The sequence below is a fragment of the uncultured Shewanella sp. genome (assembly GCF_947501225.1).
In the GTDB taxonomy this organism is placed as follows: Bacteria; Pseudomonadota; Gammaproteobacteria; order Enterobacterales; family Shewanellaceae; genus Shewanella.
The window spans coordinates 1-57,671 of sequence record NZ_CANMUW010000019.1; the positions used below are offsets into that span (position 1 = coordinate 1).

45 protein-coding genes and 1 riboswitch (1 of these 46 running past the window's edge) are annotated in these 57,671 nt (G+C 47.9%); of the genes, 14 read left to right on the forward strand and 31 right to left on the reverse strand.

Annotated features, from left to right (window positions below; all coding sequences use genetic code 11):
• Window positions 1-28 precede the first annotated feature (28 nt).
• Together lysS and prfB are read right to left on the reverse strand one after the other, a co-directional pair.
• The gene (gene lysS / locus Q1B47_RS19150) at window positions 29-1,537 is read right to left on the reverse strand and encodes a lysine--tRNA ligase (protein ID WP_299797409.1); all 1,509 of its coding nucleotides are present in this window, start codon (window positions 1,535-1,537) and stop codon (window positions 29-31) included.
• Window positions 1,538-1,606: 69 nt separating this feature from the next.
• Window positions 1,607-2,705, reverse strand: a protein-coding gene (prfB, locus tag Q1B47_RS19155) for a peptide chain release factor 2 (RefSeq protein WP_299797412.1) whose coding sequence is annotated in 2 segments (ribosomal slippage) — window positions 1,607-2,629 and window positions 2,631-2,705 — 1,098 coding nt in all. Because the reading frame shifts where the segments join, the coding sequence is not laid out codon by codon here.
• Between the two features lie 208 nt (window positions 2,706-2,913).
• Here prfB and Q1B47_RS19160 point away from each other — a divergent pair.
• Window positions 2,914-3,897 carry an ion channel gene (locus tag Q1B47_RS19160; protein ID WP_299797415.1) on the forward strand — a complete coding sequence of 328 codons (984 nt, stop codon included), beginning with the start codon at window positions 2,914-2,916 and terminating at the stop codon, window positions 3,895-3,897.
• 324 nt (window positions 3,898-4,221) lie between these two features.
• Window positions 4,222-8,520 (forward strand): formate dehydrogenase subunit alpha, encoded by a 4,299-nt coding sequence (fdhF, locus tag Q1B47_RS19165; protein WP_299797418.1) that lies wholly within the window; start codon window positions 4,222-4,224, stop codon window positions 8,518-8,520.
• A gap of 72 nt (window positions 8,521-8,592) precedes the next feature.
• Here fdhF and Q1B47_RS19170 read toward each other — a convergent pair whose 3' ends face one another.
• The 4 genes from Q1B47_RS19170 to Q1B47_RS19185 form a co-directional block, all read right to left on the reverse strand.
• A complete protein-coding gene (locus Q1B47_RS19170; protein WP_299797421.1) occupies window positions 8,593-10,257 on the reverse strand; it encodes a methyl-accepting chemotaxis protein in 1,665 nt (554 codons plus the stop codon).
• A gap of 134 nt (window positions 10,258-10,391) precedes the next feature.
• Window positions 10,392-11,558, reverse strand: coding sequence for a chromate efflux transporter (chrA, locus tag Q1B47_RS19175; RefSeq protein ID WP_299797423.1), 1,167 nt, complete (start codon window positions 11,556-11,558; stop codon window positions 10,392-10,394).
• Window positions 11,559-11,635: 77 nt separating this feature from the next.
• Complete coding sequence (locus tag Q1B47_RS19180) at window positions 11,636-12,811, reverse strand: FAD-dependent oxidoreductase (protein ID WP_299797426.1); 1,176 nt, start codon at window positions 12,809-12,811, stop codon at window positions 11,636-11,638.
• Between the two features lie 81 nt (window positions 12,812-12,892).
• A complete protein-coding gene (locus tag Q1B47_RS19185) occupies window positions 12,893-13,345 on the reverse strand; it encodes a MarR family transcriptional regulator (protein ID WP_299797429.1) in 453 nt (150 codons plus the stop codon).
• A gap of 388 nt (window positions 13,346-13,733) precedes the next feature.
• Here Q1B47_RS19185 and Q1B47_RS19190 point away from each other — a divergent pair, with 388 nt between their 5' ends.
• The 3 genes from Q1B47_RS19190 (at window position 13,734) to Q1B47_RS19200 (ending at window position 16,276) form a co-directional block, all read left to right on the forward strand.
• Complete coding sequence (locus tag Q1B47_RS19190; RefSeq protein ID WP_299797431.1) at window positions 13,734-14,189, forward strand: hypothetical protein; 456 nt, start codon at window positions 13,734-13,736, stop codon at window positions 14,187-14,189.
• A gap of 303 nt (window positions 14,190-14,492) precedes the next feature.
• Window positions 14,493-15,917 carry a cytochrome C biosynthesis protein gene (locus Q1B47_RS19195; RefSeq protein ID WP_299797434.1) on the forward strand — a complete coding sequence of 475 codons (1,425 nt, stop codon included), beginning with the start codon at window positions 14,493-14,495 and terminating at the stop codon, window positions 15,915-15,917.
• Between the two features lie 161 nt (window positions 15,918-16,078).
• Entirely contained in the window at window positions 16,079-16,276 is a 198-nt protein-coding gene (locus Q1B47_RS19200; RefSeq protein ID WP_299797437.1) for a cytoplasmic protein, read from the forward strand.
• A 127-nt stretch (window positions 16,277-16,403) separates the two neighbouring features.
• On the opposite strand, the gene Q1B47_RS19205 is transcribed toward Q1B47_RS19200, so the two are convergent.
• The 4 genes from Q1B47_RS19205 to Q1B47_RS19220 all read right to left on the reverse strand — a co-directional run bounded on the left by Q1B47_RS19205 (window position 16,404) and on the right by Q1B47_RS19220 (window position 21,023).
• Complete coding sequence (locus Q1B47_RS19205) at window positions 16,404-17,522, reverse strand: GGDEF domain-containing protein (RefSeq protein ID WP_299797440.1); 1,119 nt, start codon at window positions 17,520-17,522, stop codon at window positions 16,404-16,406.
• 206 nt (window positions 17,523-17,728) lie between these two features.
• Window positions 17,729-19,297 carry an alkyl hydroperoxide reductase subunit F gene (gene ahpF / locus Q1B47_RS19210; RefSeq protein WP_299797443.1) on the reverse strand — a complete coding sequence of 523 codons (1,569 nt, stop codon included), beginning with the start codon at window positions 19,295-19,297 and terminating at the stop codon, window positions 17,729-17,731.
• A gap of 202 nt (window positions 19,298-19,499) precedes the next feature.
• On the reverse strand, window positions 19,500-20,069 hold the full coding sequence (ahpC, locus tag Q1B47_RS19215) for an alkyl hydroperoxide reductase subunit C (protein ID WP_299797446.1): 570 nt from the start codon (window positions 20,067-20,069) through the stop codon (window positions 19,500-19,502).
• 210 nt (window positions 20,070-20,279) lie between these two features.
• Window positions 20,280-21,023 carry a spermidine synthase gene (locus Q1B47_RS19220; RefSeq protein ID WP_299797450.1) on the reverse strand — a complete coding sequence of 248 codons (744 nt, stop codon included), beginning with the start codon at window positions 21,021-21,023 and terminating at the stop codon, window positions 20,280-20,282.
• A gap of 340 nt (window positions 21,024-21,363) precedes the next feature.
• On the opposite strand from Q1B47_RS19220, the gene Q1B47_RS19225 reads away from it, so the two are divergent.
• Window positions 21,364-21,888, forward strand: a complete 525-nt coding sequence (locus Q1B47_RS19225) for a DUF3332 domain-containing protein (protein ID WP_299797453.1) — start codon at window positions 21,364-21,366, stop codon at window positions 21,886-21,888.
• Between the two features lie 71 nt (window positions 21,889-21,959).
• On the opposite strand, the gene Q1B47_RS19230 is transcribed toward Q1B47_RS19225, so the two are convergent.
• On the reverse strand, window positions 21,960-22,697 hold the full coding sequence (locus Q1B47_RS19230) for a dienelactone hydrolase family protein (protein ID WP_299797456.1): 738 nt from the start codon (window positions 22,695-22,697) through the stop codon (window positions 21,960-21,962).
• 91 nt (window positions 22,698-22,788) lie between these two features.
• Window positions 22,789-23,778, reverse strand: coding sequence for a 2-hydroxyacid dehydrogenase (locus tag Q1B47_RS19235; protein ID WP_299797459.1), 990 nt, complete (start codon window positions 23,776-23,778; stop codon window positions 22,789-22,791).
• Between the two features lie 325 nt (window positions 23,779-24,103).
• On the opposite strand from Q1B47_RS19235, the gene Q1B47_RS19240 reads away from it, so the two are divergent.
• The 3 genes from Q1B47_RS19240 to Q1B47_RS19250 all read left to right on the forward strand — a co-directional run bounded on the left by Q1B47_RS19240 (window position 24,104) and on the right by Q1B47_RS19250 (window position 25,397).
• Window positions 24,104-24,514, forward strand: coding sequence for a hypothetical protein (locus tag Q1B47_RS19240; protein WP_299797463.1), 411 nt, complete (start codon window positions 24,104-24,106; stop codon window positions 24,512-24,514).
• Window positions 24,489-25,025 carry a methyltransferase domain-containing protein gene (locus tag Q1B47_RS19245; protein ID WP_299797465.1) on the forward strand — a complete coding sequence of 179 codons (537 nt, stop codon included), beginning with the start codon at window positions 24,489-24,491 and terminating at the stop codon, window positions 25,023-25,025. The genes Q1B47_RS19240 and Q1B47_RS19245 overlap by 26 nt, the downstream gene beginning before the upstream one ends.
• A gap of 81 nt (window positions 25,026-25,106) precedes the next feature.
• Window positions 25,107-25,397 (forward strand): hypothetical protein, encoded by a 291-nt coding sequence (locus tag Q1B47_RS19250; protein ID WP_299797467.1) that lies wholly within the window; start codon window positions 25,107-25,109, stop codon window positions 25,395-25,397.
• 206 nt (window positions 25,398-25,603) lie between these two features.
• Here the strand turns inward: Q1B47_RS19250 and Q1B47_RS19255 are convergent, their stop codons facing one another.
• Window positions 25,604-25,867 carry a hypothetical protein gene (locus Q1B47_RS19255; protein WP_299797470.1) on the reverse strand — a complete coding sequence of 88 codons (264 nt, stop codon included), beginning with the start codon at window positions 25,865-25,867 and terminating at the stop codon, window positions 25,604-25,606.
• A 407-nt stretch (window positions 25,868-26,274) separates the two neighbouring features.
• Window positions 26,275-28,437 carry a winged helix-turn-helix domain-containing protein gene (locus tag Q1B47_RS19260; RefSeq protein WP_299797472.1) on the reverse strand — a complete coding sequence of 721 codons (2,163 nt, stop codon included), beginning with the start codon at window positions 28,435-28,437 and terminating at the stop codon, window positions 26,275-26,277.
• 187 nt (window positions 28,438-28,624) lie between these two features.
• On the opposite strand from Q1B47_RS19260, the gene rluA reads away from it, so the two are divergent.
• The 3 genes from rluA to Q1B47_RS19275 all read left to right on the forward strand — a co-directional run bounded on the left by rluA (window position 28,625) and on the right by Q1B47_RS19275 (window position 34,020).
• Window positions 28,625-29,302 (forward strand): bifunctional tRNA pseudouridine(32) synthase/23S rRNA pseudouridine(746) synthase RluA, encoded by a 678-nt coding sequence (rluA, locus tag Q1B47_RS19265; protein ID WP_299797475.1) that lies wholly within the window; start codon window positions 28,625-28,627, stop codon window positions 29,300-29,302.
• Between the two features lie 174 nt (window positions 29,303-29,476).
• On the forward strand, window positions 29,477-29,938 hold the full coding sequence (gene asnC, locus Q1B47_RS19270) for a transcriptional regulator AsnC (RefSeq protein WP_012141167.1): 462 nt from the start codon (window positions 29,477-29,479) through the stop codon (window positions 29,936-29,938).
• A gap of 218 nt (window positions 29,939-30,156) precedes the next feature.
• A complete protein-coding gene (locus Q1B47_RS19275; protein ID WP_299797482.1) occupies window positions 30,157-34,020 on the forward strand; it encodes a S8 family serine peptidase in 3,864 nt (1,287 codons plus the stop codon).
• Window positions 34,021-34,115: 95 nt separating this feature from the next.
• Here the strand turns inward: Q1B47_RS19275 and Q1B47_RS19280 are convergent, their stop codons facing one another.
• From Q1B47_RS19280 to Q1B47_RS19290, 3 genes are all read right to left on the reverse strand, one after another.
• Window positions 34,116-35,222 (reverse strand): succinylglutamate desuccinylase/aspartoacylase family protein, encoded by a 1,107-nt coding sequence (locus Q1B47_RS19280; protein WP_299797484.1) that lies wholly within the window; start codon window positions 35,220-35,222, stop codon window positions 34,116-34,118.
• Window positions 35,223-35,238: 16 nt separating this feature from the next.
• Complete coding sequence (gene lysC, locus Q1B47_RS19285) at window positions 35,239-36,591, reverse strand: lysine-sensitive aspartokinase 3 (protein WP_299797487.1); 1,353 nt, start codon at window positions 36,589-36,591, stop codon at window positions 35,239-35,241.
• Window positions 36,592-36,725: 134 nt separating this feature from the next.
• Window positions 36,726-36,901, reverse strand: a riboswitch (Lysine riboswitch).
• 166 nt (window positions 36,902-37,067) lie between these two features.
• Entirely contained in the window at window positions 37,068-37,511 is a 444-nt protein-coding gene (locus tag Q1B47_RS19290) for a DUF3293 domain-containing protein (protein WP_299797559.1), read from the reverse strand.
• Between the two features lie 570 nt (window positions 37,512-38,081).
• On the opposite strand from Q1B47_RS19290, the gene arcA reads away from it, so the two are divergent.
• Window positions 38,082-38,801: a two-component system response regulator ArcA gene (arcA, locus tag Q1B47_RS19295; RefSeq protein WP_299797490.1), complete on the forward strand. Its 720-nt coding sequence runs from the start codon at window positions 38,082-38,084 to the stop codon at window positions 38,799-38,801.
• Window positions 38,802-39,095: 294 nt separating this feature from the next.
• Here the strand turns inward: arcA and Q1B47_RS19300 are convergent, their stop codons facing one another.
• Window positions 39,096-41,393 carry a S9 family peptidase gene (locus tag Q1B47_RS19300; RefSeq protein ID WP_299797493.1) on the reverse strand — a complete coding sequence of 766 codons (2,298 nt, stop codon included), beginning with the start codon at window positions 41,391-41,393 and terminating at the stop codon, window positions 39,096-39,098.
• Between the two features lie 253 nt (window positions 41,394-41,646).
• Between Q1B47_RS19300 and Q1B47_RS19305 the strand changes: the two genes are divergently transcribed.
• Window positions 41,647-42,636, forward strand: coding sequence for a class 1 fructose-bisphosphatase (locus Q1B47_RS19305; protein WP_299797496.1), 990 nt, complete (start codon window positions 41,647-41,649; stop codon window positions 42,634-42,636).
• A gap of 135 nt (window positions 42,637-42,771) precedes the next feature.
• Here Q1B47_RS19305 and Q1B47_RS19310 read toward each other — a convergent pair whose 3' ends face one another.
• The 13 genes from Q1B47_RS19310 to hflC form a co-directional block, all read right to left on the reverse strand.
• A complete protein-coding gene (locus tag Q1B47_RS19310) occupies window positions 42,772-43,569 on the reverse strand; it encodes a DUF1338 domain-containing protein (RefSeq protein ID WP_299797499.1) in 798 nt (265 codons plus the stop codon).
• Between the two features lie 198 nt (window positions 43,570-43,767).
• Complete coding sequence (gene astD, locus Q1B47_RS19315) at window positions 43,768-45,228, reverse strand: succinylglutamate-semialdehyde dehydrogenase (protein ID WP_299797502.1); 1,461 nt, start codon at window positions 45,226-45,228, stop codon at window positions 43,768-43,770.
• Between the two features lie 8 nt (window positions 45,229-45,236).
• Window positions 45,237-46,256, reverse strand: coding sequence for an arginine N-succinyltransferase (gene astA, locus Q1B47_RS19320; protein ID WP_299797505.1), 1,020 nt, complete (start codon window positions 46,254-46,256; stop codon window positions 45,237-45,239).
• 135 nt (window positions 46,257-46,391) lie between these two features.
• A complete protein-coding gene (locus Q1B47_RS19325; protein ID WP_299797507.1) occupies window positions 46,392-47,609 on the reverse strand; it encodes an aspartate aminotransferase family protein in 1,218 nt (405 codons plus the stop codon).
• A gap of 499 nt (window positions 47,610-48,108) precedes the next feature.
• Entirely contained in the window at window positions 48,109-49,251 is a 1,143-nt protein-coding gene (locus tag Q1B47_RS19330; protein WP_299797562.1) for an HDOD domain-containing protein, read from the reverse strand.
• 213 nt (window positions 49,252-49,464) lie between these two features.
• Window positions 49,465-51,948, reverse strand: coding sequence for a prolyl oligopeptidase family serine peptidase (locus Q1B47_RS19335; RefSeq protein WP_299797511.1), 2,484 nt, complete (start codon window positions 51,946-51,948; stop codon window positions 49,465-49,467).
• A gap of 259 nt (window positions 51,949-52,207) precedes the next feature.
• The gene (locus Q1B47_RS19340; RefSeq protein ID WP_299797514.1) at window positions 52,208-52,777 is read right to left on the reverse strand and encodes an aminodeoxychorismate/anthranilate synthase component II; all 570 of its coding nucleotides are present in this window, start codon (window positions 52,775-52,777) and stop codon (window positions 52,208-52,210) included.
• A 191-nt stretch (window positions 52,778-52,968) separates the two neighbouring features.
• Window positions 52,969-53,424 carry a ClpXP protease specificity-enhancing factor gene (locus tag Q1B47_RS19345; RefSeq protein ID WP_299797517.1) on the reverse strand — a complete coding sequence of 152 codons (456 nt, stop codon included), beginning with the start codon at window positions 53,422-53,424 and terminating at the stop codon, window positions 52,969-52,971.
• On the reverse strand, window positions 53,425-54,054 hold the full coding sequence (gene sspA, locus Q1B47_RS19350; protein ID WP_299797520.1) for a stringent starvation protein SspA: 630 nt from the start codon (window positions 54,052-54,054) through the stop codon (window positions 53,425-53,427). It abuts the gene before it with no gap.
• A gap of 108 nt (window positions 54,055-54,162) precedes the next feature.
• Window positions 54,163-54,864, reverse strand: coding sequence for a cytochrome c1 (locus tag Q1B47_RS19355; RefSeq protein WP_299797522.1), 702 nt, complete (start codon window positions 54,862-54,864; stop codon window positions 54,163-54,165).
• On the reverse strand, window positions 54,864-56,078 hold the full coding sequence (locus tag Q1B47_RS19360; RefSeq protein WP_299797525.1) for a cytochrome bc complex cytochrome b subunit: 1,215 nt from the start codon (window positions 56,076-56,078) through the stop codon (window positions 54,864-54,866). The genes Q1B47_RS19355 and Q1B47_RS19360 overlap by 1 nt, the downstream gene beginning before the upstream one ends.
• Complete coding sequence (gene petA / locus Q1B47_RS19365) at window positions 56,078-56,668, reverse strand: ubiquinol-cytochrome c reductase iron-sulfur subunit (protein ID WP_299797528.1); 591 nt, start codon at window positions 56,666-56,668, stop codon at window positions 56,078-56,080. Before petA ends, Q1B47_RS19360 begins: the two co-directional genes overlap by 1 nt.
• Window positions 56,669-56,996: 328 nt before the next feature.
• On the reverse strand, window positions 56,997-57,671 hold the 3' portion of the coding sequence (gene hflC, locus Q1B47_RS19370; protein ID WP_299797531.1) for a protease modulator HflC. The gene runs 204 nt beyond the window's last position; 675 of the gene's 879 nt are visible here — the last part of the coding sequence; its start codon lies beyond the right edge, outside the window — the gene reads right to left on this strand; it ends in the stop codon at window positions 56,997-56,999.

Below are 57,671 nucleotides of genomic sequence, written 5' to 3' on the forward strand. Positions count from 1 at the left end.
GATATCAATACTCAATTCAACTTCAGGTTTAACCTTGAGCCTGAGGACGCATCGCCGGGAACAGGATCACGTCTCTGATGGTGTGAGTATTAGTAAATAGCATCACCAGACGATCGATTCCGATACCCTGACCCGCTGTTGGTGGCAAGCCATGCTCCAGCGCAGTGATATAATCGGCATCATAGAACATGGCCTCATCATCACCGGCATCTTTTGCATCAACCTGCGCCTTAAAGCGACTGTCCTGATCCTGTGCATCGTTAAGCTCAGAGAAGCCGTTAGCCACTTCACGTCCGCCGATGAAGAATTCGAAACGATCTGTGATGAAGTGATTCTCATCGTTACGGCGTGCAAGCGGAGAGATATCCGCAGGGTAACCGGTAATGAATGTCGGTTGCATCAACTGAGGCTCGGCTGTTTCACCGAAGATCTCCTCAAGCAGCTGACCACAGGTCCAGAACTTCTCGATAGTCATGCCCAGGCTCTTGGCCAGGTTACGCATGAACTCAATGTCTTTCACCTCTTCGTAAGTCATAGACTGAATAGTGGCGTTGTCAGGATTATATTTCTTAATCGCATCCAACATGCTTAAACGTTCATATGGGCCGCCGAAATCAACAACATGCTCACCGTATGGCAGTTTTGGAGAGCCACAAAGCTCGGTTGCGATAGAGCTCAGCATCTCCTCGGTCAGGTCCATCAGATCTTTGTAATCTGCATACGCCATATAGAATTCCATCATAGTGAACTCTGGGTTATGACGAGGAGAAAGACCTTCGTTACGGAAGTTACGGTTAATTTCAAACACACGCTCGAAACCACCAACAACCAGACGCTTAAGATAAAGCTCAGGTGCAATACGCAGATACATAGCGATATCCAGCGCATTATGGTGCGTCTCGAAAGGACGAGCCGAAGCACCACCTGGAATGCTGTGCATCATTGGCGTTTCAACTTCCATAAATTCTTTTTTAACCATGAAGTTACGGATAGCGGAAACGACTTTAGAGCGCATAATAAAGGCTTCACGAGAGTCTTCGTTTACGATCAGGTCGATATAACGCTGACGGTAGCGGGTCTCCTGATCTGTCAGGCCATGGAATTTTTCCGGCAGAGGGCGCAGGGCCTTAGTCAACAGCTCATATTCTTCCATGTTTACATAAAGATCACCTTTTCCGGACAGGTGCAGCTGACCGGTAACACCGATAATGTCACCGATATCCAAGCCCTGGAACTTAGCCTTAAGATCTTTCTGTACATCTTTTCCAGCATAAGCCTGAATGCGACCGCTTACATCCTGAATAACAAGGAAAGGACCACGCTTAGCCATGATACGGCCGGCGATGCTGCGCTGTACTCCTAACTCTTCAAGCTCCGCTTTGCTCTTATGACCATACTCGGCCTGAATGTCTGCCGCTTTGTGTTTACGATCGAAGGTGTTCGGGTGACCATTTGCAGGGCAGTTTTCGCGAATGTGCTCAAGCTTAGCACGTCGCTCTGCAATTAATTTATTCTCATCTTGTACTTGTTCAGTCATCTTCTTCTCTCGTAAATGTTACAGATCACACATTAAAATTAATTAGTTAGCTATTCAGCTAAATATCTCTTACAGGCCAGACTTAAGACTGGCTTCGATAAACTTGTCCAGATCGCCATCGAGAACACTCTGGGTATTACGACTCTCGACACCGGTACGCAGGTCTTTGATACGCGCATCATCCAGAACGTATGAGCGGATCTGGCTACCCCAACCGATATCAGATTTGGCATCTTCCGCAGCCTGCTTATCTGCATTCTGTTTAAGCATCTCTAACTCATACAACTTAGCTTTAAGTTGTTTCATGGCTGAGTCACGGTTCTTATGCTGAGAACGGTCATTCTGGCACTGAACCACGGTATTGGTCGGTACGTGGGTAATACGAATAGCCGACTCAGTTTTGTTCACGTGCTGTCCACCGGCGCCCGAGGCGCGGTAGGTATCGACTCTCAAGTCGGCCGGATTGATATCGATCTCGATGGAGTCATCGATCTCCGGGTAGACAAATACCGAACAGAAAGAGGTATGACGCTTACCAGAGGAGTCAAACGGTGACTTACGCACTAAACGGTGAACACCGGTTTCGGTTCTCAAAGAACCAAAAGCATATTCACCGGTGAATTTAATCGTCGCGCCTTTAATTCCCGCTACGTCGCCGTCGGTTACTTCGATAAGTTCCGGCTTATAGTCGTGGGCTTCTCCCCAACGAAGGAACATACGTAACACCATATTGGCCCAATCCTGAGCCTCGGTACCACCCGAGCCCGACTGGATATCCAGGTAGCAATCGGCAAGATCGTGAGGGCCGGAAAACATACGGCGAAATTCCAACTCTTCGAGTCGCTTCTCCAGACCATCAAGCTCTGCGCTGGCATCATCGAAGGTCTCTTCATCTTCCTCTTCGACAGCAAGCTCAAGCAGGTCCTGAACATCTTCAAGGCCCGAATCCATATCATCGATCGTCTTTACCACGGCTTCTAAAGAGGAGCGCTCTTTACCTAAAGCCTGAGCATTTTCCGGATTGCTCCATACTTCCGCACTTTCCAATTCCGCACAAACTTCTTCCAGACGCTCTTTCTTAGCATCGTAGTCAAAGATACCTCCGAAGTAGAAGGGTGCGCTCGGCAAGGTCTTTGATTTTAAATTTAACCGGATTTACTTCAAACATAACTCTTCTACTTTAAATACGTGGGGCAGAGACTGCAAACCCGTTATTTTAACCCAATAGTGGCATTTCGACCAGACCATGAAGAGGATGAATTGCGGTTATTTCAACCTTTATTTCAACTGGGTGAGTTCAGGTTATTGGCCAATCTCCTCCTTAATCAAAAGCTAATAAAGACACAAAGCTTAGATCTCCTGTCTATACTTCCAACATGAATGAAAAAACTCCTACATGCTGCTATCACGAAGATGAAGGTTTTTCCTGCTCAGAGCCTGCGGGAAGCTCTGGCTTATGCTACTGGCATGACCCCAAAATTGTTAAGGATAAGCCCGAAGATATTAAGAACTTAGAAAATTTTGCCCGTAATGGGGGCATGCTAAGAGGGCTGGCACTAAAACGTGCAAAGCTACCGGGTATCGATCTGGTCAGGCATCATCAAAAGACTGGCTTCGACATGACTCATGCCGAACTATATCGCGCCGATCTACAAGGTGCACACCTTTTCAACCTCAATCTACACAATGCCAGTTTAATGAAGGCCGATCTCAGGGATTCAAATGTTCACTGCGCTAATTTGGTAGGTACAAACCTACTCGGCATCAAATGGAATGGAGCCAAGATAGAAAACATCTCCACCGGGAGTAAGCTTAAGCAGGAGATACTGGCATTAGAAGCCGAACGTGTAGGAGAAAAAGAGATAGCCAGAGATTACTTTGAGCAGGCCGAAGAGATCTACCGGGACCTGCGAAAGGCTGCCGATCGTGAAGGCCTGTTTGCTATGTCCGGAGACTATATACGCAAAGAGCTCACCATGCGGCGTCATCAGATGCCCAAATATAGCTTCCACCGAATAATTTCGAAAATGATCGATATATTCTGTGGCTACGGAGAAGCCCCACTGCGGGTGATAGGCTTTTCCATGGGGCTTATCATAACCTGCGCCATCTTTTATCTTTTTACTGGGCTGAACTACGATGGCAAGACTCACATCTTTGAGATGAGCAACGATTTCTCCACCAATTTATACCTCTTCTTCAATTGCATCTATTACTCGGTGGTGACCTTCACCACATTGGGATATGGCGACTTTACCCCCATCGGCTTATCCCGGGCCATCGCAGCGATAGAGGCTTTTACCGGGAGCTTCACCATAGCTCTGTTTGTGGTGGTTTTTGTGAAGAAGATGACAAGGTAGCGGCCACAGCGACAATCTTTTAGCACGGCCCCATTCTCTGAGCTTGATCACATCAGCCACCAGCAACACCACCCCGACACCACATTCACCCCACTCTTTGTGAACCTCCCTGCAGAATGGGTGATAAATGATACTGCTTAGACCTGATACACAAAGCGCCGTGGTTATACTCACCGGAACTAAAATGACCTCTTTATCGCTCATGACTTACAGAGCACTCCCCCCTACGGATCCTACGGATAAAGAGACCTCATTGTACCAACTAAGAAGTGCCAACTAACAAAGCTCGCTCCTGATAGCTACTAAATAACTAAGGCTGATACGATGAAAACAGTGAAAATCGACGGTACCCTGCTATCGGCTCGTCCGGAACAACTCCTGATAGACATAGCAAGAGAGGCGGGGATAACGATTCCCAGCCTATGTGAGCGCCCACTCACGGATAAACAAAGCAAGACGAATGAAGAGAAAAGCCACTGCAATCTCTGTGTCGTAGAGATACATACTCAGGACACAGGTTCCGAAACACACAGTAGTAACGCCACAGTGAGAGCATGTGAAACCACACTGGGTGAACTCTGCAGCAAGGCCACAACGAACACAGACACCCCAATTGAGGTTATTACTCAATCGGCCTACCTTAGTCAGATGCGGCAAGCTTCGCTGACTGAAATCTTAAGTGACCACTTTGCCGATTGTGAAGCCCCCTGCCAGCAAGCTTGTCCTGCGGGTGTCGATGTACAGTCCTACCTGTTTCATATCTCCCAGGGCAACCATAAAGAAGCCGTTAAGGTGATCAAACAAACGCTACCGCTACCTCTGTCCATCGGCAGAGTGTGCCCTGCATTTTGTGAAACTGAGTGCCGACGAGGGCTGATCGACGAGCCGATAGCGATCAGACAACTGAAACGACATGCGGCAGATTTGGATATCGCAGACAGTGATAGCTATGTTCCGCCAAAGTTGCCGGCAACCGGAAAAAGAGTCGCCATCATAGGAAGTGGTCCGGCGGGGATCACGGCCGGCTACTATCTGTCAAACTCCGGCCACGATGTCACCATCTACGAATCTATGCCAAAAGCCGGTGGTTGGCTGAGATACGGTATTCCGGAGTATCGTCTGCCAAAGGCGATACTCGACAAAGAGATAGATCTGCTTTGCAGAAACGGATTAAACATAGAGACCAATGTCAGGCTGGGTAAGCAGATCCATCTTAAACAGCTTGTCGAGGATTTCGATGCCATCTGCCTGGCTATCGGTGCACAAAAAGCGGTACCCATGAACTATCCGGGTATCGATCTCCAAGGATGTTACCTTGGGGTCGATTACCTTAAGGATCACTGTACAGAGAAACGACTCAGCACGGGGAAAAAGGTGGCCGTGATCGGTGGTGGAAACACCGCGATAGATTGCGCCAGAACCGCAAAGCGTGACGGTGCCGATGTCACCCTGATCTACCGCCGCACCCGTGATGAGATGCCGGCCGAACCCTACGAGATAGAGGAGGCGGAGCACGAAGGAATAAACTTCCACTTCCTGACAAACCCGGTCGAAAACCACAGTGATGCCAACGGCAGAGTATGCAGTATAACCCTGGAGAAGATGGCGTTGGGTGAGCCGGATGCCACAGGCAGAAGATCCCCGGTAGCCACCGGAGAATTTTTTACCCAGGCCTTCGACACAGTGATCCCGGCTGTCTCCCAGATGCCCGATATGGAATTTCTCAAGCATCCCGAGAGCCAACTCACCACAGGTAAGCTCGCCCTTACCCGCTGGAATACATTCGAAGGCTGCAGCCATACGATGTCGGCAGGAATCGACAAACTCTTCGTATTAGGCGACTCCAGAACGGGGCCGGCTACTGCCGTCGCCGCCGTCGCCGACGGCAGAAAGGCCGCTCAGGCCATCGAAAAATTACTGAATCAGGGTCTGGCCTGTGAGCTTAGCCCTAAGCAATTTAATGCTACTAAAGCCGATGAAAGCAGCAAACTTTCTGCGGCGATTTATCCAGATATAAAGCAACGCTCAAGGGCCAGGATGTTGGAACTGGGCCTTAAAGAGAGACGCTTCAATTTCGATGAAATTGAGCTCGGCTTCGAGCCCGATCAGGCGATGCAGGAGGCCGCACGCTGCCTCGAATGTGCCTGTCAGGCGAATACCGACTGCAAGCTGCGCGATTATGCAACCGAATACCGGGTCGATAGTGCTTCCCTTGCCAAACGTAAAGCGGCGGACGCACCGAGACAGTTCAGTGTGGACACCAGTAGTCCCTTTATCACATTCGACCCTAACCGCTGTATCAGCTGCGGTGCCTGTGTCGAAGTTTGTCAAGAAAGAGATGGCCATAATGCCATCAGCTTTGCACCGGATAACTATCAGGCGCTGCCGAGCGAAGTGGCCAGTGAACTGAGTAGACGTGCCCCTCGTGCAGGCTTTACCGCCTCGATGAATGACAGTGACTGTGTACAGTGTGGTAGCTGTGTTCAGGTCTGCCCGACCGGTGCCCTGGTCGATGCCAGAGATAAGACCCAGGGAGTAGAGGCTAAGCTGAAAGAGGTGTCTACCATCTGTACCTATTGCGGTATCGGCTGTCGCCTGAAGATGCATGTCGATGAAACCGACAACAAAATCAAGCGAATTAGCGGCGACTCCCGCTCACCGGTAAATCGTGGAATGCTCTGCGTCAAAGGACGGTTTGGCTTCGATTTTATCGACAGCGAGCAGAGGTTGACTCAGCCTCTTATCCGTAAAGAGGGAGTGCTGGTTCCGGCCAGCTGGAGTGAGGCTATCGATGTTATCACCGCCAGACTCAAGCAGATCATCGAAAAACAGGGAAGCAATGCCGTTGCCGGCCTGGCTTCTGCAAAAGCCACAAACGAAGATAACTATCTGTTTCAAAAGTTATTCAGAAGTGTCATCGGCACCAACAACATAGATCACTGCGCCAGATTGTGCCATGCGTCGACCGTTACCGCGCTCTATGACAGTCTAGGCAGCGGCGCCATGAGCAACGATATCCCGGGGATTGAAGATTCAGACCTCATCTTTATCTTAGGCTCAGATACCAGTAATGCCCATCCCATCATAGCCTCACGTATTAAGGAGGCTATTCGTGACCATGGAGCCAGGCTGATCGTTGCCGACCCCAAACGGGTCGATATTGCCGACCATGCCGGCCTCTATATTAAACACAAGCCCGGTACAGACGTGATGCTGCTTAATGCCATCATGCAGCAGATCATCGCTAACGACTGGCACGATAAAGAGTATATCCGTGAGAGAGTCGATGGCTTCGATGCCCTTTATGAAGAGGTGATGAAGCCGGATTACAGTCTCAGTAATGCTGAGCTTATTACCGGGGTTAGTACGGCAGAAATCCTCACAATGGCTCAGATGATAGGCACAGCTGAGAAGACCGGGGTCTACTACGCCATGGGGATCACCCAACACACCTCGGGCCACGATAATGTAACCGCTATCTCTAACCTTCAACTGTTGTGCGGTAATATCGGGGTTCGTGGTGCAGGTATCAATCCACTACGGGGCCAGAGTAATGTCCAGGGAGCCTGCGATATGGGTGCGCTGCCCGATTACTTCAGCGGCTACCAGAGAGTCGATGATCCCCAGGTACAGAGGCACTTTAAAGCTCTCTGGGGCAATGACAGCTTGCCCACACAGACAGGCATAGCGGCAACAGAGATGATGACCTCAATTCTCAAGGGTGAAGTAAACGCCCTCTATGTTATGGGTGAGAATCCGGTGCTAAGCGATCCGGATCAAGCTCATGTACTTGAGGCATTGAAAGCGGTCGAGTTCATGGTGGTACAGGATATCTTTCTGACTGAAACCGCCGAGCTTGCCGACGTGGTCCTACCGGCTCTGACTTTTGCCGAAAAAACGGGACATTTTACCAATACAGAGCGCCGCGTACAGCAGCTGCAACCAGCGGTGAAAGCGCCGGGTATAGCCAAGGATGACTGGCAGATAGTTCAAGAAGTTGCCAAGGGCTTAGGTGCCCGGTGGAGCTACCACGACGAGAAGGCGATCTGGCAGGAGATCACTCAGGTTACCCCTCAGTATCGGGGAATAAGCTGGCAATCTGTCGACGCCACAACTGAACCGGGTATCGAAGGGGTCCAGTGGCCCTGCCCAACAGAGGAGCATCCGGGCACTCCCGTACTGCATACCCGTCAATTCACCCGCGGCCGTGCGATGATGAGAGCCGTCGGTTATACGCTTCCGGCAGAGGTGCCCTGTGACGAATACCCATTCACCCTGTCGACGGGGCGTCTGCTCGAACAGTTCCATACCGGAACACTCACCAGAAAGACGGCCGGGCTCGATGAGTTAGGCTCGCCTAAGGTGATGATATCAGTCTATGATGCTGAAAGTTTAGGCGTCAGCAATGGAGATATGCTCAAGTTATCGACCCGTCGCGGCGATATTGAGATTAGAGCATTCGTGACTAAGCGGGCTCAGAGTGGCGTGCTGTTTCTGCCCTTCCACTTTGCAGAAGCTGCGGCGAATAAGCTGACCATCAATGCACTGGATCCTGTGGCCAAGATCCCTGAGTTTAAGATCTGCGCCGTGAAAGTGGAGAAGCTTGAACCTGCCTGTGTGTAACAAGGAGCTTGAAGGGTAGTGATAAAAAGAGGGAGGCTATCTGCTTCCCTCCTTCTCGACTTAACCTCATGATTACACCTTAAACTGACCGACAAGATCGCCGAGGTTATCCCCCTCCCGGGCAAGCTTCTGACTCACACCGGAAGTGTTTTGGCTCGAATTCATCAACTCATTGACAATATCCTGTATCGCAAAGACATTACGGTTGATCTCCTCTGTCACCGAACTCTGCTCGGTAGCGGCAGTGGCGATCTGTGTACTCATATCGTTAATCGATGTCACGGCAGAAGTTACCGCCCCCAGACTCTCGGAGATGGCCCTTGATGACTCTACCGAACGCAAACAACTCTGCTGACTGGCCTCCATGGTACTCACAGCCAGCGATACCAGGTTGTGAAGTTCGCTGAGCATCTCATTGATCTCTAAGGTACTCGCCTGAGTTCTGCTGGCTAAACTACGTACCTCGTCGGCAACGACCGCGAAACCGCGCCCCTGCTCACCCGCCCGTGCCGCTTCAATGGCCGCATTTAATGCTAACAGGTTAGTTTGCTCGGCGATGCCGCCAATCACACTTAACACACTGTTTATCTTCTGTGATTGCTCACTCAGAGAGTTTATATGCTCGGCAGCCGTGTCTATCTCAGCCATCAATGATGACACTTCCGTTAGTGAGGTATCGACACAGTCCTGAGCCGTAGTCACATCACCCGTTGCGGCAAGTGTGGCCTCGGCAACCTGAGATGTATTTTGCGCAACCTCACTCGCCGTCGCCGACATCTGGGTGATAGCGGTAACAACCTGATCCGTTTCGTTATTATGATTGGCCAACTGCTCGGCCATCATCTGGGTCTGACTGTTGATATCACCCGCGCCACTCTTAACCTCTTGGGTGACATTGGTGACATCCTGAATGATCCCCTGCAGCTTATCGACAAACAGGTTAAATGCACGGCCCAGCTGGGCTATCTCATCACGCCCCTGAACATCAAGACGCTTAGTCAGGTCTCCCTCTCCCTTGGCAATATCCTCTAAATTGGTCACCATATTCCGGATAGGCAGCACCATACGTTGAGCAGCAATAAGCACACCAACGGCGGTCACTAAACCCAGAACAAGGGTAAAGATAAATATGGTTAATGCCTTACTCTGCATATGTTCGGTGATAGTGTTACCAAAATCGGTGATCTCCTCCTCGATATCATCCATATAAGCACCGGTACCTATCATCCAATCGGTGTTGGGGATCATAGCCGCATAACTAATCTTAGGCACCAGCTCGGTCACCCCGGGCTTCTTGTGGTGATAAGTAAAGATCCCTTTACCGCTTTTAGCCGCCTCGAGCAGACCTACAATGACTTTTTTCCCATTGGGATCTGTCATGCCTATGTTATTCATCCCCTCTTTTTCCGGGGTCGCGCCATGGAAGATATTGATACCCTGCTCATCATAGATAAAGAAGTATCCTGATTTACCGAAACGTACTTTTCTCAGCGCGGCCTTGGGATCTCCCTCCTCCCCCAAAGATAACTGATAAGCCACGACCTGAACTGCAATCTCAACCTCCTCCTGAAGCTGGCTCTTACGGGCCTCAAGAAGCTTGTCCCTGAAGGAGACAATATCCTGCTCCAGGTTGGTCGACTCAATACGATAAGAGACAGCCATCAGGCACACAAAGACTAACACTAAAGGAAGCAGCGCGAATAACAGCAGTTTATTTTTCAAACTCATGTTTAGCATATCAATACTCTCCCCTGAACGACCCGCCGGGTAATTAAGTGCCTATTCAGAATATAGTATAGATGATATGTACTTTTGGTTATGTTTTAAGCAGAGATAATCAGACTAAAGCATGACTAAAACATGTTTTACCATTACGCCGCTGATGCAGCCCCGGCGCAGATAAACAGAGCTACCATCATCAGGATATGGGGCTTAAATAGCTTGAGCAGGCCAAACCCTGCGGCCACCAAAATCATGTCGGTCGCCGAGAGCACAGAACTGATAAAAATCGGCTGATAAAGGGCTGCGAGCAGAAAGCCAACCACGCAAGCATTGACACCGGCAACCGCGCCTGCGATCTGCACTCTGTTACTGAGCTGATGCCAGCTCTCTAAAGCCACCAGCATAAGCAGGAAGCCGGGCAGAAATATTGCCAGCGTTGCAATTATGGCTCCGGTTAAGGGCTGAGCCTGCCAAAGCTCGCCGCCAAGAAAAGCGGCAAGGCTAAACATAGGTCCGGGCACGGCTTGAGCCAAGGCATAACCGGTTAGAAACTGGTCATTGCCGATCCCATCACCAACACTCGACTGAAGCAGCGGCAGCACCACATGCCCGCCACCAAATACCATGCTGCCAACCTGAAAGAAGTGTGCAAACACCTGCGCTAAGCCCGAAATTCCTCTATCTGATCCTGAGGAGACGACAACAGATGAGGCGATAAGCATAAGCACAAAAAACCCCAACCACAGATAGTTGAGCCCGATGGGGGTCCTGGTTTCCTCCACGGTGCTATCCACATCTGCCAACCACTGTTTCCCCGCAACCGCAGCGAAAATAAGCAGCGCAAACTGCACTCCGATCCCGGGCTGAAGTAAGATAGCCACACAGCCAACAACCATGAGTAACTTCGCCGGCTTTCGTTTACAAAACTGCCTGGACATTATCCACACGGCATCGGCAACTACGACCACAGCCAAAAGTTTCAAACCATGGATGATCCCTTGCGTCATCGGGTACTCCAGCCAGACACCGCTGGAGACTACGAGCAGAAAAAGTAAGCTAAAAGACGGTAGAGTAAAGCCGGCAAATGCCGCCAGACCACCGGCAAGTCCCCCCCGGTGATAACCGATGGCGAACCCAACCTGACTCGAACCGGGTCCGGGTAAAAACTGACTCAAGGCAACAAGGCCTGCATAATGTTTGTCATCCAACCAGGCAAGATCCCGGACGAATGTCTGCCTGAAGTATGCGATATGAGCCGCAGGCCCACCGAAAGAGATCAAACCTAAAGAGAGAAAACGGAAAAAGATTTGCAACATAAAAGTCGGGATAGTGAGCTAAATTTCCCTGAGTCTAGCAGTTAAATATGACGAGAAGATGAAGTGAACCGAAAGGGTCAACCGAGCGGAATTTTATCTACATTGCCAAGGGGAGTTCGCTTTCCAATCAGTGCCTCCACCCAAGCAACCACCTCTTTTGCAGTCTCTCTGAAAGTCGTCAACTTTCCACCATAAAGGCTCAATATTCTGGGGTGGGAGCGACGCTTTAAAAAGGATATCTCTCTTGGGCTCTCAAATGTACTGCCGCTATGCTTAGGCAAGACTCTAACACCACAAAAGGTCCCCACTATCTGCTGCTCAAGCTTTTCAAGGCTACCACATCCTGGGAAATAGTGCCTGTAGATGCCCAACAGATAGTACTTCTCTTCACGCGTGGGGCTTGGATGATGGTTCATATGCTCTAAATTTGTTTCGGTTGTTCCAAGCAGGGTTTTTCCCCTCCATGGCATAACAAACACGACCCGCTTGTCGAAACATGACTCCAAATACAAGATGCCATCGGGAGGGGAGATATCGAGCAACAGATGAGTGCCCTGAACTAACTCCACCTCCTCTTTTGCCATAGGAGGAGAGACACAATCGAGGAGTTCATTAACCCAGGGGCCGGAAGCATTAATCACAGATGCAGCCTGCAACATCATCTCTTGACCCCGCTGTGAATATCTCACCTCACAATGCTCCCGTCTATGGGTTATCGATTCACAGGTCGCTTGCTGCAGTATCTTTGCCCCCAGCGACTCCGCACTCTTTATCACTGCCTGGGTCAACGCCTTGTCATCGGTTTGCGCATCCCAATATTGAAATACCGCCTTCAAGCCCTGAAGCTTTAAGCCGGCGATCCGCGACCAATGAACGGCAGGAATACTCTTAAACCTGCCTAAGGGATCTAACTCACTCAATAGTGCATAGAGGCTCAGGCCTGCTCGTACTGTCCACTGGTTACGATGACTATTATGATAGACAGGGATATAGAAAGGTACGGGCTTAACCAAAGAGGGGGCAAGGGTCAGCAAGCTTCGGCGCTCAGACAAAGATTTGCGCACCAGGGAGAGTTGACCGCTCTCAAGATATCTCAGGCCACCATGAATGAGTTTACTGGAGTTAGCCGAAGTTGCTCCACCAACCTCCCCCTTCTCCAGTAGCAAGACGCTAAAACCTGCGGCAGCGGCGCACTGGGCGATTCCGGCACCGTTGATTCCACCGCCAATGATGACCACATCCACCTTTTCCACGACATCTCCTTCTGAATCCCGTTACGCAAAAAGCAGGCACACCCTCAAGATAGCATGAACTTTAATCATTAACTCAATAAGTTATGATTTATCTCCCTCTAACCCTCTATAGATTTCATCACATAAAGCTTTAAGCTGCGCCAGGGATTGAGTCGACGACTCCACTTTACAGCGCATTAAACCGGGAACCTCCATCGCACAATCTCTTAACCTCGCCCCTTCGGCTGTTATATGCAATACCCTGACTCTTTCATCTTGTTCACTTCTGCCACGGGTAATTAGCCCCTTCCCCTCCAATCGTTTTAACAGGGGAGTCAGGGTGCCTGAATCCAGGTGGAGCTTATCGCCTAAGGTTTTAACACTGATACCTTCATGCTCCCAGAGAACTAACATGGCTAAGTATTGCGGATAGGTCAGCTCCAACTTACTGAGAAGGGGACGATAGGCCCTCACCATAGCATTAGCCGCACTATAGAGTGAGAAGCAGATTTGGTTATCCAGTGACAATGGATTGCCGGCTTTTTCTGTAGTCATAGTTGAGTAAAGTTCTTTATTCAGTTGCGCACAATATACTTCTATCTCACCGGTAGATCGATAACTTTACCCAAAAAATATCCTCTCATATCGGCAAAACAGTTATATCTGCACAATATTTTTACCATCTTATTAGCAAGGCCTCTAGCGCCAATAAAGAGGCGCCACAAGAGAGAGTGACGATTCTCACCGGCGCGGGAAGCCGTCAGCTTTCTGACTCTGCAATGAATATAAAAGCTCCTTCACCTATCCATAAAAATTCTCATATTATTATGAATTGATTTTCATCCGGCATTAGCTTAAATTTGCGCCTAAAATATGGAATACAGTTAGTAAAAAATGGTTACCCAGAGTTACTAACCAGATAATTGCTTCAATGGAGTTGAAAATGAAAGCAGGAATCGCTGTTTTATTTCTGATCTGCGCATGGAACGTTTCCGCGCAATGTGACAATAATATTTACCTGACCTCAATCCCTTACGCTAAAAATAGCTCCTACTTTCCTGCCAAATACTCGAAAGAGCTGGATACAGTGCTCGATCAAACCTCGGCCAGCGAGGGATACCTGTTGCTCGAGTTTCAAGTCACACAACAGGTGGATGTCGAAAGCAGAAAGTACAATATGTGGCTCGCCGGTCGCAGAATAAACAGGGTGAAAACATACCTGAACAGCTTAAGCTTTCCCTCACCTATCGTCAGCAAAATACTGACGGCGGGCACACAGGAGAGGCGGGATGTCAGTATCAGTTGGTGCAAGCGTTCTGAAGATGCCAGTTCTACGGCTATCGCCGATAATGGAAAATATAAGGCCAGTGATTCGAGGGCGAATCACGCGCCACATTGATACCAAAGCAGAGATATGTTCCTTAACTGTTTTAATCTTGACAGCTTCTGCCCTGTGGCCGACACGCATAATTAGCACTTGGCTTAGTTTCCACAGCAGGGCAGATACTATTTAGCAGTGAGAGACCCATAAACCCCGAATAAGTTTAATAATTTTTTTTTAAACACGCCCCAGTTCCCAAATCCGAATGTTTCGAGATTTACGTTGCAACTATTGAACACAAATTTATCTATCCAGCTAACAAAGCGTAAAATATTAGCATATCCCATTATCCTCAACCGATGCCATCCCATGGGAGGGAACATGGTCAGAACCATTCTATTACTCATTTTATTCTGCTTCAGCTCGTATTCAACAGCGACATATGCTGCCACCGCCAACTCAGAAACAGGCTCCTCACAAACCTGGCATTACACCAACGAGGCTGGCGAGCTGAAGGTAAAGCTTTACTTTTTCTGGTCTAAGACCTGCCCTCACTGCGCTGAGGCTCACCCGTTTATCGACTCGCTCCCCCAAAGGTATCCCTGGATAGAGTTAGAGTCGTATATGGTTTCAGAACCCGGCTCAATGAAGAAGTGGAAACAGATCTCGGCATTAACCGAGACCGAGGCAAGATCTGTCCCCTATATGGCCTCCTGTGAAAAGGCCGTGATCGGCTACAGCAGTGAAGCAGTGACAGGACAGTACTTACTACAGAACCTGAAAACCTGTTACCAATCTTTAGGCGGAACACTCGACCCTAATGACGATTATCAACCTGTCGCGTCAACACCTGCAAGCGATGCACCTTTGTTCGGTACCTGTAGTGATACCAGCGGAGATGAAGCTGGTGCCGGTACCTGCGATATGGGCTTTGGCGAGAGTCAGGCCAACACCAGTTCAGTTCAACCGGTCGAGCTGCCTTTGATTGGTGTTGTACATCCTGAACAGCTATCACTGCCTCTGCTGACAATCGTACTTGCGGGTGTGGATGCATTTAACCCCTGTGCCTTCTTCGTGCTGCTGTTCCTGCTTTCGATCATGGTCAATGCGAAGAGTCGAAGCCGTATGCTTATCGTCGGCGGAATATTCGTATTCTTTTCAGGCTTTATCTACTTCCTCTTCATGATCGCCTGGCTCAATATCTTTGAACTTCTCGGTGCCGGCAGCGATGGAGGGATGATCATTCTCGGGGCGGGTATCCTGGCCCTGATTGCCGGTGCGATTAACCTCAAGGAGTACTTCTATACAAAGGGAGAGGTATCACTATCCATGTCGGCGGAAAACCGCACAGGACTAATCAAGCGTATGGGTAAACTCACCAGCGCCAGCTCGATGGCGGCGATGATAGTCGGCACAGTTGTGCTATCGATTTTAGCCAACGCCTATGAACTACTCTGCACCGCCGGTTTCCCCATGATCTACACCAGCGTACTGGCCATGCATGAGCTACCCGATATGGAACGATACTTCTATCTGGCTTTCTATAATATCGTCTATGTCATCCCATTAGCGATTATCGTTATCGCCTTCAGCGCAACTCTGGGTAAGCGCAAGCTAACCGAAAAAGAGGGACAAACTCTGAAGCTGATGTCCGGCATCATGATGGTAGGCCTGGGTGGCACGCTGGCGGCAGATCCCACTGCTCTGCAAAATGTGGCCCTTGCCATAGGCTTAATTCTCAGCTCAATCTTGCTGACCTTCATTATCACAATGACAAGGAAAACATTGGCAAAAGTTAAGGGATAATCGAACTCCCTGACTTCAGAAAAGAGTCCTGAAAAGGGTGCCCTGATCCGGCACCTTTTTTTTGCTACGACGTCACTTCTTTTTTGGCTCTTCAGGCTATTTATATTAAAGTTTGTCCATACGCAGCCGATAAACAGCTATCGAGATAGCAGGAGCAGAGCATGGCAGTAACAATTGGTACCCCAAATTTAGAGCCCAATATGAGTAATGGCAGCGTTGGTGTGAAGGTGGCGCAGCTGGCTAAAGGGCAGCAGGAAGCCGAAGGTGAGATAGCGCTCCAACTCATTCAAGCGGCCCAGCCCGCGACTCCTGCAGCCCCGGTGGGAAATTCAGGGCACAATATCAACATCAAGGTGTAAATTAGGGTAAAGCGCAACAAACCGTTAACTTCATTGAGGTTAACGGTTTATTTTAGTTGATTCCGGGGAAACAGGCTCATTTACCGATCAGCCCCTTCCATGAGATACGTTCAAAGAGTTCTTGTTGTCAGCCTTCGATATATCTATTCCTTCCCGTAGATTTTGCGCAATAGAGCAATCTGTCAGCTTCGCCGATAAACTCATCCGCACTCATCCCCTCCCGCCACTGGCATACGCCCTGGGAGACAGTGATATAGCGACCAAGTTCTGAGTCGGGATGAGTAAGCTTGGCCAGTGCGAGTTTCTGTTTCACCTTTTCAGCGACCCGACATGCGCCATTTAAATCGGTATCGGGAAGCAGCAACACAAACTCCTCTCCTCCATATCTGGCTGCAAGATCCCGCGGGCGATGACAGATATCATCAAGTAGCGCGGCGACCTCAATCAGACACTCGTCTCCCACCTGATGACCTGAGCTATCATTGAGACGCTTAAAGTAATCGATATCGATAAGGATAAGAGTCAGCGGATGACGGTTTCTTTCGGAAGCCCTGATCTCCTGTGACAATATCTCATCGAAATGACGGCGATTACTGATATTCGTTAAGCCATCGACAAGAGCCATCCTTCTGAACTGAGTCAGCAGATACTGTTTCTCCACATCCCGGACGACCGCCTTCCTGAACCAGGAGTACAACCCCTTCTGCCCCGTCACTAATATCGCAAGAAAACAGACCAGCTTTGTCGCCGGAAAAAGCGGGTTTGCAGGAATCTCAGTTAAGCGGATAAAGAAGCTGAACAGCATCAGTGGCAACACGGCCATCAACATGACTCTTCTGTCGGGAAACAATGCTATGGCAAAGGTGATTACCAAGACATCGACCAGCGACTCTACTCCTGTCAACGAGGCGTATTCGGCATACATCTCCCCCCCGTTATAAAACAGCTGCCAGAGCACAGATAACCAGGCCACGTCTAACATGAACAGGTAGATAAACAGTGTACTGTTTGAGACTTCGGTCCCCTTGAATATCCAGCTCAGCACAATGCCGACCGATGCAATAATCACAACGGGGGAGAGAAAAAGAGTGGCCTCACGCATGCTGAAAATTGGAGAAACTTGTATTAACGTATTGAGGAAGAAGACAGTGGACAAGAAAAGTGATATTAAGGTCGCCCACATCACTCCCTTAACCAAATAGTTGTGGGACTCTTTTGCCAGCTGAGACTCAAATGATGGAGTCATTTTATTTGAAGTGATGGTTTTAGACCCCTCAGAAGAAACTCGTTAAGCCGCGATTTAATCTGTTATTTCTTAATCAAACATGAAGTTATTATAAGCATCAGAGAAAAATCAGCCAAATTAACCTAACCGATAATTTTGCCGAAAGCTGTATAACAGAATAAGCCGGCTATCGGAGCCGGCTTATCTGTCATGCGGACGTGATGCGGTTAAGCTGCGACCTGGCTTTGCTCAGAGTCACCATGCCTGATCAGATAGTCGAAGGCTCCCAGAGAGGCGGTCGCACCACTGCCCATGGCAATAATGATCTGCTTGAAAGCCGAGTCAGTCACATCACCGGCGGCAAAGATCCCCGGCACTGACGTTTCTCCCCTTCCATCTACGATAACCTCGCCGCGTTCGGTCAGCTCGATGGTGCCCTTCAACCACTCAGAGTTCGGCACCAGGCCAATTTGCACGAAGATGCCGGCGAGCGCTATATGATGTGATTCGCCTGTCGTTCTGTCGGTGTAATTAAGTCCGTTTACACGCTTATCATCTCCGACGACTTCGGTCGTCATCGCCTGGGTAATGATTTCAATATTACCCATTGAGGCCGCCTTGCGTTGCAACACCTCATCGGCTCTTAGCTTGCTGTCGAACTCGAGTACGGTGACATGCTCGACGATATTTGCCAGATCGATGGCCGCTTCGATACCCGAGTTACCACCACCGATAACGGCGACACGTTTCCCCTTAAACAAGGGACCATCACAATGTGGACAATAAGCCACACCTTTACCACGATACTCCTGCTCCCCCGGCACATTCATTTCACGCCATCTCGCACCGGTCGCAAGAAGTACTGTCTTGCTCCTGAGCACGGCACCATTTTCCAACTCCAGCTCAAACAGCTCACCGGACTTAAGGCTTAACGCTCTTTGGTTATCCATAATGTCGACATCATACTCATGCACATGAGCTTCAAGATTGGCCACCAACTTAGGGCCCTCTGTCGCCTTTACCGAGATAAAGTTCTCAATGCCCACGGTTTCTGCGACCTGGCCACCAAACTTATCTGCAACAATTCCTGTACGTAACCCTTTGCGCGCCGCGTAGATAGCAGCCGATGCTCCGGCCGGGCCGCCACCAACGACTAAGACTTCGAAAGGTTCCTTTTCTGCCAGAGTCTCTGCCTGACGGGCTACGGCTCCAGTGTCTATTTTATTTAAAATTTCAGTCAGGCTTATCCGTCCCTGAGCGAAGAGTTCACCATTAAGGTAGACCGAAGGGACGGCTAAGATGTCGCGCTCGAACACCTCTGTCTGAAACAGAGAGCCATCGATCATCACATTGGTAATATTAGGGTTAATCGCCGCCATCATGTTTAGCGCCTGCACAACATCGGGACAGTTCTGGCAGCTGAGAGAAACATAGGTTTCAAAGTGGTATTCGCCCGGCAACGCCTTTATCTGATCTATAACATTGTCATCGAGCTTCAAAGGATGGCCGCCTGTATGAAGCAGAGCCAGAACAAGCGAAGTAAATTCGTGCCCCATAGGCAAACCGGCGAAAGTGATATCGGTCATGGTGTCAGCGTTGGTTACTTTCATCGAAGGCATACGCTTGCCTTCGGCTTCAGAAATGCTGACCAGTGGCGACAGGCTCTCGATATCCCGTGCTAAAGATTTCAGCTCTTGCGCTTTAGGGCTCTCATCTGCAGACACAACAAGTTCAACTGGGCGCTTGAGGTTTTGCAGATAGGTGTTCAGTTGATTCTTAAGGTTTGCATCTAACATGATAACTCCTAAAAATTGATACCTGTATCTTTGAGTACCAATAATAAAATGGGAAATAGAAAGAGTGGCCCGGTCAAAGCAGGGGGATTGTCCGAGCCATTTTAGAGATGAATAGTGATATTCACTGAAGTCACAGCCTGTCACTTCAGTAGCCGGTAGTAGGGAGATCTATACAGGGTATAGCTACCGGCTATCGCTGAACTTAGATCTTACCGACAAGGTCCAGAGAAGGCGCTAATGTATCAGCGCCTGGCTGCCATGCGGCAGGACATACTTCACCATCATGGCTGGCTACATACTGAGCAGCCTGAATTTTACGAACAAGTTCAGAAGCGCTGCGACCAATGCCTAAGTCATGAACTTCGCTGACCTTGATTTGGCCTTCAGGATTGATAACGAAAGTACCGCGAAGTGCTAAACCATCCTCTTCGATCATCACGCCGAAGTTACGGGAGATAACACCCGTTGGGTCACCGATCATTGGATACTGGATCTTGTTGATGGTGTCTGAAGCATCGTGCCATGCTTTGTGTGTGAAGTGTGTATCAGTAGAAACCGAGTATACTTCTACGCCCATCGCCTGTAGCTTCTCGTAGTGGTCGGCCATGTCGCCAAGTTCAGTCGGACATACAAATGTGAAGTCAGCCGGGTAGAAGAAAACAACCGACCACTTGCCCAGTAGGTCTTGCTCTGTAACCGGTACAAACTCACCCTTATGGAAGGCTGTCGCAGAGAAAGGCTTGATTTCGGTGTTGATGATAGATTGGTTCATGTAAAGCTCCGTTAAAGGTTATTAATTCTTCTCACTGACCCTGTATCTGATTGTCAGTTCGTTTTCGATGTGAAGATAATAACCAAGAGCATTAATTAAATATAACGAGTAAAATCTATTATCTTAATCGGTTTTTCAGAAAAACCGTTTTTGATGGCTAAACAGCCATAAACGGGGCGTTTATGGCTAAATAACCAACGCAACCTTAGATTACTCCCAGATATCGAAACGGGTCAAAGAGCGTCCCAGAGGAAAATCCAACTGTTGTGACAGACTATGAGCCTTACTCTTTAGCCCACTACTGCTGATATCTCTGGGGGTCTTACCTGCAAGTACGACCCAGTTGCCCCCCCCCGTCAGGCAGGCTCTGACTTCACTGAAATGTTTCTGCAGCAGAGACAATAATGCCCGGTTTTGGCTGTGCTCCTTCCAGCAATTCAATACCAGAAAGCCATCTGCCTTTAACAGCGATGCCGAGTTCTCGATAAACCCTTCCGACAGTTGGCTCTCATCCACACCATCACCATCATAGATATCGGCAAAGATAACATCGGCCTTCTTATGGTCGGCTTGCTGAAGAAAAAGGGCCGCGTCCTGGTGGATAATGGTTAGCTTCTTGCCAATCGGTAGTTGAAAAAAGCGTTTAGCCAGCTCAATCACCTTTAACCTGAGTTCGACGGCGGTCACTTTAATCCCCGTATCGAAATTGCGCAGGGCGTGGATCAAGCCACCGCCTCCTAAACCTAAGATAATGACTCGCTTAGGCTTAACAAACAGCAAGACTAACAGCATGGCCTGCAGATAGGTATGCTGAGGGATATGGGGTTCAAGTTTAAGTAACTTACTCTGCTCATCATTATCACCGAAGGAGAGCACACGCATCTGCTTATCATCCAGAACCATCAGTGGGCCGTGCTCATCTTCACATTGATGTAATATGTCTAAATCGGTCATGGGGTCTCCAAAAATTCGGCGTGTAGTATGCGCCATAACGGCAAAATTACACACTAAAATCACACTCGATTACGAGAAATCCCCCCAACCACTCGGTTCATTGATAAATAGAGGCGCCACTTCGTTACAAGAGTTAATTGAAAACCCGGATATGACGAAGAATAGAACGATAATCCTCAATAGAAAGCCAAACACAGCAGGTCCGGCAACAGTCACCTATGTCCCTCATCAATACTCACAAAAGTGAAACCTGAGCTTGTGAGCTAGCTCGCTATCCCTCTTTTTTTTGTCATTACAATCATGCCGCTTTCCATCCATGACTGATAAACACCGGAGCACGATGAAAAAAACACTTATTTCAATCACACTCGCCACAATTTTAACCAGCCAATTAAGCGGATGTATGGGACAGATGGGTCTCAGCGCCATGGTCACAAAGGGCAACCTGAGTGCAGTGGATAACCGCTATGGCAGAGCCGGAATGTTCGTCTTACTTAGCCCGGTCTACGGACTGGCGGCCACGGCCGACCTGTTCATCTTTAACAGCGTCGAGTTTTGGACCGGAACTAACCCCATCACCAAACGCTCGCCGGCAGTTGTTGATATGCCGGTGGAAGCGATCTTCAAGGTTAATCCACACTTAGATAAAGATCTCACCTCTGCGCCACTTGAGCAGGTTAAATTGACTAATGCCACCATGGAAGCAACCGGTGAAGATACGTTAGTGATGCTGCTGAACTTCGAAGATGGGAGTCAGCAGCAGATCTCAGGACATAAACAAGGTGATCAGCTTGAGCTCTACCTCGACAAGGTGTTTATTGCCAGAGTAAGTGTCAGTGAGCTGGCCAACTACACCGCCCAATAAACAAAATAGAACAGATAAGGGCCACATATGCTGGCCCAACTTCAAATAATCGCTCTAAAAATCAGGCTATGTTACTTTAACAAGCGGTGAAAAAAAGCCACCGAATCCTGATACATCCGCATGGCAAGTGCCGGATCATAACGCGCCTCGCCATCACGCATAAAGGCATGTTGCGCATTAACCTCCAGCCAACTGAAATTCCTTTTAGTTTGCTCAAGCCGTTCATAGATCAGCTTACGCCCCTCGGCCGACACATGGGGATCTTGCTTGCCCCATACCATAGTCAACTCCCCCAGAATATCCCTTGTTCTGGAGAGTGAATCATTCCCCTTCTGACTCGGAATCGTATTGGAGTGGATATCTGTGGCATAGAGGCAAAATGCAGCCGAAATATCGGGGTTGATGGCTGCTCGATATGCCAGATGACCACCGACACAGACGCCCATGCTTCCGACATAGCTGGTGCAGAAAGGCAGGCTTCTGGCGAAGAGGATCAAGGCTTCGGTATCACTGTCATGATGCTCCAGAGGTTTGGCAAACTTATCTTCATTACCTTTATCTTTCCCCGCCTCGTCATAGGCCAGGACAGTACCGATAGGGTTCAACTCGTGAAAGACTTCAGGCACCAGCACCACAAAGCCATGCCCGGCCAGCATTGTTGCCGCTCTAGAAATTGGGGCCGTCTGCTGAAATATCTCAGAATAAAAAATAATGGTGGAAAACTGTCCTTCTTCATCAGGGCGGTATAGATATGTACGCATCGTCCCTGTAGCGGTAGGAATATCGTGAACCTCTTGAGTGACCATCATAATGTTAATCCTCGGCTGATAGATTAATCATTAATCTATCAGCCAATTATGCATATGTCAGTTAAAACCATTGAAAGAACCTGAGCCGAGGTTATAACAGCTCATTCGGACAGCTCTCCCCCTTCATCAGCTGCTCTACATTCAGCAGACTCGTATAAGCAATAGAGCTCAGCGCCTCACGGGTTAAAAAGGCTTGATGGCCGGTAAAAATCACGTTATGGCAGGCCGACAACCTTCTGAAGACATCATCCTGGATAATCTCACTCGACTTATCTTCGAAAAAAAGCTCCTTTTCATTTTCATAGACATCCAGCCCTAGCGCTCCCAGCTGACCCGACTTAAGAGCCTCCATGGCATCAAACGCATCAAGTAAACCACCTCGGCTGGTATTGATAACCATCACTCCAGGCTTCATCTTATCGAAGCTCTCTTTACATAACAGGTGATGATTATCCGCCGTCAACGGACAGTGGAGAGTGATAATATCTGCTGCCGGGTAAAGCTGGTCGAGAGGCACATATTCGATGCCAAGGTCGATCACGGCCTGATTCGGAAATGGATCATGAGCCAACACTCTACAGCCAAATCCTTGTAGAATTTTAATTGTTGCTAAGCCAATTTTACCTGTACCTATCACCCCAACGGTGCGGTTATGCATATTGAAACCGACTAAGCCTGACAGTGAAAAATTCGCATCCCGGGTGCGTTGATACGCCTTATGAACTTTTCTGTTCAATGTCAGCATCAGTGCAATGGTGTGCTCCGCTACCGACTCGGGTGAATAGGCGGGCACATTCACCACTCTGATCCCAAGTTTTTTTGCGGCGACCAAGTCAACATTGTTAAATCCTGCACAGCGCATCGCAATGATCGATGTGCCGTTTTTAGCTAATTCAACCAGCACCTCTTCACAGAGAGAGTCGTTGACAAATGCACAGATAGCTTCGAAGCCATATGCGAGTTTAACCGACTGCATACAGAGACGATAATCGAAGTACTCTATAGAAGCACCGAAAGCCTCGTTAGTTCTGTCGAAATGTTCAATATCATAGTGTTTAGCACTAAAAAAACCTATCTTCATACCTTCTCATCCAAACCAGTTGATTAAATGTAATTTAATCAGTATGTACGCTTTTTCCCCTGAGTGTGAAAGCAATATCACTTTTCTCACTAATTAGAGGGCTGCTATATTTTGTCCCAATAGATCAATATTAGATAATCTGGAATCTCCATATCTGCTTGCCATTCAATACGTTTGCCTTGCCACTGTACTTCTGGCCGCTGACGATGGCCCTTTTTACCGGGGTTATTTTATAAATACGATGAAGTTCACCTTCACAGGCGATAAATTCCTGATAAGCTTGCTCCACTTTCTTCTAAAAACTTAGCATTATCTCTCCACTATCATGAAAAAATCTAAGCTTTCTGAAAAGCAGTTCTGGTTTCAAAGGATAAGTAAAACCAGCCTAAGGGCATTTCACATCTTAGGGATCACAGGTGCGGGTGGTGGCATTCTTCTCGGTGTCGCTCAAACAGAGTGGATCCATTATTGGTGTATAGCCATGACAACAGGTTCACTACTTATGTTATGGGAAATTGTCAGAGATTGGCGCTGGTTGATTCAACTTAAGGGCGTACTCACTCTGGTGAAGCTTGGTTTACTGGCTCTCTTTATCCCTTTTGCTCACCTCAAGCCTGAACTCTTAATCACAGTCCTGCTACTCTCCGTTGTCGTTTCTCACGGGCCGGCAGGATTACGCCATTTCTCTGTGATACATGGACGAAGAATCGATGGAAGAAAAGAAGTTAAAGGCTAGACAGGATACAGTCTCTGAATTAATCAGCCGTTTTGCACCTGATATTATTTCAGCTTCCCCCTGTGAGGTACTGGATCTCGCTTGTGGCAGTGGAAGAAACGGGCTCTGGTTCGCTCAGCGAGATCACAAGGTTACTTATATAGATAAGTCACTCACTGGTCTCATAAATCGCTCCAATCGACATAGCTACCTCAATTGGGATCTGGAAGATGGAACCGCCCCAGCCCTACCAGCTGAAAAGTTTGATATCGTGCTTGTTTTTAATTACTTACACCGCCCACTTCTCGCGCAGATCAAAGCGGCTGTAAAACCGGGTGGATTAATTTTCTATGAGACCTTTACCGAGAAACAAGCTGAAATCGGTCGCCCAAGCAACCCTGACTTTCTGTTAAAGCCTTTAGAACTCAAAACGACATTTGATAATTGGGACCATCTGCATTACTTTGAAGGGGAGCTCAGAACCCATGGCAGGCTCAGTTATAAGGCGCAATTAATCGCACGCAAGCCTTAGGCTGATAGAGAAGATATTCAAAACAAGGGATGACTTTGTATATCTTTCAAGCCCATTACTCACAACTTCACAAGGATGAATATGTTTCCCTATCCAGAGCAATACAGGCAAGCAATCCCCCCCTTAATCACGGCATTTATGGTGTTCTGGTCACTCCTGAGCCGCTTCATATTTGGTGACAGCAGCAACATTGCCTTCTATCCACTTTTTATCCTGTTCCCGATAGTCACTCTGCTTCACGGCCAATTAATCTGGCAAGCGAGAGGCATGGAGAGGCTGGATCAATCTGTCTATGCCTTTATCCACCTTTCTCTCTCGTTCGTCGTCTGGACCTTCTCACTAATGCATGTCAACGGCAGCGGTTTTTCATAAATCTCACAAGCTAGGAAAGATTTTTCCCGCGCAGTTAAACAGGCGGTTTACCTACCTTACTCACAGGAGCGATTGCTTATCCAAGTTACATATCCGGTAGGAACATAACCGTTAGAGCAAAAAAATGCACTCAAACTGAGTGCATCTATGTCTAAGGGAGGAGCAATATCTTAAGATAATAAATGAGTTTTAATCTGGGCGAATGTCTAGTCCGTTTCTCCGCAAGCGGGGAATGGCTCGCACCCGCCCATAGGAATATAGATAACTTCACTGTTTTTCCTGTTTGAACTATTTTTTTTACTCTCTAGCAGGTATTTCTCGATAACTAACTGCTCTTTTTCAGCCTTACCATTGGACAGATTAGAGCCGTCATCCCGGGCATATCTATCCTGATTGGCAAAGACAGACGTGCAAAGGGCGCACAGCAGACCGGCTTTTATCAGCAAACCTGTATTCTTCTTATTGAGCATAACAAATATCCTTTTTCGACAAGCTGTTCACTTAAGTACGTAAAATTAAAACAAAGAGGAGATAAATTTAGTGACGGGGTAACCCATAAGTTTATCGAGCTAAGATAATAGTTGGTCATGATGTCATGCATTAAGGTATTCAAGTGAAAATAACACAGCTTACTATGGACCAGATAATAAACTAAATTCACCTGAATACCTTAAAACGGCACCAATAGCCTAATGATAAAACCCAGGGTAAAGTTACTGCTCACTAGCTTGGCTACAATCCAATCGCTTACACATACTCAGAGTTACCCCGTCGAAATAGTAAGCTAGCTCAATGAAAAGCCGTGTGTCATGACAATATGATGATGAAAAAGTGATGTTCTTATATATCAGCACCTTAGAAAGAAAGTAAGAGTGAGCTAGTAGTTAACCGCAATCACATCTGTATTTCTTGGCTTTGAAAAAACAAGGAAAACTCTCCCCTGTTTATCCACTGAAATAACGTTCCCTCTTAAACCGGCATATGGGAGTGGTTGTCTTCTCACCTCTCCATCACTTAAATTTAGACGCTCTAAAAAGTAGCCTCCCTTCGAGTAAACCAAGTTATATAAGTAACCTTCGACTATGGTCCATGACATATTGGTAGTGGCTCTGAAACCATCGTTAACCATAACCTCCTCTCCGTCTTCCAACATCCACAGCCCCTTCTCAACCCGCTTAGTGTAATAGAGTAAGCCATCTTCAGAAAACTTACCGAACTCTCCCCCCTCGACTAAGACCTCAAGGGTTTTACCCGACTCTACACTCACCAGCTTCAATATTGTTTTTCCTGATTCATCATATGCAGCAATAAATGTATCGCTGCTACTTCCCCACTCGACATTATAAATCTCACTCTCTGTTTCAAGCTTTATGAAGTTGAAAGTGTCACTGCTGAATTCATACACAAAAGGATTATTGTTGACTCGGCCCAATAATTTATTGCCACCTACCGAGAAACTGATATCTCTTATGTTATAAATTTTATTAAAGTGGCTTATCTGTTTTTCGACTCCATCAGAGGCTTTGAACCAGAGCTCAGGTACTCCTGTGCGATTAGATACAAATACCGATTCTGTTCCACCTGAATTGACGGCGCCCAGTTTATCTCTGCCGCTGGATGAGATATAAGGCTTAGGCTCACCAGTGGTTGAGTCAAGCTCTCCCGGGTAGAAGGGGCTAGCAAGCTGCCATACCTCGGTATCATTGAACTCCCCTAATACCGCAACCAGATCACCATTTTGGTTAGATATTGGAGAGATAATCGTCTGCATGATATTGGTCAATTGGCTATGAGATCGCTCTTCAAGGTCATAACGGGTCAGATGCCCTCTATTGGAGCGATAGATCAAAGATTGACTTTCACGCCCCCAGGCAAGGGTATGAAGTAGCTGGTTTACTTCGAATAAGTTTTGCCAAGTTCCCGTCTCGAGTGCCAGCAACATAACCTGCGTCTGATACCACCTGACATTTCTGAGCACCCCTAAATACCGACCATCGGGAGACAGACTCAATGCATAATCGCCCCGCCCCACAGAATAGGGTTGACTGATCTGCAGTTTATTTGAACCATTCGCGTGGATAGAGAAGACCTTCTTCTCGCTGAAATAATCAAACTGGTGATCCTCATCGATATAAAACAAACTATTGCCCGAAGGGGCCCAGACTATGCTGGTCGCCTGCATATGCCGCTTACACCCTGTCAGGGAGTCAATGCGGTTAAACTGCCCATCGAGGAGTTCGACAACCTTTAACTCGCACTCCCCACTCTTGTTGAAGGAGATGTAAGCGATCTTTGACCCGTCAGGATGAAACGCCGGATGACTCTGACTATCAAAGGGATCATTAAGGTAACTGACAGAGCGAGACTCAAGATTCATCAATCCGATACGCCAGTTTTTTGCTCCGGACTCCCTCTGTGAAAAAGCCAGAAACTTACCATCGGGTGATAATACCGGATTAAACTCCTGCCCTTCCAGGTAGGTTAACCTTTGAAGCTCAGTGTCTTTGTGCGAGTGAAGTGGAACCTGATTTGCGAATAAAAATCGAGTCCCTCCCCAGATAAGAATGATTGTAATGGCACCAATGAACAGCGTTAACTTTCCAAAGTGACAGTAGAAATATGCAAAGAATCTGCGCTTAAGTGAGTAGCCCTCCGCACTCCCGCTGCTAATATCGGTCATCACCTCAGACGTAAAGAGCTGCTCCTTGGTCACCTCTTCAATCTCAATAACCGGAGCGATGAGAATATAGCCAACTTTAGGCAAGGTTTTAATAAACTCCGGAGCCCTGGCATCATCTCCCAAATGACTTCTGAGTACGCGGATGATCCTGCTTATTGCATTATCAGACACCTCACCTCCTGCCCATACCTCCTGCAGCAGCATATCGCGACTAACGGGTTTGCCGGCATATTTGATTAAACATACCAATACCTGCATCGCTCGTAATTCGATTTTGAGTTGCGTATCGCCCTTAATAATGGTGCATTGGCGCGGATCGACAAGTCTATCCGCAAGGCGAAACCTGGAGTGAGAAAACATAATGAACCAGCTAATTAATCAACAACTTGAATACTAATAGAGCAATATCCGGAGATGAAATCAATACTCATGCACTAAAAGAGCTCTGCAATCCACCGAAGATATTGCCGTTCCAGGCTGATTTAACTTGCTTACCCGGCCCGCTTACGGGTATCTTTGCCACGCATTCACACTAAGGCTCTTTTCAATGTCTGATTTTGTATATTCACCACCGACCTCCCCCTGGCTGGAGATCATCTATCAAGATAAGGATATTTTGGTTGTAAATAAGCCCTCAGGACTACTCTCCGTACCCGGACGGGATCCCGCTCATAGCGATAGTATCTATACCCGGGTTTTAGCCGAACATCCAAATGCACAGATCGTACATAGATTAGATATGGCCACCTCAGGTGTCATCGTCGTCGCCTTGAGACGAAGCGCCGAGCGTGAATTAAAGAGGCAGTTTCGGGATCGGGAAACAAAAAAGACATACTATGCCCGGGTCGCCGGACATATAAAAGAAGAGAGGGGCAGTGTTGAGCTTCCCCTGATCTGTGACTGGCCTAACAGACCTAAGCAGAAGGTCGACCATGATATCGGTAAAGCGTCACTCACACACTTTGAAGTGATCAGCAGGGCTAAGCGCTCAACCCTGGTAAAGCTAACGCCTGTCACGGGCCGCTCTCACCAACTCCGGGTTCATATGATGGCAATAGGGCATCCCATACTCGGCGATAACTTCTATGCAGATCCACTAGCTAAACGTTTAGCAAACCGTTTGTTACTCCATGCCCAGGAATTAACGATCAAACAGCCCTACTCCGCAGAGGAGTTAACCTTTAGTTGTGACGTCCCCTTTATGGAGGCCGAAGCCGAACAGTAGCCTTGCCAGATGAGGGCCAATTCAGCTCAGACTTTGGCCCCTTGCTCACTTTTCAAACAGGCACATGGTCTGCAATGACCAGTACATTTCTCATTTTAAATAAACATATATTGGTAATTCGAAAGCTTAACGCGTAAATTAGCTAACAATCATCGCAATAATAAGTATTTCACCATGGAAACATCATTTCAGAGAGATAAGCTTGATAACCAGATCCTTTCAGCGCTCATGCAGGAGGCCAGAACCCCCTTTGCAGAGCTGGCGAAGCGATTCAATGTCAGTGCCGGTACCATTCATGTCCGGGTCGAAAAGATGAAGCAGGCGGGGATAATCACCGGCGCACAAATTACCGTAAACCCAAAGGCTCTTGGCTATGATGTCTGCTGCTTCATCGGAATCAACTTAAAGAGTGCCGGTGACTACCCCGCCGCGATATCTAAGCTCAACGCTCTTGAAGAGGTTGTGGAGGCCTATTACACCACCGGAAATTACAGCGTATTTGTAAAAGTCATGTGCCAATCGATCGATGGCTTACAGCATGTACTAATCAATCGAATTCAGTCTATCGATGAGATTCAGTCGACAGAAACCTTGATTAGCCTACAAAACCCTATCGTCAGGGCGGTAAAACCTTAAGTCCCCTGGTCCTTTCCATCACCTTCCTCTTCAGATAAATCGACCAAAAAAGTTACAGCCAATAACTTTTTTGGTCGCATAAAGTTAACATCTTGATACATCTGTGTTACAAACAACCCCCTACCTCTCGAAACAGAGAGGAGATAAATAATAGCTCCATCATTACAATTGCCTCGTGGAACCTTACCTGAGGCTGATTATTGACAAGGAATTAAGTTGTGAAAACAAAAGTATCTATCGCAGTCTCGGCCGCGCTACTGTCGAGTGCCGCCATCGCAAGCAGTGATTTTTCTACTGCCTCATCTTCTCCAGAATTAACCTCTGTAAGCAACTACAAGAAACCTCAGGTATCGAGCCCGACTATGGTAGCGCCACAGCGTTTCATCGTAGAGCTTGAGTCTCCGGCTCTGGCCAAATATAGCGGAGGCATTAAGCAGTTCGCCGCCACGGCTCCATCTGAGAAAGGGCAGAGAATCGATGTCCAGTCTGCCGGTGCCAAGAGTTACGTCAGCCACCTAAGCCTGGAGCAAAGTGCATTTTCCAAAGCACTGACAAAGAGTGTTCCCAATGCCAAAGTTGAACGTAGCTTTAAAACACTTTTCAATGGTGTGAGTATTGTTGCTCAAGGTATGACGCTCGAACAGATCGCAGCAATTCCGGGAGTTAAGTCTGTCTACCCTGAAACCATGTATGAAGCTAACATGGATGCTTCCCATGAAGTCATCAACAGCGCAGCCATGTGGGAAGCGGTTTCGGGAATGGAAAATGCGGGTAAAGACATTCGTGTCGCCGTTATCGATACCGGTATTCGCCCGGAGAACCCTATGTTCTCGGGAGAAGGCTTCAGTAAACCTACGACTGGTATGCCAGCCGATGATTACTGCTCGACGGTAGATACCAGCTTTTGTAATGATAAGCTGATTGTTGCCCGCTGGTCTCAGCCTACATTTGAAGTTTGCGCCGATGAGCATATGAGCCCGCTTGGGTATGGTGGTCACGGTTCACACGTAGCCGGCACCTCAGTGGGGAACAAGATAACTACAACTTATAAAGATATCGATGTCGATATCTCGGGTGTCGCTCCAGCTGCATACCTGATGGTATACAAGGCCCTGTTCACCAAGACCGACTGTTCACGCGGCAGCGGCTCTAACATCATGCTGATGGAAGCGATGGAACATGCGGTCAACGATGGCGCCGATGTCATCAACAACTCATGGGGTGGTGGCGCCGGTGGCGATCCGGCTAACAGCCCATATAAAACTATGTACGAAGCGGCTGAAGCCGCTGGCGTTGTCGTCGTTACCGCCGCGGGTAATGACGGTAATGGTGCACAGACAATCGGTTGTCCGGCATGTATCGAATCAGGTATCACTGTCGCTAACAGCACAACGGGCCGTTTCTTTGCTAACAGCTTCACAATGGGTGATGATGAACTACTCGCCATCCAGGCAAATAACGAACTACTCACAGAAGATATAACCTTGCCTGTCATTGCTGCTGTGAATATCGATGCTGAAAATTTCGAAGGCTGTGACCCCTTCCCGGCCGACTCATTTAAAGATGGTATCGCGTTGATCTCAAGAGGCGCCTGTGCATTTAGCGATAAGGCAGCCAATGCAGAGGCTGCCGGCGCCAAGGCGATGGTTGTCTACAACAGCAAACCCGGCGCACCTATCAGCATGTATATGCCTGATGCCACGCTACCGAGTGTGATGATTTCAGATGCCGATGGCGCAGTCGTCATCGAAGGCCTTGAAGAGGGCGGGACCTGTACTATCGGCTCAACGGTTAAGCGCATCGCAAACTCATCTCTGGCGGATCTGATCAACGCATCAAGCTCTCGTGGTCCAAACGGAAATCAAAATATCCTTAAGCCGGATCTGGCGGCCCCAGGCACCTCGATTCTTTCAGCCACCTCTCCCGATGAAGATGGTACAGACTTTACCACCATGACAGGTACGAGTATGGCCAGCCCACATGTAGCCGGTGCTGCGGCCATGATGAGTCAACTTCATCCTGACTGGAGTGCCAACGATATCAAGACAGCGTTAACATCGACCTCCCATATGGATGGTGTTCTCGATGATGATGCAGAGACAGCAGCCAACCCATTTGCTATGGGTGCCGGTCGTATGGATCTCGATGCCGCCGCCAGAGCGGTGTTAACATTCGATAAGCCATCGGTTGCTTCCGACTCCTGTGTCGGTCCATGTACCTTTACCCGTACCGTTTATAACAAGAGCGATGAAACAACATCATGGTCACTCTCCGCTTCTGCCGACAGTGCGGGGATCAGCGTATCACCGACAACACTGGAACTCGAGGCTGGCGCCTCAGCCACATTCACCGTTACCGTAGATTCGACATTCAGTGAATATGGCTCGTGGATCTTCGGCAACGTCATGATCAAGAGTGATGAAGGCAAGCAAGATGCCCACCTGCCACTTGCCGTTATGGCAAAAGAGTCGAGTGACGCCTCTCTTATCTCGACGCTCACAACACAGGCGGATATCGAGGCAAGTGATGAGTTCCCAATTAAGGCCGTAGTTAATAACTCTATTTTCGAAAATACAGTTACCATTACGGCTCAGGCTCCTCAGGGAACCCAGCTGACCTCTGAAGATGACGTTACCGTCTCTATCGGCGGTGCTGCGCAACATGGTTTCGATGTAAATACAGAGCTTGGACGCATTACCTGGGTCGGTAAGCTCGACCTGCCGGAGATGAGCTCAGTCAAGGATGTCGGTGGCTTCCCCAGCATCATAGATTTAGGTGTGTTACCTCAGCCATGTGAAAGTGGTTGTGATGAAACTGCACTGACATTCTCATCGCTGCCGAGCTTTAAATATAATGGTGTCAGCTATGACAGCATCACCATGGGCGATAATGGTTTAGCCATTGTAGGTAGCGGTTCAACTTCCGGTACATGGAACAACAAGCAGCTCCCCGATTCGGCTAACCCGAATAATATCATCGCTCCTTTCTGGTCTGATTTCGACCTGTCTGACACCTCTGGTACCGATACCGGTGGCGGGGATATGGCTATCGGCATATTTACCGGCGGTGATGGTACAACCTGGTTGGCGTTAGAGTGGAAAGATGCACAACTTTGGAATGATGCCTCAGAAACCAAGTACAGCTTCAGTATCTGGATAAAGACCGGTGATGAAGAGCAGGTGATATTCAATTATCTGGACGTGCCGAACATGCCAGCCAACTTGACTATCGGTGCTGAAAATATCGGCGGCTCTGTGGGTACAACCTTCCACTACAATGGCCAAGGTAGTACGGTTACTGCAGGTGATGCTGTAGTGCTGCAGTCATCGACTGCCGGTAGCGTTGAGATTGACTACAAGGTTAAGTCAACTGAATTTAATCCGGGTCATGCCGATTCTGTCTCTGTGGATGAAGAAGCAACATTATCGTTTAATGTCCTCGATAATGACATGAAGGAGCAGAAGGTTGCTCACGCTTCAGTCAAAGGCGATGGCATGACTGCCGAAGCTCTGCGCCTCATCGATATCGCCCCTACCGGCGTACTGGGTAAGGCAAAGATCGTAGATGCGCCATCTCACGGTGAACTCACACTGAACGAAGATGGCACGGCTGAATATACCCCTGAAGATGATTTCTTCGGTTCAGACAGCTTCAGCTATACATCTGAAGATGCCGATGGCAACACGGGTAAAGCCACCGAGGTAAATATCACTGTAAATAACGTTAATGATGCTCCAACGGTCAGCCCATCAGGCATGAGCAGTACCGAAGGCTTCGCAGTTAAAGCCTCGGCAAATGGCAGTGATGTTGATGGCGATGCTCTGACCTACACCTGGACACAGGTAAGCGGTACAAGTGTTGAGTTCACCAATGGTGGCGAAGTCATCAGCTTTACCGCACCATCTGGCGATCATGAGCTTGTCTTCTCTGTCGTTGCCTCCGATGGTGAGTTAGAGAGTGAAGCGGGTACGGCAACTATCACAGTAAATGCAGTCCAAGAGAACAGCTCTTCTGGCGGTTCACTGGGTTGGTTGACTATGCTACTGCTTCCTTTCGCAGCTCTTCGTCGCCGTAAGCGTTAATGTAGCGAGTTAAAAAGTAGAACCCAAGAAGGGAGCCCGATGGCTCCCTTCTTTATCTCTGACTTTCCAATGCCCCCAGCTATAAAACCTGTCGTTCACAGCTCAAAAACCTGCGTCATCACCTTATACATTTCAGTTCCCTGATATACAGATGCTGAGGCGAAATGTAATATCGGCACGCAGTCCTGACCGAGACTCAGCGGCGTCAACACCCGCTCACAATCAAAAAGATCTAATCTCAGAATATTTGCCAGCGGCTCCCCGGCTGCCAGCGGCTCTCCAAGCTTTGCCAGGTACTCCACCATCCCGCCGATTGGTGCGTGGTACTTCTTGTAGTTTTTAAGATAGCAGGCATAGCGTGGCATCTGCACAGGCTCGACTCGTTGAGCGATAACGCCACGGGAGCTCAGATAAGCTAAGATCCCCCGAGCATCGACGACTGCATCTTTCAGATTGATATATTCCTGAGGCCCAAGTTCCAGAGTAAAGGCCGAAACAGGCACCTCACACTCGCGGCCGATTGAGTTCATATAGTCGCTCAACTGCCACCAGGGGCAAAAAACAGACTCATCCATCGCACCACCAAACTCATTAGGAATAAGCAAGGTATAGGGTATAGAGAAAAGAGATGCCGCCTTGGCATCATATTCAGGACAATAGAGGTGTTTGCATGACTTGGGCCCGGTATGAAGGTCTAAGACAATATCAGCCTGGTGCGCCATCAACTGAAGGCTAACGGCCTGCCTGTGCCCCGAGGTAACTCCCCACTCATCTGACAGTCGCTGTTGACACCGCTCCACCAACATATCTCTGAAACGATTAAATAGCTCGGTATCACTTAACTCCTGATGAGTTTGATACCAGGCGGCGATATCCAGCTTATGATCAAGGTACTCACGATTCCAGTTCACCCCTGTAATGGGATCGAAGCGACCCAGGGTAAATTCACCACTCTTTTGATTAATCCCCAGAGGGTTGGCCAAAGGAACAAGCGTGATATCTCCACACAAGGTATATCCCTCTAACAGCTGCATCAACTGATAGATAACGGCATTACCCTGCACCTCCGCGCCATGCACATTGGCTTGAATATAGACGCTCGGTGCCGTTACCTTTTCAGCCTTCAGACTGAAGATGGGAACGGTGAGATCTTGACCCGTAGCTAACTCACCTATCTTGAGCGACGATTGGGTAACGCGCATGACTTCTCCTAACTTGCTATTGCTCAAACAGGTTTGCATGAAGCGCACTCACAACTTGAGCCGCTTCAGACTCTGACACCAACACACAGAGGTTATGGGGGCTCGCTCCCTGACAGATCATGCGGACATTATGGGGCTCTAACACCTCAAATACCCTGCGACACACTCCGGGAGTTGAGGCTATCTTATTACCTACTATGGCCACCAATGCCAGTTCATCTTCGACACGAACGCGGCAATGTTGCGACAGCTCCTGTAGCAGAGCCTCACTCAGTAAGCCATTTCCCGCAGAGTCCGAGCCCGTCTTATCCAATGTCAATGAAACATTCACTTCGGAGGTCGTGATTAGATCGACACTGATCTTGTGTCTTGCCAGAGTGGCAAATGTTTCGGCCAGGAAGCCCTGAGCATGAAGCATCTGCAGGCTATGCAGGTTGAGCAATGTTTGATCCCGGCGAACCGCTACGGCCCTGTAAACAGGGGCATCTTCTACCTGATGTCGGATCCAGGTTCCCCCTCTTTCAGGCTCGCGACTTGACCCGACAAACACCTGAATTTTTTGCCTCACGGCAGGTAAGATAGTCGCAGGGTGTAGCACCTTAGCACCGAAGGTTGCCATCTCAGCGGCCTCATTAAAGCTGATCTCAGCTATAGGGCTCGCTTTAGGCGCCAGTCTGGGGTCGGTCGTATAGATCCCCGCCACATCGGTCCATATTTCGACGGCTGTGGCTCTTAAAGCCTCGGCCAATAACGCCGCCGAGTAGTCACTCCCCCCCCGTCCAAGGGTTGTGGTACAGCCATTTTCATCACTGCCGATAAAGCCTTGAGTTACAATCCGCTGCGAACTTAAGAGTGGTACCAACTCTGTAGCGGCAAGCGCGGCGACCTGCTCAACCTGAGGTTCTGCTCGACCGAAGTGACTATCTGTCCTCATCACCCGGCGAACATCGAATGCAGTGGCCGTCTCCCCCTTCTCTCTGAGCACGGCAGCAAACAGGGCCGACGAACACTGCTCACCTTGAGCGAGTAGTTCATCCATTGTTGCCTTATCTCTATTGCGACTAAGCTCTTCGCTGAGTGATGAGATTCGGCTAATCACAGTATCCAGCCTCGCGGCCACCTCCTGAGGACTGCCTAAAGCATCGAGGATTTGATATTGAATATGCGCAATTTGCTTAATGAGCTGAATCCTTCGCTCATCACTGGTTTGCTCCCGGGTCAACTCAACCAGCAGGTTAGTGACACCACTGGAAGCACTGACAACGACAACACGGGTATCGGGATTAGCAAGAATAATATCGGCACAACGGCTCATCGCAGCGTAATCCGCGACAGATGTACCACCAAACTTAGCAACAATAAGGGACATTACACAGCCTCCACAGAGAGCAGACACTGAACAGAAAAACAGGGATAAGAAACTAACATGATTACGCTCCGAACATAATTCGTTCGAAGAGCCTGGTGTAAAGATTACGCACCCGATAAGGAGGAATGACGATCATCACCAGAAGCTCTCCACCAATAAACAGGTGACAATCGATGGGATTCAGCCCGAACGACCGATATCGTATAAACCCAAATATACTAATATCTCGGCGCTAATCTCCCTCATAAGTCATCATCAGAGTTTGGACTCTTCAGACTTACTACCTAGTTAGCGCTCCTCTTCTGTACCTTATTTAGACCACCAGCGATAGTATGCCACCATAAGGAGAGTTGAAATTATCAAATTTTGACCAATTAAGTCAATGAATAAAAATGGCCAGGATTCGGCTGGTATGCAAAACTCGTTTTTACCCGGCAGCAGAAGCCGACTTCAGGTGAAAAAATCACGCTTAAACTTCAATCAAGGTCTGGCAGTTCATTAACCAGACGTACCCGGGATGAGAAGGTACCAATCTCAATCTCTTGCAGCTCACTCTCAGATAAAAGGCAGGGGATCAACTGAAGTTTACCCTGCTCGACAAAATAGATGGCATTTTGATTAAATTGACAGCCTAAGCGTATTGCCGATGCTTTATCTATGGCGACCGCCCAACTCTTTTCCATATGAGCACGATCGCTCGAAGCGCCAATCATGGCCCGGTACGGCCTATGAAGTTTTTCGATTGCGAGTTGAAGTTGTCTGTCGAGAAGACGGTTTTGGCAGGCGGAAAGTAGCTGACCTTTCGGGTTGTGTGCGGTAATTATTGCAAATGTAAGTTCTGAAGATAGTGCTTGTGTAAAAAGAAACTCGGCCTCTTGATAGTATTGCCACAGGCTGTTTAACTCACTCATCTGGATCATATCCCCCAATTTGATTCCGAAGATTATAGCAAATCCAATATATCTTCCCAGCCACGTGACACAAGTCACACCACACTTTTTCACCCACTCCTTAAAAATCAGCACGTTACAGATTTTAACGTGATTTAGATCATATCCACGGGTAATTTTGTTAACATTTCATTTGTTAACAAATGCCTAAAACGAGTACAATGGGGTCTGTTGATTCGCTTACCATCACTAAAAGGTAAGAAGCTTTTTGTTACAAATAGATCTGACAGTGAACAAAGAGTTAGCCAGATTCCTGTATAAAATGTGAACTGAATTTAGTTTCATATTTTTACTTCTGAAAATTTTAATTCTAGGGGAACTAATCTCCGCTATTGTTAATCGAAGTGAATACAGCTCGCGTTACACTTATTGAGATACGCATACTTTACTAATCATGGAAGCGTGTTGCTGTTTCAGGCCAGTTTTGAAAGCACCTATACCAGAGCAGTAAATAGTCAACATGACAAGATCGAGCGTCACTATCACAAGATATCACACGCTCATGGTTAGAACAGATTTGAACAAATTAGGTAAATTAATATGCAAAACCCGCACATTCTGATCGTTGAAGATGAAGCCGTTACCCGGAACACGCTAAGAAGTATTTTCGAGGCCGAAGGATATGTGGTAACTGAAGCCAATGATGGCGCAGAAATGCATAAAGCCATGCAGGAAAATAAGATCAACCTGGTTGTTATGGATATCAACCTTCCTGGTAAAAACGGTCTTTTGTTAGCACGTGAACTTCGTGAGATCAACAACATAGGTCTAATCTTCCTAACAGGCCGTGACAATGAAGTCGATAAGATTCTGGGACTGGAGATTGGCGCCGATGATTACATCACCAAGCCATTCAACCCACGTGAACTTACCATCCGCGCTCGTAACCTGCTGACTCGCGTTAGCAGCACAGGTGCCGAATCGGAAGAGAAAAGTGCCGTTGAGTTCTATCGCTTCAATGGTTGGAGCCTTGAAATTAACAGCCGCTCTCTGGTTAGCCCGCAAGGTGAGTCTTACAAGCTGCCACGTAGTGAATTCCGCGCTATGCTGCACTTCGTTGAGAACCCAGGCAAGATCCTAAGCCGTGCAGACCTGCTGATGAAAATGACAGGTCGTGAGCTTAAACCACATGACCGTACTGTCGATGTTACCATTCGTCGTATCCGTAAGCACTTCGAAAGCTTACCTGATACGCCGGAAATCATCGCGACGATTCACGGTGAAGGTTACCGTTTCTGCGGTAACCTAGAAGAAGCATAAAAGGAGAAGCATAAAGCTAGCGCTTATCTTGCTACTCAATAAAAAAGCCAGTCGCTAGACTGGCTTTTTTGTGTCTGGAACACTTATGCCGATTTGCCAGGGATGGCAATAAATTGGCTTTGTGTCTGGAACAGACTAAGCCATAAGCTATAAGCTATAAGCTATAAGCTATAAGCTATAAGCTATAAGCTATAAGCTATAAGCTATAAGCTATAAGCTATAAGCCATAAGTAAAAAATGACTAGATCTTCATTTATTCACTTACAACTTAAAACTTAAAACTCTTATCTGCTCTTACTTCAACTCTCTCTGTAGAAAGTTTGCCAGTGAACGATACAGATGTGTCCTCACCTTTTCGCCACGCATGGAGTGCTTTGAACCCGGATAATCTATCATCTGAAATAGCTTCCCCTCATCCTGCAACGCCTTATATACCTTAGTGCTGTTCTCAAACAGCACGTTATCATCGGCCATACCGTGGTACATCAACAACCCGGATTGATAGTCCTTCACATAGGGAAGCACACTACTCGCTTCATAGCCTTTAGCGTTGTCTTCGGGGTGGCCAAGGTAACGCTCGGTATAATGGGTATCATATAGCGCCCAGTCGGTCACAGGTGCGCCTGAAATTGCCGCCTTGAAGTAATCCGAAGCCTTAAACAGTCCCATCAGAGCCATGTAGCCACCATAGCTGTGTCCATAGAGCGCAATATTATCACTGTCAACATAGGGCAGCGTTCTTAAGTAATCCACCCCCGCTTTCTGATCGTTAACCTCTGCCTCACCTAACTGCTTATAGATCACATGTTCAAACCGGGTTCCACGGTGGGCCGAGCCACGGTTATCCAGCTGAAACACCATAAAACCTTGTTGAAGCAGGTACTGGGTAAAGTAATCATGCTCACTCCAGCTGTTCACGACCAGTTGCGCATGTGGGCCGCCATAGACACGCACGACCACGGGGTACTGCTTATCTTTACTGAAGTTTAAGGGTTTAAACAGGCGATACTGCAACGCTTGACCATCTTCGGCCTTAACCCGGCCAAACTCGGGCACCTGCCACAGGCCCAGATATGGATAGAGCGGGTGCTCTGAGTCGAGTTTATTCTGCTCTACCCAGGCAAGATGCTGCCCCTTATTACCGTGTAAACTAACCTGAGGTGGCTGTACTAAAGCACTGTAATAATCCAGATATACAGCTTCATTCTCTGCAAAAACCACAGAGTGCATACCGCGTCGCTGACTGATTTTTTCAATATCACCTCCGGATAGAGAGACGCGATACAGGTGTTTCTCGACGGCGGTATCTTTCCGGCCTGTAAAGTAGAGCCAGCCGGCTTTCTCATCGACAAATTCAACACCATCTACCACCCAATCACCCGATGTCAGCTGCCTCTTAACTTCGCCCCCTAAATTAATGAGGTAGAGGTGGTTGAAGCCATCGCGCTCGGAAGCCCAGATAAAGCTCTCCTGTTTCTTCAGAAAGTGAAGATCATTATTCAGATTTACCCAGGCATCACTTCGCTCTTCAACCAGAGTTTCAGACGTCTGCATGCGGTCGATATCAACCACCCGCAGATCGAGTCGCTGTTGATCGCGGCTTTGCCACTGGTAGGAGAGACGCTTACTGCCCGGTAACCATTTCACTCGCGGCAGATAGATATCCTGCTCTTTTCCAAGCTCCACCCAGCTGACATTTTTATCTGTCAGTTTGATAACTCCCAATGCAATTTTAACATTACTCTTGCCGGCATAAGGATAGCGCTGCTCGGTGAGCTTAATGCCATCGGCATAGATCTCATTGCGGGTCACCAGCTCTACACCAGACTCATCGATACGGGTATAGGCAATGGCACTCTCATCCGGCGACCACCAATAGCCGGTCATGCGGTCCATCTCCTCCTGAGCGACGAACTCGGCCATGGCGTTTTTAATCGCGCCGCCACCATCGGTTGTCATCGCTGTCACTTTCATATCTTTCAAGGATAAAACATAGAGGTTTTGATCGCGTACAAAGGAGACATAGCTGCCTTTGGGTGAGAGACGGGCATCGGTGACAAACCCTTCGCCTGTCGGCAGAAGTGTCACCTTGTTGTCACTCAGCGAGTAGTAATACAGCGCGCCGGATGCAGGAATCAAAATGGCCTGACTATCTTCTGACCAGAAGTACTCCATGATCCCCTGGCCATAGATACGTTGACGCTCGCGTCTCGCCTTCTCCTCATCGGAAAGCTCACCTATGGTTAGCTTGTCCGCATCGAGCAGGATAGATTGCTTACCCGAGCCGACATCCATCTGCCACAGGTCATAAAAATGCTGATTATCCTGCCGGCCTGCCAAATAGGTCACCCGCTTTCCATCGGGAGAGAGTTTCAGTCCTCTGGGGCTTGTGCCCGTCAGTGCCGGCGATGCATACATGCGCTCGATGGACAGAGGAGTACGTCCCGCTTCGGAGATGATCTTCTGCGTCTCACTTGCGACAATGCCCTGATTAATTTGAGCCTGAGACAGCTGAGCAGAAGTTGCATTTACCTCACTGGATATAAGCATAGGCACCGCCATAAGAGCTGAGGTTATCCATGTTTTTGTCATTATTATTTCCTGGACCTGAATCTATCTTAGTTATACAGCCAACTATCACATATGTTAGTTTTTGTGATGGTTGAGCAAAAATCTTGCCCGTCATTGTGCACTAAAGTCTGATAAAACAAAAACTGTCATTATTTGCCACACATTTGAGCCCTCCCTACGCTGAAAAAAGGTTCGATCTCAGGTATGATCTGCACAAATAACAATTTACCGACCTCAACTCGAATCCAAACTCGAAATTGTCATAGGAAATAACATGCAGACCTTGGCCCAAAACCTGACATCACAAGGGGTAAATGCCTCTCTGACTCAGCTTATTCATACTCTAGCTAACACCTCTAAAGAGATCAGCCATGCCGTTCGACACGGTGCGCTTGCCGGTGTACTGGGGGCTACAGAGCAGGAAAATGTTCAGGGTGAGACACAGAAGAAACTCGACGTTATCACCAACGATATGCTCAAAGATGCACTGAAGGGCGATGACACAGTTCGTGGCCTGGCATCTGAAGAGGAAGATCATATTGTCGAAGTCGGCGAAAAAGGCGATTACCTGGTCTGTTTCGATCCTCTCGATGGCTCATCGAATATCGATATTAACTCATTAGTTGGCACGATTTTTTCGGTGTTGCCGGCACCTGAAGGTGAACTGTCCGAGTCCAGCTTCCTGCAGGCAGGCCGCAAACAGGTTGCGGCTGGTTATGTACTCTATGGCCCGTCGACCATGTTAGCCCTGACTACCGGTCAAGGTGTGCAGCTCTTCACCTTAAACCCTGAGACCAACGAGTACCTGCTAACCACCGAAGCGATGAACATCAGCAAGGATACGGGAGAGTTTGCCATCAACATGTCTAACCAGCGTTTCTGGGAAGCTCCGATGCAGACCTATATCAGCGACCTGCTACTGGGTTCCATAGGCCCGAGAGAGAAAGCCTTCAACATGCGCTGGATAGCTGCCATGGTGGGAGACGTGCATCGCGTGTTGTCACGAGGCGGCATCTTTACCTACCCCACAGACAACAAGAATCCACAAAAACCATACAAGCTTAGATTGATGTATGAGGCTAACCCTATGTCATTCCTGGTCGAGCAAGCCGGCGGTAAGGCATCGACTGGCTATGAAACCATCATGGATATCCAGCCCGAGGAGATCCACCAGCGTGTGGCTGTGATCTTAGGTTCGGCTAACGAAGTCGATGCCTGCCTCAGTTATCACGAACTGGATTACAGCGAAGAGCCTCAGCTATAAGCTGTAAGTAACAAAAAAGGAGCCCTTGGCTCCTTTTTTTAGAAAAAAATTCTGACAATGATTAGTTTGCGTTAACTAACACTCGCATTAACTAGCACTCGCTTTAACTAGCACTCGCTTTAACTAGCACTCGCATTAACTAACATTAGTGCTCTCGAATATCTTATCCGCCGAAGCAGCGACGAAACCGGTATAAAGTGCTCCGTCTGGCTTTGGATAACGCAGGGCGAACTCATAGAAACAGCTTGGGATCTCTTTTACGGTATCTTTGAAGTTCACCTCCATCTTATCTGCCATGGTCGAGGATTGTTCGAGTAACACCTCAGCAGATCCCTTCACCTCACCGCCGGCAGAGTTGAGGGTAAAGCCTCCCCTCTTAAGCGCCTCATTGACATCCAGAATATTGTTATACCCAGGTAGATGATTAATCGAGACCGTGAAGTGGTTAGCACGGTAGCCAAATGCGGCAACCCAGGCGGCGTACTCACTCTCTGCGAGTAAGGTTTCATAGGTCTGATAGTCTAACTCCCAATGGCGGCCTGAATAGAGGAAATTATCGGCCGTTGTGGCTGGGTCCTCGATCTGCTCAACCAACCCCTTGATAATTGTCTGCAACTCTTCGCTGAACTCTTCCACAAGCAACTCAGAGATAAACACTTTCGGTTGAGTCGAATCGGGGTGCTCAAAATGCTTGGCTTTAAGCTTCTTGGCTTCAAAATAATAATCGCCACTATCCACATAACCTAAGGCTTCGAAGTGGGCAGACAATACCGCCAGATTGACCTTCTCAATATTAAACGTCCGCAGGGCAATGTGGTCGTTAATTATGGTTTCCCCATTGGACAAGAGTTGATGGACCTTCGCGGCCGAAGGCGTCATTTCCACATAATCATTCCATAGGGCGCCAAATAACTCATTAATATCTGTGTGCATCAATTATTTCCTTAACTGCTTCGTGTCGCCTATCGTTTTTTTTTGCAGGCGATATATTTATTATTTTCACGAGATAGGTGTACTGAGGGTAAAGGAACCTTCTTTCCTGTACCGCTTAAAAAATGGGGAAATACCGTAACGGTATTTCCCACTGACTTTCATCTAACCAAAAGTTTCATATAACGTAAAAGTTACGCTTTAGATACTCAAACCCGGGCTTAAACTAGCGGGTAAGCTAACTTCATCGGCTTCGACTGAAGCGACCGGATAAGCACAGTAGTCGGCCGCATAGAAGGCACTCGCTCTATGGTTACCCGAAGCACCTACGCCACCGAAAGGAGCCGCACCGGAAGCCCCGGTTATCTGCTTGTTCCAGTTGACGATACCGGCACGAATACGCGCCAGAAAATACTCATAGTCGTCTCGGCTATCGGCCAGAATACCGGCTGAGAGGCCATAGCGGGTGTTGTTCGCCAACTTGATCGCCTCATCGAAATCCGTATAACGCACGACCTGAAGCAGAGGACCGAAATACTCCTCATCGGGCAGCTCGATGACTTGCGTCACATCGATCAAGCCCGGAGAGACCAGACCCGTTCCCTGCTCAATATGGGTTAACTCCACTAATGATTCTCCCCCAAGGTTCACCAGGTTACGCTGAGCCTCAACCATGCCTTTGGCGGCAACGTCTGAGATCATAGAACCCATGAACGGCTGAGGTTGAGCATTCCAGGCCCCTACCTGAATTCGCTTAACGGCGTCGGTAAGCTGAGCCAGCAAGGCATCGCCTTCAGCCCCCTTTTCCACATACAAACGGCGGGCACAGGTACAACGTTGACCCGATGAGATATATGCCGATTGGATGATGTCATGCACAGCGGCCTTAGTGTCTTTAACACCTTTGATGATAAGCGGGTTATTTCCCCCCATCTCTAGCGCCAGAATTTTACCTGGGTCGCCGGCGTACTGCTGGTGCAGGATATGCCCTGTACGAGAGCTTCCGGTAAAGAACAGGCCATCAATTTGCGGGTGAGAAGCCAGTGCCTTACCGGTTTCAACTTCCCCCTGAACTAAGTTGATAACGCCCGCCGGCAGTCCCGCCTTCTCCCAAAGCTTTAACATCAACTCAGCAACTTTCGGGGTTAACTCTGATGGCTTAAAGACAACGGTATTACCCGCAAGCAGTGCAGGGACAATATGCCCGTTAGGCAGGTGCCCCGGGAAGTTATATGGGCCAAATACGGCAACGACACCATGTGGCTTATGACGAAGAACAGCGCGCCCGGCCGGAGTGTCATTCTCCGTAGTACCTGTACGCTTATTATAAGCCGCCACAGATAAGCCAATTTTGCCTATCATGGCACCGGCTTCTGTCGCCGTTTCCCACTGTGGCTTACCTGTCTCCTGAGCGATAACCTCGGCAATCTCAGCTTTATTCTCTTCAAGCTGAGCACGATAGGCTTCAACAATCGCAAGGCGAGCATCAAAACCTAACATAAACCAATCAAACTGAGCTTCACGGGCAGCTTCTACCGCGCTATTAACCTGTTCCGGGGTCGCAGTCTGGCTACTCCAGATAACATCATTATTTGCTGGGTTCTTTGATGTCACGGCGTGACCTAGGCCGGCAACCCACTGGCCTTTAATAAATTGAGTCATATTTGTTCCTACAAAGCCAATACACGGACTTCATCGCCCTGCTCGAGCAGTAAAGCCGCTGCGAGTTCAGGAGAGATAGTCACTTCGTTACTCCCCTCCGTCAGCGAGAGTGCCGCTGAGGTTGCACGATAATTAGCTAGTTGTGTATTTGAGATAATAAAGTTGGTATCAGATTCGGGGGCATCACCGATATTCACGGTCAATAAGCGGCTCTCTTTGACGGAACGAATATCGCTGAGATTACACTCAACCGTCGGGCCACCGTCGAAGATATCGACATATCCCCGGCACCTGAACCCTTCGGCTTGCAGTAAGTTCAGCGCGGGACGTGTATTAGCATGTACTTCCCCGATGACTTTCTGAGCTTCTTCCGGCAGTAAGCAGACATACACGGCATTTTTAGGCATCATTTCAGCCATAAACGCCTTCTGTCCGAGTCCGGAAAGGTAATCGGCCTCGATGAAATCGATACCTAAGAAGTGCCTCTGCAACCAATCATAAAATGGCGAATTACCATTTTCATCGCTTTCGCCACGCATCTCCGCAATCACAGTTTCACCGAAGCGCTCTGCGTGTTGGGCCAAAAACAGAAAACGACTCCGTGACAGCATTCGGCCGTTATTATTCTTTCGATATGAGCTGCGCAGGAAAAGCGTACAGAGCTCAGCCGCACCTGTGTAATCGTGACACAGGGTCAAGGTTTCAACTTCATTTCTCACATCGATCTGTTCTGAGTAATAGACTTCAGTTCCCAATCGATAGTGATAGAAAGCATCTTCCATCCCTACAGCCGCCTCCAGACCACAAGTACCAACGACTTCGCCGGTATCTGTATCTTCGAGCACCATCAGATAGCCTTCGTCGAATGGCTTATCCACCTCTTTCAGAAATGATGCTTCTACGCGGGCAATCTTCTTTCTTAGTAGTTCTTCATTGACCGGCAATGAAGTAAACCCGTGCCCGGATTCTTCAGCTATTTGATAAAGCGCTTCAAAGTCGCTAGATCGGATAGGACGTATAATTAACATCTCAGGATCTCCTCACTTTCACTCGTCGCTTAACGATCCCTATCCTCTGTAAGACAAGTAGATCATAGTTAAGGTTCAAGTATTCCCAATGACAAAAAAAAGAGTGCCGGATAAAATCAGCACTCTTCATGTCATTTAGGCCGCAACGACTTTAGCAACAGCACGTTCAAAACGTACTAAACCTTCGGCGATATCGGCTTCAGGAATAACCAGAGAGGGAGTGAAGCGTACAACGTTTGCACCGGCAATAAGGCTCATTAAGCCTTCGCCTACCGAAGCAACTAAGAACTCCTTAGCACGGCCCTGATATTTTTCATTCAGTACCGCCCCCAGAAGAAGCCCCTGGCCACGAACCTCTGAGAAGACATCATATTTATCATTGATCTTGTTAAGGCCGTCTTTAATCAGTTGCTCACGAACCTTAACCCCTTCGAGAACTTCAGGAGTATTAACCACATCCAGTACCGCATTACCGACTGCACATGCCAATGGGTTACCGCCATAGGTTGAACCATGGGTACCAATCTTAAGGTGATCGGCAATCTCCTTGGTTGTCAGCATCGCCGCAATCGGGAAGCCTCCCCCCAGAGCCTTAGCCGTAGTCAGTACGTCAGGGACAACGTCGGTGCGCATATAAGCATATAGCTCACCCAGACGGCCAACACCGGTTTGAACCTCGTCGAATACGAGCAGCGCATTATGTTTATCACACAGAGCGCGAACAGCTTTGAGAAACTCAGGGTCTGCATCGATGATCCCGCCTTCTCCCTGAAGCGGTTCCATCATGATGGCACAGGTCTTATCTGAGATAACCGCTTCCAGAGCTGCGATATCATTAAATGGTACATGAGTAATGCTCTGCGGCTTAGGACCGAAGCCATCAGAGTAGGCAGCTTGTCCACCGACACTAACGGTGAAGAATGTGCGCCCATGAAATGCCTTGTCGAAAGCGATAATTTGATCTTTTTCAGCACCAAACTTATCCATAGCGTAACGGCGAACCAGTTTTAATGCCGCCTCGTTAGCTTCTGCACCCGAGTTTGCAAAGTAGACACGATCAGCAAACGTGGCATCGACCAGCTTAGTCGCAAGCTCAAGCGCCGGCTCATTGGTCATCACATTCGACAGGTGCCACAATTTTTCGCCCTGCTCTTTCAATGCACCAACCAATGCAGGATGACAATGGCCTAAACAGTTAACTGCTATACCACCGGCAAAATCGATAAACTCATTACCCTCCTGGTCCCAAACTCGGCTACCTTCACCACGCACAGGAATTACTGCCGAAGGCGCATAATTAGGCACCATCACTTCGTCAAATTGGGCTCTTGTCAGGGTGTTGCTTACACTCATACCTTCTCATCCTTTATTATTGTTAATGGCTCTGAAAGCCACTACTTCCCGCCTTTTATCATTATCGTACATATTGATGGCGGTGATTGTTTTGATTGCTTAAGTGACATTAATAACGAAAATGTGATCAAAATACCAGTTTCTTGCACTCAAGTTAGAGCATCAGTGCATATTTAATGCATAAAGAGTTGAGTTTAAGAATTATACAAGCGTTTATACCGGGGGTTTAAAGCATAATTAGTCATAAAAAAAGTTATTCGAGGCCATTATTGCTAAGTATTCAAACTATATGCATAGATAACCGAATAAATAGGCTTGAAGGCAGGGAGTTAATATCATTTTAAGCTATTGCTAACCGGGAATGATGCGTTAACTGCCCACACGCTAACAGAGAGTTAAGAGGGCTAAGAGAAATAGGAGAAGGGACAGCCTGGACAACTGAAGTTTATAGCCATGAACCCGGCTTTAGCTGCCGAGCACTGCCGGCGGTGTCAAAAGCTTAAATAATATCTAATTTACGGTAATTCTGCCCCTTCAGGCGGATCACCTCCTGTTCCGACAGTTCATAGTAATCGAACATCATACTTTTCTCCTGAGGAGTTATCTGTCGCATCTCCTCTAACAGCACTATCTTAGCGAAACAGTTCGCCCTGGCCACCATAGCCGCATCCTCGGAAAGCTCCTTATAACTCAAGTTATTGTCAAGCTCGGCCAGAACCTTTGCCATAGCACTGTCAGTGAAGTTTAACTGATGAAGAAGTTGCCAATTGAGAGAATTTCCATGTTTCAGCACCAGCTGATACACCTTTTCTGCAGGAAATTCGGTTGCAACGACCGCGTCATAAAGCTCTTTGTCCCTGCTATCACTGGCTTCACGCAGCCACTCCCCCCATGTCTGTTCGAACAGTGTCGCGCTATTCTTTAACACCACCGACGCCCCGAGCTGACTCAACAGGGTACAGGTATAAACGAAGGAGCAATCCTTATCGTGGAGCTTAGCTAACGCCTGCGCCGCTATAGCGCTCACAACCGAGTAACGCCATAACTTCCTGGTGGTCCAAAGCATGTTTGCATGGCCTGAAGGCAGCCAATTGCGCAGACAGAAGTAGGGGATCAGTAACTTAAGATTTTCGACGCCGATAAAGTTAAGCAGCAGCTTAATATCGGTCACCTTAACATCGGCCCGTTGCGGCCTGCGGTGTCGGAACGAGGGGCTATTGACTATGTTGAGCAGGTCTCTGGCCAGCCAAGCCTGCTCGGTGATAAGGGGGCTGAGGCGGTTAATATCCAGATTTTTCTTCTGTAAAAGTTCGAGAATAAGCAGCTGGTTTTCATTTATCCCGGAGTGAGTCAGCACAGACTCAGGTGACGATAGTTGATGCCCTATGGCATTGTTGACCGTATTAATCAGTTGAGTGGACACCTCTTCAAAAACCTGCCTGGCCTGGATCTGCTTAGCAAGCCGCTCCAATATGGCTTCACGTTCGATGGCAAGTTTACTGGCATCGGCTTCAAGCTCGGCATCGAGTTCATCATACATAGAGCCTGATTTTTGCTTACCAACAATGAGCTGTTGATATAGCCTATGCTCTATCTCAATGACCTTCCCCGGCCTTACGCCCCCCGCTACCGATATTGCCACAGTCTGCTTTACTCCGCTCAATGCTTATCCTATCAATTTAGCATAATTTACCCCGAATCTACTGATTTGAGAAAGCTTTAGGCTAAACAGATAACTCAAGAGGCTATTTTATACCCGTTCGGGAAATAACATCCAATGAAGGGCATCAATATATCCCCCTCTAATTAAAAAAGGCCCCTGAAAAGAGACCTTTTACCACCAGAGGTGATTGGATTACTTAAGCTCCTGCTCAAATAGCTTATAGATACGTCGATACTCATCCAACCAACTCGAAGGCTGTTTAAACCCATGAGGCTCTACAGGGTAGATAGCAGTTTCAAACATAGGTTTCTCGAGTTCAATTAAGCGCTGTACCAGTCGAACACTGTCCTGGAAAAATACATTATCATCGAGAACACCACTCATGATAAGCAGCGGCTTTTGTAGCCCCTGTGCGTGTTCTATCGGTGAGCTTCTCTCATAGGCCATAGGGTCGACATCGGGAGTATTGAGGATGTTTGAGGTATATGGCGCATTGTAATGCGCCCAGTCCGTCACAGGACGCAGTGCGGCTCCGGCCTGAAATAACTCTGGTTCGGTAAACAGAGCCATAAAGGTCAAAAAGCCTCCATAGGAACCGCCATAGGTACCGACCTTACCGGAATCGACATTAACATTGCTAACCATCCAGTTGACCCCATCTTTAAGATCCTCGACTTCCGGGTGCCCCATATTGCGATACACAGCCGTACGCCAATCACGTCCATAGCCCTTAGAGCCACGGTAATCCATGTCCAGCACCACATATCCCTGCTGAGTCAGCAAGTTATGGAACATAAACTCTCTAAAGTAGCCCGAGAAACCATAATGAGCATTTTGCAGGTAACCGGCGCCATGGTTGAATATCACCGCTGGATACTGCTCGGCTCGCTCTTTATCATAACCTTGAGGCAGATAGACTCTGGCATAGATATCATCGCTGCCATGAGTCGAAGGTACTGCGACGACTTTTGGCGCCTGCCATTGATAGCCTTTAAAGGCATCACTGGTATAGGAGGTAAGTTGCCTTAATTCACCACCTATTGGCTGAATATATAACTCTTCAGGTTCGGTTCGACGAGACGCGCTAAGCAACAGCGAGCTTCCGTCAGGACTTAAAGTATAATCGAGTTGACCATCCCAATGAGTTAACTGCTCATCTTTGCCCGTCTCGATTGACACCCGGTAAACGTTATCTATACCCGGGTGCTGCTTATTAGCCTTGTAATAGATGAATTGGGCCTTAGGGCCTAATGTGATATCACTGACAACGAACTTGCCTTGAGTGAGGGGCTCGGCTTGCTTACCTGAATGCTTAACATAGAGGTGAGAATACCCGGTCTCCTCGGAAAGGTAGTAGAGGTTATCAGTACCCGGCAACCAACCGAACTGGTTAAAGTTATAGTTAACCCAAGCCTTGTCATGGAGCCTGTGTTGGGTCTTTAGGGTGCCTTTATTCAGATCAAGCGTCGCTATCCAACGATCTTTGTTGTCGACAGCTTCGAGCATAATAGCGACCCGGTTTGCAGACTCCTGCCATTGAATTGCGCTTTGAGACCAGCCCCAATCCCGCATCAACTGGATCTTACGAGGTAACTTTTCGCTGCTGTATGTTTCGCCTGTTAACTTAGCATTTTCAGACTTGACCTCGGCAAGGACATCCTCATCGAAACCTTCCAGCCCTTCGATAGTGACATCAATTGAATCATGAGATTGCAGATCCAGTAATACCAGACGCTCGCCCGGTGGGTTGTCCTCTGCTACTCGCGCTCTGGCGGGCACGGCATCGACATAGCCCTCTTTCCCCAGATAATTTGGCATAATGTCATGTTCGCTACGCCAGCTGTACTCTTTATCTACCAGTGAGAGCAGCACATAACGACCATCGGGAGAGAGGCTTAAATCTGATACCGTCTCTTTATCACCCAGATACCACACCTTCGAGGCTATTGTAGGGTCCAGCTTGCCAAGTTCGTTACGGTAATCCTCACTTTTTTTAGCATTATCATGTTGCATTGCAACGTACTGAATCAACCTATGTTGCTGCTTAGCGATATAACTTACAGGAGCCTCAACCCCCTTGGGCTTAGCGGCCATCTTAATGCTGGCAAGTTGCTCAAACATACCCGTATCCCGGTGAATACGATAAATGGTATCTCCCTGCCAGAAAGCGATATCGCCGCCGGTTAGAAAGCGAACCCCTTCTACACCTTTAGTTTGCTTGGTAAGCTGCGTCACCCGCCCCGTCGCCAACTCTTTTACGAAGAGGTTTCCCTGATAGATATATGCCTTGCGCTCCCTGTGTTTATCATAGACTCCGGATTCCTGACTGGCCTGATGGAGCTCTCTGAGGTTGAGCTGACTGGGCTCACCACCGGAGACACTTTGATGATAATAATCCTTGATCGGCGAACCATGGGGCTGACGGTAAAAATAGACAGCCTGACTATCATCACTCCAGTAGGCTCCCTTGGCTAATATTCCCATCCAATCAGGGTTTGCCATAATCTGATTAAGGGTCAGGTTCTCTCCGACCTTAGGTGGCGCAGTGAGTTCGGTTTGAACTTCTCCCCGATTGAGTGGCTGTTGATCAGTTGAAGTGTTTTCACTGCTTGCACAGCCCGCCAATATCGCTATCGCAATAAAACTAAGACCAGAGTTTCGCATCAGTCCTGTCATCTCCCTTCCTTTATTGTTTTTCAATGGACGTCACCACCACTGTTCCGGCGTGATCCATTGCTATTATTTTGCGGGTATTTATATCACAAATGCTGGTGTGTTGAGCGGGGAATATTTATAAAACTTGTAACAGAGGTTTAAGCAAAGGTGGGGCTATAAAGTTGCTATTACTTACAACATTCAAATCTTCCGGCACTGGAAAATTCGCGGCTAAAGCCGCTCCTACACGAAGAGGAGCTAACTTCAGTGATAACTGGCCTTAAGCGTTCAAGAAGTTTTTCAACAGGTCATGCCCCTGTTCGGTCAGTACTGATTCCGGGTGAAATTGAACACCATAGATCGGGAGAGTAGCATGGCTCATCGCCATGATCTCCATGCCATGGACCGGATCGTCATACCAGGCATCTAAGTTGAACTGTTCCGGAACCGATTCGACCAACAAGGAGTGATAACGTGTCACATTCAACGGGTTATTGAGCCGGCAAAACAGACCGGTTTCGAGATGTTCGATAGCACTTAACTTACCGTGCATGACTCGCTTGGCTCTGATTACCTTAGCACCAAATACCTGGGCTATCGCCTGGTGGCCCAAACACACGCCCAGGATAGGCAGCTTCCCGGCAAAGTATTCGATAACCTGGAGTGAAATCCCCGCTTCATTTGGACTACATGGACCGGGTGAGATCACCAGATGAGTCGGTGACAGGGACTCTATCTCCTCAATGGTGATCTCGTTATTACGCTTAACAATAACCTCCTGTCCCAGCTGCTGAAAGTATTGCACCAGGTTGAAGGTAAAAGAGTCGTAATTATCGATCATCAACAGCATAAAGAGTCAGATATCCTATACAGAAGCATATTATTTTAACAGGCCGAAGATGCTACCACAGAGTGCGGTCTGGATCACCTCACCAAGCACACGTGAGATGAGACTCTTAGTATGTCGGCATACCTCAGAACATGACGCATAATTGATATAAAAAAGCCAGTCATCTGACTGGCTTTTACAAAGGATAATAGCTACTTAACCAATGTGAGATGACCGCGACGTTTAGGCTCGGGTGCTTGAGGAGTTTCCTCTTTCACTTCAGTCTCAACCGCAGTTTCTTCAACAACGGATAAACCGGCTTCAACGGACTCATCTTCAATCTGGTATGCTTCTTCCATATCGAAAACGGTACCGGCACCGTTTTCTCGGGCATAGATAGCAACAATTGAAGCCATCGGTAAAACAACTTGCTGAGGAACACCACCAAAACGGGCACTGAACTCAATAAAATCATGTCCAATCTGCAGGTTGCCTACAGCTGAAGCGGTAATATTAAGTACAATTTGACCATCTTTCACATATTGTTGCGGAACTTGAGTACCAGGCACATAGGCATCAACAACCACATGTGGCGTTAACTCATTATCCATCAACCAATCATAATATGCTTGAAGCAAGTATGGACGGTTCGGGGTCATAGGTTTCATTTAGATACCCATGCGCATTTCGCGCTCGGCCTCAGTTAAAGATGCCTTAAAGGACTCACGGTCAAACAGACGCGTCATGTAAGCCTTAACTTCTTTAGCTGTACGCATATCCAGCTCAATACCCAATACAGGTAAACGCCACAGTAGTGGGCCAAGATAGCAATCTGCTAAACCAAACTCTTCAGACATAAAGTAAGGCATCTCGGAGAATACCGGAGCAATAGCGGTTAAGCTCTCCTGTAACTCTTTGCGAGCCGCATCGGCACGATCACCACTTCTGATACGGTCAACCAAGGTATACCAATCTGTTTCGATTCGGTTCATCATTAATCGAGTACGACCACGAGACACCGGATATACAGGCATAAGAGGCGGATGCGGGAAACGCTCGTCCAGGTACTCCATGATGATGCGTGAGTTATATAGTACTAACTCACGATCGACTAACGTCGGTACTGTGTTATAAGGGTTCAGTTCGATTAGATCTTCAGGCATCTCACTTGGATCAACCTGTAGTACATCAACAGTCACCCCCTTTTCAGCCAAGACGATACGAACTTGGTGACTATAGAGATCATCTGCACCTGAATACAGGGTCATGATTGAGCGTTTATTGGCAGCAACAGCCATTGATACCCTCCGGGACTTATAAGTCAAAAGCAAAAAAACAAAAAGCAAACGAGGGGCAAAGCCCCCCGTTTACAATATGCGGATAATACATTCTAACCTTTAAAAGGGTTAGTGTACATCTTTCCAGTACTCTTTCTTCAACAGATAAGCTATCACGAAGAAGATAAACAGGAAGCCCATCACCCACCAACCTAAGCTTTCACGCTCAAGTTTTACAGGGTCACCGGAGTAGACCAAAAATCCGGTGATATCTCTTACAACCTGATCATACTCTTCAGCAGATAGTTTTCCGCCGGTGGCAACCAAGGTACCATCTTCCTGTTTAACCGGCATACCCTGAAGGTGCTCGAGCACATGAGGCATACCCACAGAAGGGAATACCGTGTTATTTACACCAAATGGACGGCTTTCATCTTTATAAAAACCCTTCAAATATGTGTAAACCCAGTCTGCACCTCGAACACGGGCAACCAAAGTGAGATCTGGTGGCGCAGCACCAAACCATTTAGCCGCATCGGCCGGTGGTATTGCGTTCTGCATCAAATCTCCAGGCTTAGCATTCTTATCGAACATATACTTACTGCGCATATCATCGATTGAGATATCTAAATCTTCGGCTACACGGCTATAACGCTGATACTGAGTGCTGTGACAGCCGGAACAGTTGTGCTGAAACAGATCAACACCACGTTGCAGAGACTCCTTGTCGTGAAGATCGATGTTAGCACTCTCTAAGTGTACATTCGAACCACCGGCAGCAAGCGCTAAAGATGGAACTAAGGTAACTAATGCAATGAGTAATTTTTTCATTAGTGAGTCAACCTCTCTGGAACAGGCTTAGTCTTCTCATTCTTACTGTAAATCCATAACAGTAGGAAGAAACCGAAGTAAGTCAGAGTAAAGATACGCGCAGCGATTGTCAGTGCAGGTGTCGCTGGAACAGCACCTAAATAGCCCAGTACGATAAACGATACGGCGAACTGACTGATGTTCAACTTATGGATCATGCTACGGTAACGAATAGACTTAACATTACAACGATCTAACCATGGCAGTACAAACAGAACTGCAATCGCAAGCCCCATGCCTACTACACCCAATAACTTATCGGGAATCGCACGCAAAATGGCATAGAAAGGTGTAAAGTACCAAACAGGTGCAATATGCTCAGGCGTCTTCATTGGGTTAGCCGCTTCGAAGTTGGGCTTCTCAAGGAAGTATCCGCCACCTTCCGGCATAAAGAACAGGACGTAGCAGAAGACAATCAGGAAGCCTGCGACACCCATGATATCTTTCACAGTATAGTAAGGGTGGAATGGAATACCGTCTTTCGGCCAGCCATTTTCATCCTTATTCTGCTTAATCTCAATACCGTCAGGGTTGTTTGAACCCACTTCATGTAATGCGATTAAGTGTAGGAAAACCAATACAACCAGAACCAGCGGCAATGCGATGACGTGCAAGGCAAAGAAGCGGTTCAATGTCGCACCGGAAACCACGAAGTCACCTCGGATCCACAGCGTTAAGTCATCACCAATAACCGGGATAGCACCAAACAGTGAGATAATAACCTGAGCGCCCCAATAAGACATCTGCCCCCAAGGTAGCAGGTAGCCCATAAAGGCTTCAGCCATCAACACGAGGAAGATAAGCATACCGAATAACCAGAGTAGCTCTCTGGGCTTCTGGTAAGAACCGTAGATTAAACCACGGAACATGTGCAGGTAGATAACGACGAAAAATGCCGATGCGCCGGTAGAGTGCATATAACGCAGTAACCAACCGTACTCAACATCACGCATGATATATTCAATCGAAGCAAAAGCACCTTCAGCGGTTGGTACATAGTTCATTGTCAGCCAGATACCTGTCAGCAACTGGTTAACCAGTACCAACATGGCTAATGAACCGAAGAAATACCAAAAGTTAAAGTTTGTCGGCGTTGCATACTGACCTACATGACGATTATAGGTCGCCGTCATCGGAATGCGCGCATCGATCCAATCAACAATATTCTTAACCATTAGACTGCTCCCTGATCAACACCGATGAGGACATTACCATCGTCGATATACTGGTGAGGTGGAACAACCAGGTTCAGTGGTGCCGGAACCCCCTGGAAGACTCGACCGGCCATATCAAACTTGGAACCATGACATGGGCAGAAGAAGCCGGAAGCTACACCCTCGACCTGTTCACCGAAGGTGTCAGGCAGGTAGGTAGGAGAACAACCTAAGTGAGTACATAGACCTACGGCAATAAAGAACTCAGGATTGATAGAGCGAACAGCATTTTGTGCATAAGCAGGCTGTTGCTCTTCTGCCGATGCCGGATCGCGTAGTTGATCATCGAGAGTGGCGAGGTTTTTCAAGACCTCTTCAGTACGACGCACAACCCATACAGGCTTTCCGCGCCATTCTACACGGATCAGCTGACCCGGCTCTACTTTACTAATATTTACTTCAACCGGCGCACCTGCAGCTTTCGCTTTGGCACTCGGATTCCATGACTTTATAAAAGGAACCGCTACAGCGACGGCACCTACACCACCTACTACGGCAGTGGCTGCGGTCAGAAATCTGCGACGTCCGGTATCGACTGGCGCATTGCTCATCCACTTATCTCCAGAGAGTGTTGGAATTTTTGTTTTAAATTATTTATCGAATATAGGGTTTAAACCCAAAACTCAAAAACGAAACTTGAGGCGGGGCTCATTATAGCCAAAAATTAGAACCAGATCATAGTAAAACAGATAACAAAGTTAACTATGTTAGAAAAATAACCGTTCCAGCTCAAAAAACATGCGAACTTATATACGAATTAAACAAAAACAGCTCAATAAAAGTGGATAAATAACAATAACATTTATCACTAAATTAGTAGGTTAAGAAAGGGAAACAAAAAAAAGCCCGACCAAGGTCGGGCTTTTAATTCAAATGGGTTTATTTACCTTGAGAGCTCTTCATATATTTGAAGAATTCGCTATCGGGCTCTAACACCATAACATTCGAATCACCACTGAAACTTTGTTTGTAGGCTTCAAGGCTTCGAATAAAGCTGTAGAATTCAGGATCTTTATTGAAAGCTTCTGCATAGATTTTAGCAGCAGTAGCGTCACCCTCACCTCGAACCTGCAACGCCTTACGCTGCGCATCGGCAAGCTGAACCGTTACAGAGGCATCGGTCTTAGCTCGAATGATCTCAGATTGCTCCATACCTTGTGCGCGATGCTCTTTCGCTACAGCGGTACGTTCTGCACGCATACGCTGATAGATACTCGAACTCACGTTAGCCGGTAAGTTGATCTGCTTAACTCGAACATCGACAACTTCGATACCTAAGTCTGCAGCACTCTCAGAGGCATTTTTCAATGCATCTTGCTGAAGCTCATCACGGCTACCTGAGACAATCTCTTTAATCGTCCGGCGACCAAACTCGGTACGAAGATCGTTATTGATCTTACGCTGCAGTAGCGACTCGGCGTTGGCCTTGATACCACCATTTGTCGATAGGTAGTACTTTTCAAAGTCCAAGATGCGCCATTTCACATAAGAATCAACCATAAGGTCTTTCTTCTCAGAGGTAACGAATCGATCGGCAGCACCATCCATTGTCTG

Coding starts and splice junctions, on each gene's coding strand:
- Q1B47_RS19170 (WP_299797421.1), bottom strand. CDS start 10,257: ATGCTAAACATGAGTTTGAAAAATAAACTGCTGTTATTCGCGCTGCTT.
- Q1B47_RS19245 (WP_299797465.1), top strand. CDS start 24,489: ATGGAAGAAAAGAAGTTAAAGGCTAGACAGGATACAGTCTCTGAATTA.
- astA (WP_299797505.1), bottom strand. CDS start 46,256: ATGTTAATTATACGTCCTATCCGATCTAGCGACTTTGAAGCGCTTTAT.
- Q1B47_RS19260 (WP_299797472.1), bottom strand. CDS start 28,437: ATGTTTTCTCACTCCAGGTTTCGCCTTGCGGATAGACTTGTCGATCCG.
- Q1B47_RS19255 (WP_299797470.1), bottom strand. CDS start 25,867: ATGCTCAATAAGAAGAATACAGGTTTGCTGATAAAAGCCGGTCTGCTG.
- Q1B47_RS19335 (WP_299797511.1), bottom strand. CDS start 51,948: ATGACAGGACTGATGCGAAACTCTGGTCTTAGTTTTATTGCGATAGCG.
- ahpF (WP_299797443.1), bottom strand. CDS start 19,297: ATGTTAGATGCAAACCTTAAGAATCAACTGAACACCTATCTGCAAAAC.
- Q1B47_RS19160 (WP_299797415.1), top strand. CDS start 2,914: ATGAATGAAAAAACTCCTACATGCTGCTATCACGAAGATGAAGGTTTT.
- Q1B47_RS19290 (WP_299797559.1), bottom strand. CDS start 37,511: ATGATCCAGATGAGTGAGTTAAACAGCCTGTGGCAATACTATCAAGAG.
- Q1B47_RS19230 (WP_299797456.1), bottom strand. CDS start 22,697: ATGATGGTCACTCAAGAGGTTCACGATATTCCTACCGCTACAGGGACG.
- Q1B47_RS19300 (WP_299797493.1), bottom strand. CDS start 41,393: ATGACAAAAACATGGATAACCTCAGCTCTTATGGCGGTGCCTATGCTT.
- Q1B47_RS19225 (WP_299797453.1), top strand. CDS start 21,364: ATGAAAAAAACACTTATTTCAATCACACTCGCCACAATTTTAACCAGC.
- petA (WP_299797528.1), bottom strand. CDS start 56,668: ATGAGCAATGCGCCAGTCGATACCGGACGTCGCAGATTTCTGACCGCA.
- sspA (WP_299797520.1), bottom strand. CDS start 54,054: ATGGCTGTTGCTGCCAATAAACGCTCAATCATGACCCTGTATTCAGGT.
- chrA (WP_299797423.1), bottom strand. CDS start 11,558: ATGTTGCAAATCTTTTTCCGTTTTCTCTCTTTAGGTTTGATCTCTTTC.
- Q1B47_RS19190 (WP_299797431.1), top strand. CDS start 13,734: ATGAAAGCAGGAATCGCTGTTTTATTTCTGATCTGCGCATGGAACGTT.
- Q1B47_RS19185 (WP_299797429.1), bottom strand. CDS start 13,345: ATGACTACAGAAAAAGCCGGCAATCCATTGTCACTGGATAACCAAATC.
- Q1B47_RS19220 (WP_299797450.1), bottom strand. CDS start 21,023: ATGACCGATTTAGACATATTACATCAATGTGAAGATGAGCACGGCCCA.
- Q1B47_RS19340 (WP_299797514.1), bottom strand. CDS start 52,777: ATGCTGTTGATGATCGATAATTACGACTCTTTTACCTTCAACCTGGTG.
- lysC (WP_299797487.1), bottom strand. CDS start 36,591: ATGTCCCTTATTGTTGCTAAGTTTGGTGGTACATCTGTCGCGGATTAC.
- astD (WP_299797502.1), bottom strand. CDS start 45,228: ATGACTCAATTTATTAAAGGCCAGTGGGTTGCCGGCCTAGGTCACGCC.
- Q1B47_RS19235 (WP_299797459.1), bottom strand. CDS start 23,778: ATGAAGATAGGTTTTTTTAGTGCTAAACACTATGATATTGAACATTTC.
- fdhF (WP_299797418.1), top strand. CDS start 4,222: ATGAAAACAGTGAAAATCGACGGTACCCTGCTATCGGCTCGTCCGGAA.
- Q1B47_RS19355 (WP_299797522.1), bottom strand. CDS start 54,864: ATGAAAAAATTACTCATTGCATTAGTTACCTTAGTTCCATCTTTAGCG.
- Q1B47_RS19310 (WP_299797499.1), bottom strand. CDS start 43,569: ATGCACACAGATATTAATGAGTTATTTGGCGCCCTATGGAATGATTAT.
- Q1B47_RS19280 (WP_299797484.1), bottom strand. CDS start 35,222: ATGCGCGTTACCCAATCGTCGCTCAAGATAGGTGAGTTAGCTACGGGT.
- arcA (WP_299797490.1), top strand. CDS start 38,082: ATGCAAAACCCGCACATTCTGATCGTTGAAGATGAAGCCGTTACCCGG.
- asnC (WP_012141167.1), top strand. CDS start 29,477: ATGGAAACATCATTTCAGAGAGATAAGCTTGATAACCAGATCCTTTCA.
- lysS (WP_299797409.1), bottom strand. CDS start 1,537: ATGACTGAACAAGTACAAGATGAGAATAAATTAATTGCAGAGCGACGT.
- Q1B47_RS19240 (WP_299797463.1), top strand. CDS start 24,104: ATGAAAAAATCTAAGCTTTCTGAAAAGCAGTTCTGGTTTCAAAGGATA.
- Q1B47_RS19250 (WP_299797467.1), top strand. CDS start 25,107: ATGTTTCCCTATCCAGAGCAATACAGGCAAGCAATCCCCCCCTTAATC.
- Q1B47_RS19305 (WP_299797496.1), top strand. CDS start 41,647: ATGCAGACCTTGGCCCAAAACCTGACATCACAAGGGGTAAATGCCTCT.
- Q1B47_RS19325 (WP_299797507.1), bottom strand. CDS start 47,609: ATGAGTGTAAGCAACACCCTGACAAGAGCCCAATTTGACGAAGTGATG.
- Q1B47_RS19200 (WP_299797437.1), top strand. CDS start 16,079: ATGGCAGTAACAATTGGTACCCCAAATTTAGAGCCCAATATGAGTAAT.
- rluA (WP_299797475.1), top strand. CDS start 28,625: ATGTCTGATTTTGTATATTCACCACCGACCTCCCCCTGGCTGGAGATC.
- Q1B47_RS19195 (WP_299797434.1), top strand. CDS start 14,493: ATGGTCAGAACCATTCTATTACTCATTTTATTCTGCTTCAGCTCGTAT.
- Q1B47_RS19205 (WP_299797440.1), bottom strand. CDS start 17,522: ATGACTCCATCATTTGAGTCTCAGCTGGCAAAAGAGTCCCACAACTAT.
- Q1B47_RS19345 (WP_299797517.1), bottom strand. CDS start 53,424: ATGAAACCTATGACCCCGAACCGTCCATACTTGCTTCAAGCATATTAT.
- Q1B47_RS19360 (WP_299797525.1), bottom strand. CDS start 56,078: ATGGTTAAGAATATTGTTGATTGGATCGATGCGCGCATTCCGATGACG.
- ahpC (WP_299797446.1), bottom strand. CDS start 20,069: ATGAACCAATCTATCATCAACACCGAAATCAAGCCTTTCTCTGCGACA.